Raw genomic sequence first — 57,671 nt, forward strand, 5'->3', positions numbered from 1 at the left:
TTGGCTTTAATACAGAGGATGGAGCCACACCAATGTTTATTTCAGAGATGATATGATTGAACTGACGGAGAACGATAGTTTGATGGTGCAATTAATAACTTAATTATTATTAACTTATAAATATATATTTTATTTATTCTGAAAAATGTAAACAGCGATCAAAGGATTTAGATGAGCTAAGTGTTGAACTAAAAATAAGATATTACTATAAAGTAAAAATTTTCTTATATATATCCAAATAAATACAATATATATTTGTTTAAGGTCAAAAAGTTATTTGCGCAGCCTGGAGCAGGCGATATGGGCTTTAATCACGGCGGCGATGAATGTGAAGCATGCGCCCTGGACACAAAGCAGTTATCTTCTGCCAGCCTCACGATAATCGGAATTGCTGCGGGCTTATGGAATATAGGTTGATTCCAGCAATACGTTGATGGGAATAAGTCGATATAAATAATGTTAACATCAAGTCGCCTGATTCAATAAGGTGGCTTTGTTTTTTAGTCTAGGGGGAATGGTAATGGCAACATTAAGATATGGGACCGCTGGGGAAGCCGGGTTTAATGAAATGCAATTGCAGAAAGCACGCAAATTAGTTGCAGGCTGGGCTGAGCAAAACGAACAGGACTATGCTACTTGGATGGTCGCCCATAAGGGAATTATTATCGCGGACGAGTCAGTGAAGATTCCAAACCAACGAATTTTTCCTGTAGCTTCAATATCGAAGGTAGTTACTGCAACAGCGGCAATGTTCCTTGCAGATGATGGCTTGCTAAGCCTGACAAGACGCGTCTCTGAGTATATCCCAGAATTTATTGGGGATGGCAAGCATGAGGTGATGGTGTACCATCTTATGACGCACTCATCCGGACTGGAAGACAACAGCATATATGAGAATATGAAGCAGAATCAAGGTAAGGTTGATCTGGCAGATTGTCCGGATAACCAGCATCCCAGGTTATTTGAAAGACTTCAGTCCGGTTATGGAGCTCCGCTGCAGTCTAAACCGGGAACCCGAATGTCCTATTGCGGCTTTGGCTTTGAGCTGCTAAGCGAAATTATCCGGCGTTTAAGCGGGCAAAACCTCGCGGCTTTTGCAAAAGCACGCTTATTTGTTCCACTCGGCATGGAGGACAGTTTCTATAGCGTGCCAGATGAAGCGAAATCACGTTTGCTGCAAATACCAGACGGCTATGAATTTGCAGGTCTAAATTCTGTTGAAAGGCTGGCTGTACCCGATGCAGCCAATGGCATGTACTCTACGACTGCGGATCTTTTGAAATTTGGGCAAATGTTTTTGAACAAGGGAATATATCATGATAAACGCATTTTAAGCGAGGCAACCATTCGGGCGATGACCCGCAATCAAATTCCAGGCATATCCTCTTATTACGGTGAAGAGGTGTTCAAGGAAGCGAATTGGGGATTGGGCTGGAGCTTAAGCGGTGAAAAACGCGATGAATCAGGCACCCTGCGTTCTCCACAAACTTTTTCGCATTCCGGGGCGGGCTGTTCTTTTCTTTTAGTTGATCCTGTCAATGCTATTGTGATCTCCTGCTTTATCCCTACCAAACAATACATAACCCACTTCGACCGCAAGTTCGACTATTTGTCCGATGTTATTATTGCTGGAGTAGAGCGATGCGGGTCTTAGCCTCTGTAGCTTTTGTAACCTATAAGGAATGGGCGGCCTACAGATCACATATGGCCATGTCGATAATTGTCGGTTCGCTGCTGTTCCTCGTGCAGGTCTTTATTTGGACCTCGGTCTATGGAGATAAAGCTGCACTGCACGGTCTCTCCTTACATGAGATGATCACTTATCACGGCATAGTTGGAGAATCACTTGCCATCACTTTGAAAAATCCTACTGATCTGATCCACTTGAGGGTTAAGCTAACGGGACACGATAGCTCAATAAAGGAAACTAACGAGGCTGCCACGAATAATGTAGGCAGCCTCGTTAGGCTAGAGGGCAGAAGTGCGTTTACTATAAGGAGTGGTTACTTGTTCTCCATTAATGAGTTAGTTCCAAAAGACAAATTTGACGAGGAAGCACTAATAAAGTTAAAAGCAATCGATCCAGTTGAAATAAATCTAAAACCGATAATTGGAGACCTGTTTGAATGGATTCAAGACATCAACTGGCCTATTGCAAAAGAACTTTGCATAGTCCTTGCTGGTTTTAGACCAGAAGACATCATTCCCCAAATAAGAATGATACTACACAGTGGTGATGATTGTTGGCAGTATTCATGCATTTTATTCCTTATACCGCATCTATCGACTGAAGTGAAAAATGAAATCACTCCAGATTTATTAAGGATAATAATGACTCCCACTAAGAACGAGAAGCTTTGTGAAATAGATGCGAGGGCTAGAGAAATTTTCGAAGGTTTCATTGAGAAGTTAAGCTAACTGGGGACGATAGCCGAATAACAAAGTGAAGGCTGCTGATCTAATTGATCAGCAGCCTTTATTTAAACCTACTATGAAAGAACGGATTAACTTTCATGGTTCTGTGGTGCGGAACTGGGTGTGCATGAATGGCTAACGGGCAGGATAATTTGAATATATCCCTCCATTCACTTCACTTGAATTCCCTTAAACTGCATAATTAAACTAATACTAATAATTATTTAGACAAGGGGAGGGATTCCATCATGAAATACTATTTATCATCGTTTAAAATTGGAAATGAAGAATTAGCATTAAAACGGCTGACAGAGAACGGAAATAAAAAGGTTGCTTTTATAAACAATGCGTTGGATTTTGCAACCGATTCGGAAAGAAGAAAGCAAAGCGATGCAATAGACGTTTCCGACCTTGAGCGACTAGGATTTCATGTAGAAATATTGGATTTAAGGGAATATTTCTATAAATCTACAGAGTTGGAGGAAAAACTTGAAGATTATGACGTCATATGGACAAGAGGCGGAAATACATTCGTTTTAGCACAAGCAATGAAACTTAGTGGCTTTGATGAAATTATAAAGCAATATCACAGAAAAGGAAAAAAGATCGTTTATGGAGGATATAGCGCAGGCATATGTATTCTTGGACCAACATTAAGAGGTCTTCAACTAGTAGATGATCCAAACCAGAAACCATATGGCGAACAACACAGCACGATTTGGGACGGATTAAATATTTTAGATTACTTTATTGCTCCCCATTACAGATCTGATCATGCAGAGTCTGAGGATATGGAGAAGGTAGTAGACTACTTAATCGAAAACAAGATCTTATTTAAAACCTTGAAAGATGGGGAGGTAATTGTAATTGAATAAGCAGAATTGCTGACTTTAAATTAAGATTTATGCTTTGATGCCAGGATCGCATATCGCAAAAGGGGATAAGAAGCATTGCAGATATACAGTAACATCCTAGAGTTTTAAAATATTTTTTCGGGGAGGAATGCATGAGTTACGCCGCGAATTAATACGGCAGCTTTCGCTTATGTAACGCGCTCTTCCTCTTTCTCGTAAAATGGTTTAATCTGAAAATAGACAACAGGGCCCCTACCCGATGGGAACTATTTTACTCCAAAGGAGAAGGTGTTCATGAACAACGCATCGGAAGTTCGGTTGATCCCGATAGAGATCCTTTTTGGCAACCCGGACAAGACGCAAGCGCAGTTATCTCCGGATGGCGATAACATTTCGTATTTGGCTCCAGATGAAGGCGTTCTCAACATCTGGGTCGGAAGTACCGGGGGGGCATACGTCTGAGCCCATTACTCATGATCGAGACCGGGGAATCCGCTGGTACTTCTGGGGGTATGACAGCAAGCATATCCTCTATGTGCAGGATGCCGGAGGCAACGAAAACTGGCGGCTCTACTCCGTCAATCTGGAGAACAAGAAAGTTAGGGACCTGACGCCGTTCGAGAATGTGCAGGCGAATGTCGTCAAAACCAGCATGGAACATCCAGGTGAGCTCCTCGTTGCGCTGAATAAGGAGAATGATGCTGCACACGACGTTTATCGCCTCACCATTGCAACCGGAGAGTTGTCACTTGTTGCCAAAAACCCCGGTAACGTTATCGGTTGGGTGGTGGACGCCGACCTGAATATACGGGGGGCCTGCGAGGCCAAGCAAGATGGCGGCATGGATCTGCTGATCCGTGACGACGAGAACTCCGATTGGAGAACCATCGTTTCTTGGGACAGCGAGGACGCCATGTCAAGCCGTCCACTTAGCTTCACCAAAGACGGTAGGGAGCTGTATGTCATCGACTCGCGAAACACGAACGCGGGCCGTCTAGTCCGGATGAATGCCAAAGACGGGACATACAGTGTAATAGCGGAGGACCCACAATATGACGTCGGAGAAGTAATGTTCGATCCCGATACATACGAGGTGCAGGCGGTTGAGTTCGTACGGGAGCGAAAGCAATGGACAGCGCTAAAAGCGGCGGTGGAAGAGGATTTTTTGGCTATTGGCCGTCTGCATGACGGGGACTTCCGGATAAGTAGCCGTGATCTTGAAGACAGCAGGTGGCTCATTACCTTCCAGTCCGATAGGGAGTCGACCGCTTACTACATCTACGATAGGCATTCCCGCATGGGACAGTTCCTGTTTCATGACAATCACCTCCTAGCTGAGTTCGAGATGGCGCCAATGGAGCCGATATTTTTTACATCGCGCGATGGCTTGACGATTCATGGCTACATCACGTTTCCGCAGGGACAGCGGGAAAGCGTACCGATGGTGTTGAACGTGCATGGCGGGCCATGGGGTAGGGACCACTGGGGCTTTCATTCGGAGCATCAATGGCTCGCGAACCGGGGCTACGCCTGCATGTCGGTAAACTTCAGGGGCTCGACTGGATACGGGAAAGAATTTCTAAACGCAGGCAATAAAGAGTGGGCGGGCACCATGCATAACGACCTCGTCGATGCAGTGGAATGGGCGGTACGGATGGGCTATGCAGACCCGGACCGCGTGGCGATTTATGGCGCATCATACGGTGGCTATGCGGCACTGGTCGGCGCGACGTTCACCCCGGACCTGTTCTGCTGCGCAGTAGATATTGTCGGCCCGAGCAACTTGGTCACGCTGATCCGCTCCATTCCACCGTACTGGGCGCCGATGCTTGCCATGCTTCACAAAAGAGTCGGAAATCCCGATCTTGAGGAAGAGTTCCTCCATTCTCGGTCCCCGTTGTTTAAAGCCAATGCGATCAAAATTCCACTGCTGATCGCCCAGGGCGCAAACGACCCGCGAGTCAAGCAGACCGAATCTGAGCAAATCGTCGACGCGCTCAGAGAAAGGGGACTGAACTTCGAGTATTTGCTCTTCCCGGACGAAGGGCACGGCTTCGCAAAACCGGAGAACCGACTAAAGTTCTATGTGACGGCCGAGAAGTTTCTCGCCAGACACTTGGCCGGGCGAAACGAATAATTTATTTGCCGTGTGACTGTAGCCAAGGAAACTCCGCACAGACGCATGCGGTTTATTAAGGAGAACTATAGTTAAATAAAAAATCTGTCGAGGCTGCCACGAATTTGTATGGCAGCCTCGTTAAGCTAAAGGGCAGTATAGTTATAATGGTATGTTGACGTAAAATTCCATATGGTAAAAATGGGAGGAATAAACCTGATTGAAGCAGTTGTTTTTGATTATGACGGCTTGATGAGAGTTAGAAACATTTGAGTTCTATTCAATTCAAGAGCTACTCATAGATTACGGAGTAAAACTGCCATAAGTTGATTGTTAATCAAAAGGCCCGCTCTTCCCGGTGTAGAAACTATTTGAATGAAGCCAACAGGTTAGGTATATAAAGCAACAGAAGCAGCCCCCTATAGGCGGGGCTGCTTGTCGTTATTCTGCTACTGATTTGGCTCACCCATAATCTTGATTTGGCGGGCGGTTGCCTGGCTAGGAAGGGAGGTCATGACCATGCCCGCGCTCCATCCGTGGACGGTCTGACCAACTTTAAAATCACTGAACGAGGAGGCTTCACCCGATTCACGCATGATCTCAGAGAAGGGTGAGAAGCTGTACCACATGCTAGGTTTTCCATTTACTGAAACAAGGATGCGCTGGGCCTTCGTGTCAATCTCGGTTACCTGTCCGATGGTGTCCGGTTCGCCGAGGGGCTCGAATTCGTAGATTAGCATGGCTTTGTCAACGACGGCTTCAATTGCGCCGATGCTGCCTTTGTCACTGTCCGGCATGGTGATGATGACCCGGTTATGGATAACGTCGATCGACGAACTATAGATGTTAACCTTCCGGTACAGTTCATGATCGGCCAAACGCATCTTGCGCTTGTCGAAGCTGCTCAACCGTATATATCACGTCATGGAGTATGAAGGTTCCCCTGTTAAAGGATCGTTCGAATATGGCCTCGGTGGCAGGAGTCAAGCCTACAACATTGATATGAAGCTTGCCTTCCTTTAGGAAAATGTCGCCGTTTGGAATGCGATTATCCTTGAGAAAGTGCTGAACAGCCCCAGGATCTGCGGTTGCATCGATTCGGGAGAGGCCGTCCAGCGACGTCAATGTGCGTAAAGTTACTTCTTTTCCCGCTCGGTTCCAGTAGATATCATAACCGAAAAAAGCGGCGGCGTCCCGTATGGCAACATAAGAACGACCGTCGCGTACGATGGCCGGAAGGATGGTTCGTGTTACGATACCGTTCGTACTTGCTAGATGGAACTCCACCGCTTTACGCTTATTGTCCCAACTCATACCACCCTTTCGTGGTGGAAGTAGCCGATTTAACGTAAGAACCGACGGGGCATACAGTCGCCCGCTCATGAATAGAAAGCTGACGTCGCCGCGCTGGCCTTTAATCGTAATCGGAACATGAATGAGTTGAGGTGAAGAAGGGATTTCTGCTGATGCCAAAACTGAGGGAAGTAACAACACTGTTGTGAGGGCCAGCATCAAAAGCAGTCGCGTTTTTTTGAATTTCAATGAATTCATCCCCTTCCATAACGATGTTAATACTGACGCAAAGACGATGGAAAAGTCGCAATGCAAGCACAGGATGGCTGAACGCCACCTACCGCCCTAAATATATAAGTAGCGTAAACACAGGAAACGATAAGAATCAACCAAACGCCAACCAACACCGGATCCTGCCGAGGAAGACCCCAAGCTCGCGCACCGACGTTCGGCTTTCCGTTTTTAACTGTATAAACCCATAAACAGTGTGAACTGCAGAGGCATTTTCTGTGTACTATTATGGACAACCATTTGTAATCAAACATGCGCTGGGAGACGAAATACATACTACCTGAACACAGAGAGGCCATTCTAAAGCAGAAGGAGGAGCGTAGCCGGCGAACAAGGAAAGAGTTGGACGAGCAGAGATGGGGAGAGATAAACGAACTGATCACGGACTGCTATGAGTTTAGAGTTCCGATCAAGTTACATCTGTTCGACTACCACGAGGACTTGATCATCCAGGGAGTGATCGAGAAAGTTGATCCGATCGGAAGCCGTTTAATGATAAACGGGGACTGGTTCAAGGTCGAAAATATCCAAGAGGCAGAGTGATGCCCTAACTGATTGATTTGTATATAGGAGACGTATGACGGATATGAGGAAGAAATGGTTAGATGAGATTGAACCAGGAACGATCAGAAAAGATTAAGGTTGCCGATATGCTTCTCGAGCTGGGAAGCTGCAGGAAGGTAGGCTTCATGTTGTCGGACTGCGGCGACCTGAAATTCTTAATCTGTTCATACCAAGAAGGAGCCGCAGTTGTTTGCGGCTCCTTCTTTCAGTTATTAGTACCGTTATTGAAACGGTTATTGAAGCATTTTGCGTACCAGCTGGGTCCGGCTGCTCACATCCTGCTTCTCGAAGATCGATTTCAGATGCTTCTTCACCGTTACCTCGCTAAGGTAGAGCCTGGCAGCAATCTCCCCATTCGTAAGCCCGTCGGCGACGAGGGCGGCGACTTCCTGCTCGCGGGCGGTAAGGCCGTCTAGCTTCGGGATTCGCCCGCCTGCGGCTCGATCGGGATTAATGCCGGACTCCGTGGCTTGGCGCTCGTCCAGCGGCAGCTCGATTCGGCAGCCCGAGCGCTTCACTAACTTCCGGATATAGGCATCCAGCTGGTCGCCCTGCGTGTCCCTTACGAAGATAGGCGTCGGGGTCACACCATCGTAGCTTGTATGAAACGCACTCGCCACATCGAAGCCGAGGCTCTCGTGCGCGGCCGTGAAGAAGGGATGGGGAGGAGGGGTGCGAAGCAGAAATTCGCCGGTAAACATCAAGCTGTGCAGGTAATGGCCGATTGCCGTATGCTGGGCGGCGCTCTCGTAATCGTCCTGGTCGACCATATCGATGAACCAGCCCGAGCGGGTATGCTCCGGTACGGTAAACCGCTTCAACTCCTCCGCTGTCAGGCTTGCGAAGTAAGGACGGGCGCAGGGGTGTTCCAGCAGATAGGGCATCGTCTTCCGGTTAATGGGGACTGTAGCGATCAGAACCGCTATTCTCCCAGTTTCACTGCGCATCACACGGAGCACATCGTAGTCCAGGGCAAGCAGCCGATCCAGATTGAACCATTTGAGCGAATGAAGATGCTGCTCTGCGGTCAGCTTGAATTCAAACGGACGATTCGTCAGCGGGTCGAACAGCTTGATCGTCTGCGAAGCAGCCGTCTCCTGTCGGTATCGTATGTATTGCTCGAGCTCTTCCCGGTTGTCCGCGCCAACCGGCTCGAAGGGGAGAGGCGTGGGATCGAACCAGTGCATTAGCGCCTGAATCAGCGCATCGCCGGCATAGTAGGTCAGTTCCAGCGCTTCACGGTCCCGCGATTCCCTCGGCGCCTGTCGGAATCGTTCATAAGCATATATAATGGCGCGGCTCTGGAGCCGTTCATACAGCTGGGGGGATCGCAGCCGCAGTTCCCGATTCACAGCTTCCCGCATCAACGCGTGAATCGTCCATCCGTTGTCCGTTCGTCGTACGAAAGAGAAGCGGATGAGCTGATAAAATTCGGTTGTGGCGACCTCCCTCTCCATGATAAAAGCGAGCGAGTCTTGATTGAAGCTTCGTAGCACGGACGCAGCCTCGACAAACGGACGCATATGCTCGCCGGGAATTTCCCGTAGCCACTGGTTCACAATGAAGGGCAGACTGTCCGCTTCCTCCGTGTTCGATTCATCGCCGCCCGGCGGCATTCCTTGCTCCCAGAAGAAGGCCAGTAGCGATAGCGTCAAGGGATGCCCCTTGGACCGCTGCCAGATATCGCCGATTAGGGAAGGGTCCGAGATCTGACAGTAATGCGCGTACCGCTCGACCGCTTCACGCGACAGATGCGCCAGATGAAATCTCGCCATCCGCGGCCGCCATACGGGCGAGATCGCCCAGGCTCCCGGCAGCGCGTGCCGTCCGGCCGTAACGACCAGCACATTGCTGTGCAGCGCGCTGATAAAATACTCCCGGAACCAATGATCAAGTGACTCCATCATTTCGTAATTGTCGAGGAAGAACACCAGCCGTCCATTCTGCGCCATGGCATTCAGTGTTCGGGTCGTTCGTTCTAGCAGTGACGCATCAACCTTGTCCCCGTTGTCTGGCTCCGCCTTGTCTAGACTCTTCAGGATATGCATGCACAACGCATCCGGCGAACGCCAGAAGCCCTCGCTGTCCAGCACGATCGAAGCCATTCCCCTTATCTTCGTCTGCCGCTGCAGCTCGTCGAGCAGGCAGCTCTTGCCGACGCCGGCCGTTCCGTAGAGATGAATGAGCCGCTTGGTTCTGCGGTCGTCTTCCAGGATGTCAAGGAAGGCCTTCACCTCCTCGGAACGCCCGACCAGCAGCCGGCTCTCCAGCGTTTCCATCCATTGTTCCATCCATTCACACCTTTCTATGATGATTCCTGCAGGTAAACGGCATATACTCCTTTCTATTTTACAACGCACCCTCTCATTTTTGCACCTGTATTTTACAGCTAAGGTATCCTTTAGTATACCTTCTTTGGAGTCATACCGCCTCGTTCACGACGATGATACGATTTGTTCAGGCGGAAAGGCGGCCGGAAAGGAAGAAGGAAGTATGACGAAGCTGCGTCAATTGGAACACGTTACCCTGTATGCGCATGATGTGCGCAGGCTGGCCGCCTTTTATGAAACGGCGCTTGGGCTGGCAGGTTCTCAGACACCCGGCGACGATGGCCCGGCCCGTCTCGCCATCGATCCATCCTCGGGCAGAGCTGAGCTTGTCATCCTGAACAATCCCCGGCATATGCGCCTGGCATTCAGCACCGAAACGCTTAGCGATTTCAAGGCGATATGGCACAGGATGAAGGCGCTTGGCATCTTCACCCAGGGGCCGTACTGGCAGCAGGAAGGTCCGACATTCTCGATGTTCGATCCGGAAGGTAATCACGTTCAGATCATCTGGATCGTTCGAACGGCGTGCCAGCCCGGGAGCCAAGTAACCTTCGGCGAATTGGCGGAATTGGCGGATCAGACCGGTCAGACATAAACCCGCGATGTACGCCGAAACGTGGCGGAGGCTGACCGCCAGCGGGAACCGCAACAAAAATAAGATGAATGAGGGAGTGTAATGAAATGATGAACGGTACACGAAGCAGCAATGGATTAGGTGGCTTGCAAACTGCAGCCAATCTGACGGGCGGTTCTTTAACGGCCGCCACACAGATGGTCAGCGACAGGCTGGCCTATCACAAGGCACTGCTGGAATCCAAGGGAATCACCTCGCTGTCCAACCTGGGCACCCTGCATATCAGCGGCCTTGTCGTGCCGCAATCGGGCGTGACGAAGCCGGGAGCCGGGATTATTACCGGCGGCACGATGGTGCAGTCCGCCACCCGTATGGTTTCCAGCCAGCAGACAACCTCGAGGGTGGAATCATACAGCGGCAAAGCCGACCTGCTCACGGCCATTCCCTTCACAAGCAAGGAGAAGGCGTTCCTGTCCCTGCCCGCCATGACGGCAGGCCTCGATGTTTCGATCGATACGTCTTACTGGGTCGCCTCTGAGGTCTATCTGGCCAGAGGAACGAACATTATCCTTAAATATCCGAATCGCTATCTCGTTATTCTTGCAGAGAAGCTAACCGTCGAAGACGGCGTATCGTTCAGTTGGGAGCGCCCGTACAGTTCCATGCCGCCGCAGCTTAGCCCGGCGCCGCCTACACCGCCGGACGCACCGATGTCGACAACGCTGGTCGGGATCGACGGAACGCCCGGCAAGCCAGGCTGGACGGGATATCGCGGCTATGACGGCGCCTCGGCACCGGAGCTGGAGGTATGGGTGCTGGATATGTCGGGAAGACCGCGTTTCGATCTGCGCGGACAGGACGGCACGCAGGGCGGGCAAGGGCAGAATGGCGGCAACGGAGGGAGAGGCGGGAAGGGCAAGCCCGCCGTCCTCGACTGGGCTGGCTTCTGCAAGGCGGGCGCCGGCGCCGGAGGCAACGGCGGCAATGGCGGCGCTGCCGGCAACGGCGGGGCGGGCGGCAACGGCGGCATGGGCGGGCGGCTCAGCCTGTATGCGCCGCAGACCGTGCTTCAGCAGTATCTCCGCGGCGGCTTCGACATCCAGACGGTCGGTGGTGCCGCAGGAGCGGGCGGACTGGCGGGGGTTCCCGGCAGCGGCGGTGCAGGCGGTGCGGTCGGCGATTCGAAGGGCTCTTGCGGGCCGGGCCCCCGGAAGGCAGGACAGCCCGGCGCACCTGGCGCGCCCGGCTATCAGGGTCCGTACGGCAGACCGGGCGGCGTACTGCCGAATCCCGTCAGCTTCTATGATATCGATCCGCGCGACTTCATCATCAAGATGTTGGAGCCTGCCATTATCCATGTCAGTCCGCTCTATGCCAAATCAGGCGAACAGATCACCTTGGAAGGCAAACGGTTCACACCGAGCGACAAAGTTTTGGTCAATGGCGTTGAAGCCGCCACCACCGTGGTTAGCAGCACGCTGCTTCAGTTCACTCTGCCGGCGCTGCCAGGCGGATCCCGCACGATCCAGGTTCGTCAGGAGGACGCAACGTTGTCCAACCGCGCTTCCGTCTATGTGATGCCGCAGCTCACGGACATTGAGCAGGAAGGCATGGAAGCGCGCAAGCCGGAAGAGCTTCCGCGCGTCAAGCCTGGCATGAAGGTATCCTTGAAGGGGAGCGGCTTCGCGGAAGGGACGCTTGTGCTCGTCAATGACCATGAAATGCCGGATGTCCGCGTCATCAGCTCCACACAGCTTGAATTTACGCTGGTGCGTCCTTCGGATACGGAGCTGAATGCATCGGGCGAGCGCGTCACGCTGAAGGTCCGCTTCACGGACGGCACAATCTCCAATATGATGCAGCTGGAGCTCGACACTTATCACATGCTCGTCATCGGCGATTCCGTCAGCTGGGGGCAAGGGATGCAGGAGCATGAGAAATATTATTCGCTCGTCGGGGCGGCCATCCAGGCGAATAACGGTAACTTGAAGCAATATACGAGCGTATTGGCCCACTCGGGCGCCACCATCGGCGACGGCGACACGAAAACGGCTGCTCCGGTAGACGGCGAGGTGCCGACCTCTTACCCAACCATCCTGCAGCAGTGCGACCTGTTCACCGGCCGGAAAGATAAAGTGGATCTTGTCCTGATGGATGGAGGAATGAACGACGTTGACGTCCGGACTGTACTGAACCCGTTCGACTTCACTGACCTGGATGAGCTGTTCGAGAAGCATTTCAACCAAAGCATGTATACGCTGCTGAACAAGGTGACGACCGATTATCCGAGAGCCAAAGTCATCGTCACCGGCTATTACGCACCGATCTCCCGCAAGAGCGATCTGGCAGCCGTAGAAGCGCTGCTCATCGCGCTCGGGATTCTGATCGGCGGCGTCGGCGGCGGCGGAGTGGGAGGCGTGTTCGGCCTGGCGCAGTTCGAGGCGATCTGCCAGCGCTGCGAGAAACTGGAGCGGGACTCCAAGCTCTATCTCCAGCAGGCCGTTGACCGCAGGAATCAGGAGCTCGGCGCCCAGCGCATCTTCTTCGCCGACCCGGCCTTCGGACCGGATCATGCGGCGCTTACCGACGACCCGTATCTGTTCGGCATTAATCTGGACTTCTCCCCACAGGACTATATAGCCGGCGAACGGCTGGTATCCTGTACGGAAGCGGGCTGCACCGGTCAGACGATGGAGATCTGCAAACGTGCCTCCATGGGCCATCCGAACCCGAAGGGCGCGCAAGCTTACGCCAATGCCATTATGCCTTTCTTGTAATCTCGCAGACACAGGAAGAAGAGCCCCGGCGAACCCGGGGCTCTCTGCTGCTATGCCGGTTATCCGGCAGCGGGGGCTTAGTTGTCTTATGTATGCTGTTCTAATAAAAGCCGGCGTTTCCGATATTCCTCGGCTATACGGGCCAAGACTTCGAGCGGCATGGGAACGAGCTTCTGCGATGGCAAAGGGATATACAAGAAAAATTCGAAAAGGATAACGTGATTCGATCCCTCAAACTTATTACGGATAGTATGGAGATAGTCTCGGATTGTTGCTGAATGCGGGATGTAATGCTGCCCGAAAAGCAGCATTACATAACCAACTACGAAAAAACAAATCCGCGATAAGGCGGATTTTTTGTTGGCAATATGGCGGGGGTGAATGTAATCAAGTTCTTGTCATTTATGTTACCAAGTTCTTGACAACCGACGACATTTGGTGTCGCTATAATTGATTAAGAAGTATAATTGGAACACTGTTGTCATTAAATGTCGGGTGACAAGAACATTATCTCATTAAATGCCGCGTTAATCGCGGCTTTTTTGTTTTATAGGATAAAGTTCTTGTCAAATTTAAATGACAAGAACTTTATCCTATTCCCGTATTTGACAAGAACTTTATCTCATTCCCGACGAAGCAAATTAAATGTTAAATTAATGGATCAGGAAGATAATAATCTGCCTTAACGGACGATTTCCCTGATAATGGAGCGCCAACTTCGTCTGAACCTCATACTTGGATAAAACTACAATTTTGAATAGGCTGCCACGAATATGTACGGCAGCCTCGTTAAGATAAATGGCAGCATACCACGACCAAGACAGAAGCAGTAACATCTCCGATTAATGCGGTTTTTTGGTACTGCATTTACAAACGCTTGTACAAATAATAATGCTGAAAACCTTCTGGTTCGTCTGCCATGACACCATAAATTTCATATCCATACTTCTTGTAAAACTCTGGAGCTTGAAAACTGAACGTATCCAGTTTGATCAGTTTGCAATTTTTATCAACTGCGAATTGTTCAGCCATGCTGACGAGCTTCGATCCGAAACCTTGCCCGCGCAGCCGATCATCAAGCCATAGTATATCAACTCTCATGATGTCCCAAAAAATAACACCAGTTATACCGCCCAAAACCGTTTCATCTGAGTCCTTAACAAAAAAACTAAAATTCTCAACTTCCGTATGTCCAACCTGACGCAAATTGTACTCAGTGAGCCTATGCCGAACATACGCGGCTTGTTCAGGATCCCAACATTTTCAATTTTTATTTCGCCCATACTATCGCGCCTCCAATGAAAAACAAAGCAATTTTTCGACTAATACATTCTATTTTCATGTTGTTCTCTCCTGCTTGTCTATGAGAGTTATTTTCATCAACGGTTGTCGTTTTCGTTGAAGTAACGGGCAGGTTAACGCAACCATTAAGCAAACTCTGCAATTATCTTGTTGGAATAAGTTGAAATGATTTTACCTGGAGGAAGACTTTAAATAATGAAAGTCCGGAAGAATGTGTTTAGGGAGACGGAAGAAGAAACAGGCTATTATATAGAATTATTACGAAAACGCAAATTAAAGCAGGATAGTTCATTGTTTATCTATTACTAATACAACTGCCAGTTGAGTTCTCTTTCCGAATCACACAACAAGTGAGTGATACAATTCGTGAACGTTATTGCTTACAATGTAATCATCTTAAAAAAAGGAGGGAACGCATATCTATAACACAAGGTATTTATGCGAGCGCATAGGGAAGCTCAGAAGACAAAGGGGCTTGACCCAAGAACAACTCGCAGAACGGGTAGGAATCACGGCTCAGTCAGTGAGCAAATGGGAGAACGGGTTGTCCTGTCCGGATGTGGCTGTTCTACCGATCTTGTCAGGGGTGCTCCAAGTATAGATTGATGAGCTTTTCGGCAGCAATATGGCAGGACTTCGGCAGGGACTCGCAGCCGAGTACTTATTTAATGGAGATACCCAGGACAGCAGCGGAAATGAACGGCATGGAAAAGCGGTAGGAGCTGCATTGTGTAAGAATAGGTTCAACAATCCGAATAGTGCGTATTGTTTCGATGGAGTGGATGACTACATCGTTGTGGATCCGGCACCGGCACTGAACCAGGAGGCGTTCTCACTGTCCGTGTGGTGCCGTTATGATAAAAACGCGGAATTATCGGGCTGGAACAATGCGATCGTCTCGCAAGACGGCCATCATGCACGTTCGTTCCAACTTAGCACAAGGGAGAACTATATCGCCTTTCACCGGTTTCTGCTGGAACCCGATCTCGCTATGGAGCGACCACTGTGCCAGGAATTCTGGTACCATATCGCGATCACATATGAAGCCGGGATGTTCAAGCTTTATCGGAACGGCGTGCTCATCAGCGATCAGCCGGGAGCCTTCACGGTCAACAGCGAGGAACCACTTTACATAGGCTGTAAGTCGTCAAATGAGCCAGCTTTATTCTTTCATGGCGTAATTGACGATTTGAGGCTGTACAATCGAGCGGTTTCTGCCGATGAGGTGGAGGCGCTCTATTTGGAGAATGGGTGGGTGCCCGAGAAAGAGCCGCAAGCGGCCGTCATCCCGGAAGATGATATCCCTGTACTGGAGGGTGTCGAAGATTTATCAATTAACGTCAAGCCGCAAGATATACAAGCAGCTGTAGACTGGTACATAAAGCATCTTGGGTTTATTCTACTCCAGATGGACCCTGATCAAAAGTTCTATTTCTTAAGATTGAATAAGGGCCCGAATCTAATTGTACGGTGTACAGATATTTATGATCAGAAGATGGATCGAGAGGCAGATAAAGAAGATGTGCTGAAGCCGGCTCCGTTCATCTTCGCGTCAAAACGGAATATCGAGTCACTTCGCGAGAATCTGACCTACGCTGGTGCGTCGTTTCATGATGTGAAGGATGTCGGGTTCGGATACTTCTTGAACTTTCAGGATCCGTTTGGGCATAACTGGTGCATTCTTCGCGAGAAAATAGGCTAGTGAAAGATTAACCTGACGGGGAACGATAACTCAATAATTTGAGGGCTGCAGATAATCAGATAGATCTGCAGCCTTTATTAAACCAACATTCAGGTGATAAGGAAACTCTTTTTTAATTTCATTCGTCAATATCCCGTGGGAACTTTCATCCATCTGAAACTGTAAGAAAAAAAAGCATTCTGTGCTAAGAAGGAGTTAACAATGAAGAAAAACATTTTATTCGCTTTATTTTTCATTCTTTCGTTCGTTATGGTATCTCCGCCTGCATTAGCTGCTCATCCGCTCCAACTTGTTGTTGACGGAGTTGTTGTAAAGACGGATATCTCTCCAGAAATGAAAAACAACCGCCTCATGGTCCCTCTTCGCGTTGTAAGTGAGAATTTAGGTGCACAGGTGAAATGGGCGGGTCCTTATGTAACGCTAACAAAAAAGAACTTGAACGTCACGATCGCAAAAAACAACTTTACTGCGGTAAAGAATGGGAAGACGATAGCACTTGATGCAAAACCGTATCTTAAGAATAATCGCCTGTTCGTTCCTCTTCGGTTTGTTGCAGAAACGCTCGGCTGTTCTGTTGGATATCAGAACTCAACGGTAACGGTGAATGCTTCTCCTTTAATTATTGACGGCGTCAAGATCAACACACTGCAGCAAGAATATCACATGACGATGGGCGGTGTCGTTCAACACGTCTATGGAAGTGCCTATAACGAATCTATCTATAATTTAATTGTTTCGAACAGCGGTGCGGTTGTTGAAGAGCCAGCCGAGTACGATTGGTTTTTTTACCTTGATAATCCTGGCTCCTATTACAAACGTGGACAATACGATTTTTTAGACAAAGATGGAAAAACAATTAGACGATTTGATATATATACACGAAATAATGCCTTTCCTGCGGAAATGCTCGTTAGCTACCCTAAATTTTTGGTTTATGATGCTACAACGGATAAGTGGCGTCTATTTGGTGACACTGCGAATCAGAACATATGGAACGTCATGGATAACGCTTTTAAAAACGGATTTGTGAAGATTATTAGCGATACCGTTGTCTGAAATTAGCAAATAAAAAGCGACTTGTTGCAAGGCACTTTTGCATCTTTACGGGCAGATTCCTGCCGAGGAGCTGCAGCGAAAGGAGGAGCGCAAAGTTCCTTCTTTCACAATAAAACGACTGTTGCTTAAGTAGATTTTCCCCGAAACCGATGAATTTCAAAATTATAAATATTATGATAAATACGGAAATCTAATAAAAGAGATCCATTAGTTTGTTGAACTAACGGAGAACGATAGTGTAACAAGACAGTGGAGGCTGCAGATCCGATTGATCTGTAGCCTTTATTCAACTAATTGGCAGGAAAGTTCCAATCATTGGAGAATTACCAAACTGGATCTTGAATTAAGGGGGATAAGTTGGGTGGAAATTCAAGCCGTTTTTGTGGACCGTGATGGAACGTTAGGTGGGAATGGGCATTTCATACATCCTCGCGACTTTGAGCTTTTTCCCTCATCTTTAGCAGCACTGCAATTACTAAAAGAACATGGAATAAAAATATTTGCATTTACAAATCAACATAACATCGCTAAGGGGCTCGCATCAGAATCTGACTTTCATATAGAATTTGAGGGTTATGGGTTTGATGCGGCATTTATATGTCCCCATGAACCTGAGGATGGGTGTGAGTGCCATAAGCCACAGCCTGGTATGCTTCAAAAAGCGGCAACTGAACACAATCTTGATCTGACTAAATGTGCTGTCATTGGTGACATGGGATCAACTGATATGCTCGCAGCCGCAGCAGTCGGGGCTATAAGAATTCTTGTAGAAACAGGTTGGGGGAAGCAGTCATTAGAAAAATATCGACATAAGTGGTATGAGCAAGCATCACCTGATTATGTTGCTAAGGACCTTATAGATGCTGCTACATGGCTAGTGGGTGGACATTAGCAGCCTTAGCAACAGTAAGAGGCATTGAAGTAACGAGGAACGATAGCGAAATAAGACAGTGAAGGCTGCAGATCCGATTGATCTGCAGCCTTTATTTCAACTAATTGGCAGTTTTTTCTAACATTTACACCACCATTAAGGTATTTCTGGTATGATTACCCAAACTATCCTGTGGGGTGATAGGAATGAAAATTTTATTTGTTTGCACAGATAACTATACTCGTAGTGTAATAGCGGAGTATTGTATGAAGGATTACTTAAAAGGGAGAAACAATACATCAGTAAACGTAGCATCGGCTGGAATTAGAGCTACTAGTGATATCAGTAATTATTCAAACGCCCATTTTGGAATCATGCATGAAATGGGAATTGATACAACTGGATTTACGCGAACACAATTTAAAGAATCTTTTTTCGAAGAATATGATGTGATTATTGGAATGAGTGAACTTCACAAAGAGCACCTTAGGCAGAGTTACAATAAAAATATTCTTCTATTCAATGAAGTCCTGAATGGAGGGACCACTCCTGTCAACATTGGTCATCCCAACAGCCCAACTTTTCTAGAAGATATGAAACAATTAATCATCTTTTTTCGAGAGGCAATTCCAATTGTTTTACAGAAAATAAACATGAACATTTCGAAATAATGGGACACGATAGCGTAATATCACGGCGAAGGCTGCATCTCCGATGGTCAGTAGCCCCTCATGTACACTGCCAAAATATAGCTCGTGTTAGTTCGGTTGGTCAGCTTTGATATTAGCATTCTCAAGGAGGTCTTCTGCGTGATTTATGTGGTTAGGCACGGTCAAACTGATTTGAACAGAGAAGGAAAGCTCCAGGGAAGAATGGGTTTACCCCTAAATGACGTTGGATTAGAGCAAGCCAAACAACTAAGAGCTAAATTTGAAAATGTCGTTTTTGACTACATATACTCCTCACCTCAAGAAAGAGCAGTTCAAACAGCAGAGATAGCAACAGGTAAGAAAGCAGTCATCGATGAGAGGCTTGATGTATTTGATCTAGGCAATGCTGACTTTTTAAAAAAGGGTGAGGTCAAAATGGATGGAGTAGTACCTGATTCTAGGTTTTATCATGGGGTTGAGAAAGTGCCTAACTATATAAAAAGGGTCTTCTCCTTTATGCATGAACTTCATGCTCAGTATACGAACAGTGAAGTCAATATCTTAATTTCTGGACACAGGTGCACAACAGGTTGTATTGGTGCTTTTTTTGAAGGTATTCCTAGTGATGGCAACATATTAAAGTTCTCGTCAGATAACGGCGACTATAAAGTATACTCCATCAAGTAAATAACTAGCAGTGCTCAATCGCTCTATTAACCTAACGGCAGCATAGTTTGGTGAAGAAACCAAAGTTAATATGTGGTTAAAATATTATAAAGGATGGACAGTTCATTATGGGGAAATATGCCAAAGTGATGGGGATTAATTTTCCGAAGCTGACGTTAGATCGCACAATAGAGGTTCTTAGTGATGTGATTGAAGAGAATAGATCCGAGCTTTTTCATGTCATAACAGTTAACCCCGAAATCACCATGGCCTGCCAAAAAGACACATCGTTACGTTCCATAATTGAGGAAGCAGGTCTGATTACAGCTGACGGTGTGGGAATTGTAATGGTTTCTCGTCTGAGAGGCGGAAATCTTCCCGAAAGGGTTACGGGGTACGACACGTTGTTAAGATTACTCGATTCAGGAAATCAAAAGAAATGGTCATTTTATTTTCTAGGAGCAGATCCGCACACCAATGAAAAAGTGTGTGAAGTAATACGAAACAAGTATCCTGCTCTTTCTATATTGGGCAGGCACCACGGCTTCTTTACACAAAGTGAAGAAGATAAGATTGTAGATGAAATTGGAACCTTAAAGCTTGACATTTTGGTGGTTGCACTTGGAGCACCCTATGCAGAAAGATGGATACATCAACATAAATCAAAACTACATGCAAAGATTGCGATCGGAGTTGGAGGCAGTCTTGATGTTATTGCAGGAAAAGTTAAGGAGACCCCAGAAAGTTGGAAACGGCTAAACTTAGAATGGCTTTACAGGCTGATTCAGCAGCCTTCAAGATGGAAGCGGCAGTTGATCTTACCTAAATTCGCAATTCGAGCACTGACGTTTAGGGAAAAGTAAATCGTGGTTTCACTGAATAAGGAAACGAGCGAATGAGGGGGCCAATATGAAGGAAGTTATTTCTGCGCTTGAAGCGGCAAGTATCTCATATACCACAAATACGCCCTTACATACTTATACAACATGGAAAATCGGTGGTCCATGTGATTTACTTGTGTTTCCACGTACTATAGAGGAAGTATCACTTTGTGTTCGCACTCTGAAAGCAGCGAAAAGACCTTGGATCGTAATCGGCAAAGGATCAAATTTATTGGTATCGGATGAAGGATTTCGAGGAGCGGTATTGCGCCTGTCGGGTGCCTTTGATTCTGCTACATTTGGTGGGGACGGTGTAGTCGCTGGCGCAGGTTTTTCGCTAATAACCCTATCCCTTCAAGCAGCTAAGCATGGCTTTATTGGATTAGAATTTGCTAGTGGCATCCCAGGTACTGTGGGCGGTGCTGTCTGCATGAATGCTGGAGCTCATGGTTCTGACATTTCCAAGATACTGTCACAAGTCATAGTTATGAATGCACACGGGGATCTTGTTACTTTACAGGCAACAGACCTTTTATTTGGTTACCGCGACTCCGAAATACAACATAATCCATGGATTGTTCTAGAGGCGACCTTTTCCCTCTCTCATGGCGAGCCTAGTGTGATTTCGGAAAAGACAAAGATGTTTAAAGAAAAGCGTGTACGGACACAGCCACTTAAACAGCATTCGGCAGTGTGTTCCGAAATCCTTTACCGTTGTTTGCAGCGGCTCTAATTGAATCCATGGGTTTAAAAGGGCACAGCGTCGGCGGGGCTATGTTCTCTGAAATACATGCAAATTTTATTGTGAACACAGGTGGCGCCACAGCAAAAGATGTCAGGGCGCTAATTAAACTTGCTCAAGAGCGCGCAAAACAAGAACATGGTGTTCATCTTAAACCAGAAGTGGAATTCGTTGGATTCAACTAACGGGGAACGATAGCGTAATAACACAGTGAAGGCTGCAGATCCAATTGATCGGCGGCCTTTATTCAAGTAAAGGGCAGTATAGCGAAATTTAGATGGAGGATCAGAATGGAGATTGAATTCTCTTGGAGACAAATAGAGCAAGACAAAATTGGCCTCGATATGCCAGGATTTCATTGGTGTAGTCATGGTCGTGTGTTGACGATTTACCTGGTTGAATCGGAATCCATTGTAATGATTCATGGTGAAATGCCTGGAGTAAAGCAATACGATGTTTTGATTTTTGATGAGACCGAGTATATATCTAATCGTTTCTATCCAAATAAAAAACGAGTCGAAACAATCCCCCAAGAAGAGCGGTATCAAATCCAACAGTCATTAGTCAATTGGTTAGAGGACAGAGGAATAAGGCATGACATTAAAGTAGGTACATAACTTATCACACTAATGAGGAATGAATTATAAGATAAAGGAATTCTCAAAGCTGCCGCGAATATGTTCGGCAACCTCGTTAAGCTAAAGGGCAGGATAGCGTGGTGCTGGGCATCAATAATTAGAGTATACTATTCTTGAATTTGAAGTGTGTCTCATGCCCGAACATTCTCATATCCAAACATATCTCAAATATGACCAATACTACTTCAAAACGTTATCAGGCATTTTATACTTTATTGGAGGAATAGTATGAGTGAGTTTACAAGTGGAGTATTATTCTTAAGAAAAGATATTAGATCGATTTCGAGTTATGTTCAGCGGATAACGGCTTTTAACTGTATCGTTAATCACTTAACTCCTAAATGGTCAGTAGTATTTATTCCTCACACAGTTTCGATAGAAAACTTTTGTGAGAGTTTGTCCAATAAGGTACCTTTATTGTTTTTTTGGAACAATGAGGATCACGGATGGGGTTATCAGTTATTCTTAAGAGGATCACTAAATGTAGAATTCAATATAGAGTATGAATCTACTGAAGATCATATTGGCAAAGAAGTAGATCATTCAGCAGTAATAGCCGTCTTTAAACCCACAAAAAAGAAATCCATCTCACCGCAAGATGTGATGATTGATGGTAATAATGTTGAAAATTTCAAAATGATCATGGGTCTAGAAAAAATGTCGTGGTTAAATTACGATAAATGCGATGAAGATGTACTGGATTCTAATATAGAGATAGAATCTTACGAAAATACAACATTAAAAATAGTGGACAAAGAAATTACAGATCTAAGCCCATTCCGTAAGAATGGAAAATATGGATACATAAATGACGAAGGGGATATCGTAGTAAAACCCATTTTTGACCGAGTTGATTATTTCTCAAATGGGCTTGGTCGGGTTAATTATAAAGGTAAGAATGGTTTCATCAATCACACTGGTGAATATGTCTTAGAGCCTGTATATAACTGGGCATCGTCTTTTAGTGATAACCGTTGTGTTGTAGATCTGGAAGAGAGTTCTCTGGTAATAACTAAAGCGGGAGAAGTTATCTCAGAGATCGATAGAAAAAGTTATAAATCTTTTTGGCAATTCAGCGAAGGGAAAGTCAAAGTCGAAACTCGAGATCGACTTATTGGATTTATGAATGAACATGGTTCGTGGGTCATAATGCCGAAATATAAAGAGGCAGGACACTTTAACGATGGCTTCGCATGGGTTACTCTGCCATCAGGCAGAACCGTCTATATCGACGAAAAAGAAAAGAGTTTACAAGTACCGCAGGGGTACAGAGTCGGGTGCGCATTTTCTGAAGGAGTGGCTATTGTAAGTCAAAGATTGTCCAGTGGTGCGATAGATACCAAGGGGACATTGCTGCTGGAACATTTACCATTCACAACGGATTTCTTTAGGGAAGGATTACTAGCCGTTAAATATGAACATCAGTATCAATACATAAATGTTCATGGTGAAGTAGCGATCGAACCAGCTTTCGACGGAGCATTTAGTTTTTCTAACGGTGTCGCAATGGTAGATATTAAGGGGAGAACTTCTTTTATAGATAAAAGCGGCCGTCTGCTTTATAAGCCTCAAAAATATTACAATACAATTATGCAGTCTATAAGGGAGAATACGATATTCAAAACGGGGCATAAGGATCGTTTTATGTACGTGAGTAAGTTAACTGGTGAGCCTGTATTTTACCTGGAAGAGCTTGATATATAGGGAAGGCTGAAATTAATTAACTATACTCTATACTCCCTTCCGTTGAAGATTAAGCTAACGGGAAACGATAGTTCAATAATTCAGCAGCAGTCTAAGACTTTATTTTCTCGTCCATGGTTGCTGTTGTTTCGTTTTTTTGGGTCAGTCTAATACTTTTTTTCGTCTACAATTACGAACGGTTGCAAACAAAACTAAACGGCCTAAGTCCAATGGAATTCAGGACAAAGGCCGCTTAACTGACTTTATTATTTACACTGTCTACTTGACGGGGGGCAGTTCAACTTTTGGGACAGCCTCTTGTATTTTAATCTACCAATTGATGCTGTCGATATAGAGGTCTCCGGTCCAAGTTCCATTGGTCTGAATCTCGATTCCGAGTGAACGGCTAGGCGCGACTGAATTGGCAGGATAAGTTAAAGTGATGGTATTCCAGGCATTAGGCGTCAAGGAGCTATAGGCTTTCCAGTTGCTGGTCCATGTATAGTTATAATCCATGATGAAAGGCATCACATAATTCAAGTTTGCGCCGCCCGGTACCCAGATACGGTACGTGATGGTTTTTCCTGCAGTGATAGCTGGACTATCTTTTGAAATTTTGTACGTACCCGAACCGTTGACACTGACTTTTAAGGAACCCGTGCCTGAGTAGGCACGTGTTGTTGATTGGGAAAGGGTTACAGCGGCAGCACTGCCGTAAAAACTGTGCATAGTCCCGTTCTCGAAATTGTATACGGAGGTGTCAGATACCGGAGGCGTACCACCGCCTGTGCCGCTTGTGACAAGTACGGAGATACTTCTCGCCGGGAATACAAGGTTGCTTGCTTGCCCGCCGCTTACCGTGAAGTTTCCGCTGTCCGTCATATTCTGGGACGAGGTGGTGACAAATTGCTGAACCGAGTTTCCGTTTATTCCTTTGACATCTAACGTCTTACTTGTGGTTGTAGGATTAACTAATAGAACTACAGTCTGGCCTGATGGGTTTACAAAGGCCATCATATCGTCTTCGATGGAGCCGGTTGCTTTTAGAGTCGTATCCGTTGTGGACATCTTCCGAACTTTGGAGCCGGCAGGCGCATTCTTCCATAGCTTGGAGAAGACGTAGAATAATTTGCTTCGGACCGGGGCGGTGTCTCCGGTCAGCAGATTTTCCGGGTGGGAAGAGTTATCATTCGTATGTCCCCAACCTCTCCAGAAGAACCAGTACGTATGTTCCATCTCCACCAAATCTCTTGCGAAGTGACGCATGCCATTGATGGTCCAGTCGATTTCGGAGGTGCCGTAATCAATTGGGGACCATTCCGTCATCCACATTTCTTTTCCTGTATTTTTGGCCTGTGTATTATAGTTAGTCAGTGTGCCGATTTCCTGATAATATTGATCGTACGTATGTGTCGCAACGACATCAATGGCATTCTTTACAGTGGTATCGCTTAGTCCCGAGAAATTCGTTCCGAGCTGATTCCAATTCGAACTGGGATACTGGCCTTCGGGCCCGAACACTTTGACGCTGCTCAAACCGCTGTTGTTTAATTTGTTCTTGAGCTTCACAAGTACGCGCTGATATTGAGTCTGGTCATAGACACATCCGTCATATCCCACAGCGGCGCTGGGTTCATTTTGGAGTGAGAACGCTTTCGCTTTACCGACACCCTGCTGGTCTAGCCAGTTGAGGGCATCTGCGGCGTATTGAACGAAGGCGTCCTCCATATCGGTTCTCAGATGCGTCGCCTGGCCGCTTGGCGTTTGACCGTTAATGTCGGCAGGATCCTTCATGGCGGCGGGCGGCGACCATACGCTGACTACATAATCCGTTATTCCGTAGTCGCGCGCAATCTGGATTTGCTGCTTTAAGTCGGCCAAAGCAGTTGTATTAAGGCTCCAGGTTGCGGCGTTAAACGCTCTAGGCTGCAGATCCACGCGAATAATGTTCAATCCAAGCTCGCTGTAAAGTGCACTTTGAATCTGAGACTTGTTAAAGATCGTAAAATTCTGCGTTCCCGATTCGGTATTCCAATCTGAACGGAAGTAAGATGGAAAAGCACCCCACCCTTTCATCGTCTGCGAGTCCGTGGACGAAACCGTCACGGAGTTGGTAGCTGCATGCGAACTCCCCGGGAATGATCCCAATACAAGAGTGACGAACAACAGCATGGCAAGCCCTGAGACGTGCGCCTTCCGGTAAAACTTCATCATAAGTTACCTCCTAAGAGTACTGGTTTTCCATGCCGCAATTGTGAAAGTGCTTACATGGATGAGAAGATTATAATCAACGGCAGGGAGATAAAGGAATAACCAGAACCATCATGGATATAGCCATTTTGTTCGAATCTTGATATGAAGTTATAAATTATGATATAGAGATGGGGTTCACCAGCTCCTTATAATGGGGTCAGGGGTGATCCTATGAATCCGGTATCCTTGGAAACCAATCTTTCACTTATTGATTTGCATTGGGACAGTGTCAGTTCGGGGTGGTCGTACCCGGAACATTCTCATCGCCATTTATTTGAGATTATGTATATTATTGAGGGTCAGCTGGAACTAAAAATGAACGCAGAGCGTTATAAGCTTTCCTCAGGAGATGCAGTCCTGCTGCGACCGAATCAGCTGCATTCCGCGGAAACGAAGCAACCCTCCTGCACCTTCTTCTGCTTTCATTTTACAATGGACGATCCCGAGCTGATCCGAATGTTGAATCTATCCGATAAATGGATGTATTCCGCCCAAGATTCGTTCACACAAGGATTAAATCGTATATGCGAAGAAATCTTTCTGCTGGTGAGAAACTCAAGCGGATTAGCTGTGGTGACAAATCGAATGAAAATGATCGCGAAATTATATCAGCTTTTGGAAACGATTGCAAAAGGACTGCCCTCCATCCGTCCCTCCGAGGATGCCGGGGTAGATCTCTCCACATTGGAAATGGCCGAGAAAATCGCCGGGGAACTGAAGAAACTGGCGCATTCCCGCCTGTATGCCAGCTCACCAGGTTCCGGGAAGCAGGCTGTGCAAGAACCCGTTTATCTAACGATAAATGACATTTGCCGCAGTATGGGGCTCAGCCCGTCCAAATGCAACCGGGTATTCAGAAGCGTATATTCCAAAGGCCTGCGAAAATATCTTTCCGACCTTATCCTACATGAAGCCAAGCTGCTGTTAACAAACGAACAGTTAAGTGTGGAACATATAGGAGATTTACTTGGCTATCAAGACGCAGGCACGTTCAGCAGGCAATTCAAACGTTGGACCGGCATATCACCGAAAGGATACAGGGACAGAATGCGATGAACAGAACGATTTCTCTATTCTCGAAGATGATGATCTTAATTGTGCTTATCTTGGCTCCGGTCATCCTCTTATTTGTTATTTCCAACAAAATCAGTGTCAGTGTACTGCAGGAAGAGGTTCAAGGAGAGAAATTAAATCAGCTCTCTTACTTCGGTACGCAGATGGATGCTCAAGTGGAGCAGATCCGCAATAATGCGTCCATGTTACTTAAAGATCCGGATGTTCAGGAGTTTGCCACTAGCCAGTACTTTCCTATGTATTTTGATTATGCCAAAGCCGTGCACCGTCTAGAGGAAAAAATATTCCTGCAAATCTCCGCCGGCCGATGGCAGAGCGAGGTGTCCTTGTTTTTCCCGGGCGTTTCCAGAGTGATCTCGACGGTTGGGCGGGTAGAGTTTTCGATGGGGGAGTTAAAGGAGCAATTCGATTATAAATGGCGGTACCGTCAAATGAACATTAGAGGGAGGGAGGATTACCAATTCGTAAGCTATCTAGCCGATCCCTTCAGTGAGAAGCCCGACGTGAAGAGCGCTTTAGCGGTAGTTCAGGTCAGTTTCTCTTCGTCTCACATGAAGCGCATGCTTGAAGCCTTCGGAAGGGAATTAAAGGGCGAGCCATTCCTGTATTATCCCCAGTACGGGGCCGTCACTGATCACGAAGCAGTTAGTCCGATTATACCCAAGGTCATTCAAGCCCTCTCTATAACCGAGGACAAAGCAAAAGAGTATAACCGGGTTATTAAGCTCGATAACATCAGGTATTTGGTCAGTGTGCGTAAGCTGCAGTCGATGGATGCCTACTTGATCCATTATGTTCCTTTTGAAGAGATTGTAAGTCCGATGAAACATTTTCAAAATCTTTTTTACATAGCGATAGTCCTGCTTCTTGTCTTAGGTTTATTTGCTGTATTTATGCTGTACCGCAATGTGCAGAGACCGTTGAAACAATTAATTAAGGGCCTGCAGCATATTAAGCGAAGGGACTTTGCCGTGCGGATCCGGAAACAAAGGAACGATGAGTTCGGCTTTGTGATCGACCAATTCAACCAAATGGCAGAGGAAACCCAAGAATTGATTGAAAAAGTTTACACAGGGGAGCTGCATTTAAGAGAGGCCACGTTAAAGCAGCTTCAATCCCAGATCAATCCACATTTCCTTTACAATTGCTTATATTACATTAAGAATAAAGCCGGAATCGGCGAAAAGGACGCTGTAATCGCGATGGCCCTAAGTCTTGGGGAGTACTTTCGATATACGACTAGGACGGAGACGCAAACGTGTACGCTGGAGGAAGAAATCGGCTTTGTTATGCATTACTTACGAATTCAGGACTTGCGGATGCAGCGGTTTCAAATTGAGAATTCCGTACCCTTGGAGATGTATCATTTGCAGATTCCCAGACTCATTCTGCAGCCCTTTATAGAGAATGCGATTATTCATGGAATCGAACGCAAAAGCGGGGAAGGAATGATCCGAATTACAGGACAGGTTGAGGGTCAAGTGAACCGGATTGTGATTGAGGATTCGGGTGCAGGCATGAGTTCGCAGGAAATCGACCGGATTCACCGCAACTTGCAGTCTGTCCTTGATGAGACCATGGGATGCGGTATCTGGAACGTGTATCAGCGGATGCTGCTGCAATTCGGCTCTGAGACGGAGCTTGTTTACGAACAGAGCTCTTTAGGGGGAGTCAAAGTCGTTTTGGAGTGGAAGGTTGCAGTCAGCTATCAGGAGGCGGTATCAGAATGAATTTACTTATAGTGGATGACGAGATCTCGGTGATAGAAGGCTTACTGGGGACGATCGAATGGAGCGGGATCGGGTTTCATACGGTTAGATCCGCTACGTCTGCTTTTGAGGCTATTCGGCTAATGGAGGAAGAAACGGTCGATGTGGTCATCACCGATATCCGGATGCCAGAGATGAGCGGACTGGAGCTGGTGCAAGCTATCGAAGAACGATGGGACAAAACCAAATGCATCCTTCTTACGGGACATAAGGAGTTTCACTATGCCCAGTCTGCATTGCGCCGAAAGGTATTCGACTATATTCTGAAACCGGCCAGCGATGAAGAGATTATCTGTACCGTTACAGCTGCCGTGGATGCAATACATAACGAATGGAATCAAGCCAGTTCAATGCAAAAAGCAATGTACACCTTAAGAGAGCATCTTCCTGTCTTGAGAGGGAATCTGTTGTTGAAACTGCTGCATGGACAGTATAAGAGGCAAGGGGATTTGGAGCTTAAATTCAATATGCTAGAACTGCCCTTTACTCCAAAGGATCGGGTGGTATTACTGCTGGTAAGGCTGGATACGGGGGTTGACCCGGAGGATCCCTACAGTTTGCAGCTCTACGAATATGCGATCATTAATATGGCGGAAGAGGTATTTAACGGAGGATTCAGTCTCTGGAGTACCCGGGACGTTCACGATTACCTGGTCATCGCGTTAAAGCAAAAGGAACCGGCGGCTGAATTTACATCCGCTGCGGGTGCCATGGAGAACTTAAGCGTAAAACTCCAGGAATGTATTCAACAATATCTGAAGCTGTTGGTCACCGTCGTATTAAGCAGGAGTGCTGCCTTAACCGATGACTTGTCGGATGCCTACAACGGCGCTCTTTCCTATCTGCGTAAATACGGCAATCAAGGGACTGCGTTATTCCTCTCGGTATCGCATGAGAACAAGGATGCCAAGGTAGGTTCGTTAAAAACCCCTTATCAGTCGCCGACGCTGCTGCATCTTCTGGAGGCGGGCAAATGGGACGAGGCCGAGATCAAGGTCAAGGACATCTGGTTGGAGGTTGCCAGCTCCTGGGAAGGCTCTGAAGAGCATATTATGGAGGCTGTGCACGGGATCATTGCGGCATTTACCTGTATCGCGCACCATCACGGGCGTCATCTGTCAGAGATTATAAGCAGTGAATACGGCTTCTTATGGGGTCAAGGCCTGCGGATCCGCACCAAGGCGGAGGAATGGACCTTACGGGCGCTGCGCTCCATAAGAGACGATATATGGGAAGAATCGAGACATAACAGGAATCATATGGTTCGTCAGATTCAGGACTATATCGTAAACCATCTGTCAGAGGATCTTTCACTGACTGCGCTTGCCTCGCTGGTTTATATTCATCCTGCCTACTTATCCCGCCTTTTTAAAGACGAAACCGGGGGAGGAGTAAGTGACTATATTTTACGGCTTCGAATGGAGCATGCAACCTACCTGCTGAAACATACAAACCTGAAAGTCTACGAAGTTGCCAAACAAACAGGTTATCAGAACGTAGCCTATTTTATTAAAGTGTTTCGAACCTGCTATAACCAAACTCCGCAGGAATACAAGGACCGGTCCTGCCCGGTTCCATAAGAAGGGGCAGAGCGCTTTCAAGGCTCTGCTGCTTCTTTTTTTCGTTAAATATATTGCTACGAAGTTAAAGATGTTCATATATCTCTGCGATTTTCGGTGTTCTATAATCAGGACAGAAGATAACGATAGATAGGAAAGAAGGAAGAAGGACATGAACACAGCCGCTAACGTCCAATCCGCAACGGATGCAATACCAGGTATATTCAACGAACCTCACCGCTCAAAGCAACGATGGAATTTTAGGCGAAATTGGCCGCTGCATGCGCTGCTGCTTCCCGGGGCGCTGCTGCTGTTGATTTTTAATTACGCTCCTATGCTGGGATTGGTTATGGCTTTTCAAGATTATAAGCCATGGACTGGCTTTGCAGGATCGGAGTGGGTAGGACTTCAACATTTCCGTACGATGTTCGAGTTTGATGAAGTGAAGCAGGTAATATGGAATACGTTGTGGATTGCCTCTTTCAAGATCATCTTTCACTTACTAGTGCCATTATTCTTCGCGCTTATGTTGAACGAAGTGAGAGGCATGCTGTTCAAACGCTCCATCCAAACGCTCGTTTACCTGCCTCATTTCTTGTCATGGGTCATACTGGGTGGAATCTTGATCGATATTCTATCTCCGTCAGGCGGACTGGTCAATCAAGTCATCGTATTCTTCGGGGGAGAGCCCGTTTTCTTTCTCGGCAACGGTACATGGTTTCGGATTACCTTAATCGCTACAGATGTCTGGAAAGACTACGGATTCGGGGCCATAGTGTTTCTGGCAGCCATTGCAGGTATAAATCCTGAGCTTTATGAAGCGGCACTGATGGATGGGGCGAATCGTTGGAAGCAAACGCTCAGCGTCACACTGCCTTCCGTTCTGCCCATTGTCATTGTAGTAGGCACCTTATCACTCGGCAACATTCTTAACGCAGGCTTTGACCAGATTTTCAACCTTTATAATGCCCTCGTCATCAGCAAAGGGGATATTATCGACACTTACGTCTATAGAGCTGCTTTATTGCAGGGGAACTTCGGATTTGGCGCGGCAGTCGGCGTGTTTAAATCAGTGGTCAGTCTCGTACTGATCGCGATTGCCTATCGAATGGCTTATAAGTTTGCGAACTACAGAATTTTCTAGAAGGTGGTCCAGGAGCACATGGCATATAAATCAGCTTCCTATCGAATCTTTACCTGTATTAATACGGTCATCATGGCCGTTCTGGCGCTTTCCAGTATCATTCCTATTATTCATATTCTGGCCGTGTCGTTAAGCAATAAATCCGCCGCTGATGCGAACCTGGTGGGCCTGCTGCCTATCAATATTACCTTCGAGGCTTATAAATTAACGTTGGGGAATCCCAATTTCGTGGATTCTTTACTAAATTCCTTCTCACGAACCGTGGTAGGGACGGGGCTTAGCATAATGATTACCGTCATGATCGCCTTTGCGTTATCGAAAGAAAAGCAGGAATTTAGAGGGCGGAACGCATGGGCATGGTTCTTTGTATTCACCATGTTATTTAATGGCGGACTGATTCCTACTTATATTATGATTCAAAAACTGCACCTGCTGAATACGTTCTGGGTCATGGTGTTACCCGGTGCGGTGAACATATTTAATATGATCCTGCTGTTGAATTTCTTTCGCACTTCGGTACCGAAATCCCTTTCGGAAGCGGCATATATTGACGGCGGCGGCCATTTTCAGTGCCTGATCCATGTTTATCTGCCGATATCTATGCCGGCACTCGCCACCATTTCGCTCTTTACTTTGGTAGGTTACTGGAACGAATGGTTTTCAGGGCTCGTGTTTCTTAACAATGCGGACTTATACCCGCTCTCCACCTTATTGCAGACGATTATTGTACAACAGGATTTCTCCAGAATGAATGTGGACCCGTCCGTGGTCGCGGCGATTTCCAACCGAACCGTGAAAGCCTCGCAAATTTTTATAGCTATGATTCCTGTAATTCTGGTGTACCCTTTCCTTCAGCGGTTTTTCGTCAAAGGAATGGTGCTCGGTTCAGTGAAAGAATAGATCAACTGCGGTAATAACTTGACTATCCTTAAGATAGATGAAAATGAATAGGGGATATCAATTATTATATTTATTACTATCATTCAGGAGGGTTTTACGTGAAAAGGATGAACAAAGGGGTCTCGTATTCTGCTTTACTCATTTTGCTGATGAGTTTCATGTTGTTGTCAGCCTGTACCAAAGACACGAATCAAAATGGCGAAGGTAATAAGCCTCCAGAAGATGTTCAACCCGCCCAAGCAGCAACCGATAATCCCTACTCCGCACCGTTCAGCAACGGAAAGTTCGATCCGCCTATTACGTTATCAACAGTAAGAATTGTTGGAGGCGATGTGAAATTCAAGAATGGGGAGACGATGGAGAACAATGTTCATACGAAATGGGCAAAAGAGAAACTGGGGATTGATATTAAAACAGACTGGACCGTGGCGAACGGGGATGCTCTAAAGACGAAACTGCGCTTAGCTTTAGCTGCAAATCAGACCATGCCCGACGTTCTGGCGTTCCGCGACGATGAGTTAGCCAACGAACTGATCCAATCGGGAAAATTTATGGAAGTCGGTCCCCTGTTCGAGAAATATGCTTCTGCTTCATGGAAAGAGGCCATGAGCGGAGATCCAAGCGTGTGGAATACGTATATCCGCGACGGCAAGAAATACGGGATTCCCATCCTGGATTATGCCTACAATACGGATGAAGTGCTGTGGATCCGTCAAGATTGGCTGGACAAGCTAGGTATGAAGGCTCCTGCAACGATAGACGAACTGGAGAAAACCATCGAAGCCTTCTCCACACAGGACCCGGATGGCAACGGCAAAAAGGACACTTACGGATTAACGTTCGGATTCAAAAATCAGCTTAATACCTGGATGTCCGGCGTCGGCTCTATCTTCGGAGCTTATGGCGCATTGCCTAATCAATGGATGGAGAAAGACGGCCAATTAGTGTACGGTTCGACCTTGCCGGAAGCGAAAATGGGCTTGGAGAAGCTGCGGAGCTGGATGGAGAAAGGTTTCGTTCCCAAGGATGCCGGGTTAGTAGATGAAGTAAAAGCGTCTGATCTCTTCATCGCAGGTCAAGCCGGTATCGTTTTGGGTCCGCACTGGATGCCCGGCTGGCCTTTAAACGCTTTGACCGATAACGTCAAGACGGCCAAGTACCGTGCTTATCCGATTCCTGCCGGACCTGACGGTAAGGCGATGCGCAAAGGCACGTTGACCAATAACGGTGTAGTTTTGATTAATAAAGATATGAAGAATCCTGATGCGTTTATCGTTTATCAGAATTATTTATTCGATCATTTTGCAAATCCTGAGGTTGGCGGAGAGTTTGAATTCGGTATGGCCGAAGGGTATGATTGGGCGAATGTAGACGGAAAGCCGACTACAGACACCAACAAAATCCCAGGCGGCGCAGTCGTGGTTTCAAAATATACATTAACGTTTGACGGGGCAAGAATACCTACCCTTGAACTGGAGACCTTGGCGAAACTTGCTTCCGGCGCTCAGCCGGTAACGCCGTTCGAGAAGATTGATGCGGCCAAGGACCCGCTCTGGATTCAAGCCGGCGGTATCGTGATGCAGCAGAAGGACATATCCAAACCAGAGAAATTTGTGGGGGCTCCTACGAAAACGATGAAAATCAAGAAAGCCTTCCTGGATAAAATGGAGAAAGAAATGTATGCAAAAATCATTTATGGTGAACTTCCTCTGACCGAATTCGATGCCTTTGTTGAGAAATGGAACGCCCAAGGCGGAGAACAGATTACGAAGGAAGTAAATGAGTGGTATCAATCTTTGAAATAAACGTAAAACCCGGCCCGGGGCTGCTTTACTCGGGTCGGGTTTTTGCTTGTGGAAATGTTCGTGTTTGTGAGTAACAGCTACTCTGGATGATTAACGAGCCGAACGTTGCTTCTGGGATATATCAATTCGACCGGAGGCGTGCGGATCACATTGGATGTATAACTATGGTCTCTAGCTGCTCTGGGGCACGGGTTATTACAGCAGATTTTGTTATTCGCTCCCGCGTTCCCACTGATATGCTCGCATAACTCCACCCCCTAACCATGTAGGAGGGGCAGCTTGTTCTTTTCAAGGATACTCATAAGTAGTTGGCCCAATAAGATCCGCAGGGATGTAACCATGTAGAGAAAGTCAGCGATATGGTCCTTTCAGGCCCTGTAGGATGAGAACAATTGGGAAGACTCGTACTTCGAATATAAAAGTATAAAATGTACACTTTAAACTGACTTAAAGTTTGATACATAATGGGGTGGGCAAGAGGGGATATGCTCTTTGCGGAAGGGACTCTTTCTATGCTCTTAGTCGAACGCAATATTTTCTGCAGCAGAGTAATATTTATGAATTACAATTAGCTGAGGAGGCTGTTTGTATGGGTGCTTCACATTTTTCCAAACAGGATCTGTATGTCTCACCGAACGGGAATGACAATTGGTCGGGGCAGTTTCCAGACGGAAATAAAGAAGGAACGGACGGTCCATTACGGACCTTAGAGCGGGTGAGAGATCTTCTTCGGGCACGCAAAAGGCTGGGTTATATGCATGAACCTGTTACAGTATGGCTGCGGGAAGGGATGTATCCTGTATGGAAACCCCTAGAGTTCGATTCCCGTGATGCGGCCCCAGTTACCTATCGTTCGTATCCCGGGGAACAAGCCGTATGGCATGGAGGAGTAAGGATTCAAGGCTGGAAAGAGGAGCGGGTAAACGGGAAGAAGGTATGGGTATCGGAGCTGCCAGAGGCTGTAAACCGAGATAGGGGGTTCCGGCAGCTGTTCGTCAATGGGGAGCGGCGCTCCAGAACCCGCCTGCCCAAAACCGGATATTATACCATGTTGGATGTGCCCGGATTGGACAAGGGGCGTAGCATCTTTGAGGTGTTGTTCCAGGGCTCCGACAAATTTCAATGCGAGCCTGGGGACTTTAAGAATTGGAGGAACCTGACCGACATTGAGGTGGTAGTTAACCATCTATGGATTGATGAGAGGATGCCGGTTCAATCCTTTGATGAAACATCAGGTATGGTTCGTTCCTCCAGAAGAAGTGCGATGGCCTTAATGGATTCCCACGAGAACGGATTTGCCCGCTATTACATTGAGAACGTATTCGAGGAGTTGACCGATCCGGGGGAATGGTACATGGATCGGATTGAAGAGAAACTTTATTATATCCCGATGCCGGGGGAGTTGATCGGGAACACTGAGATAGTAGTACCTGTCACAACCCAGTTCATCCGAGTTGTCGGTCAGCCGGAACAGAACATTTTTGTGGAGTTTCTGGCCTTTAAGGATATAACCTTCCAGTACAGCGATTGGGTCCTGACATCCGGAGGCGGAGGGGGAGAACGGCTGAAGATGCCCGAAATCGATTACGCTTCTCCTATACAATCTGCCTTTACTGTCCCAGGGGTCTTATATTTTGAAGGAGCGAAGTCCTGTACTGTAGAGGATTGTACCATAAGGCATATCGGTCATTACGGAATTGAACTGGGGGATGGGTGCATGGGCAACCATGTGGCGGGCAATCACATTCATGACACCGGTGCTGGCGGCGTAAAGCTGAACGGGAGTGAAGCGAACGGGCCTTTGTCAAGACGTACCGGCCGCAATCAAGTCACGGACAACCATATCCACGCCATAGGAAGGGTATTCAACAGTGCTGCTGCAATCCTAAGCATGCATGCTTCAGGCAACACCTTCTCGTACAACCATATCCACGATTGCTACCACAACGGAATTTCCTGCGGCTGGGTTTGGGGCTATGCTGAGAATGTATCCCACAGCAACCTTATAGAATACAATCATCTGCATGACATTGGAAAAGGTGTTCTCAGTGATATGGGGGCGATTTATACATTGGGAGTTCAACCCGGTACCGTAATCCGGGGGAATCTGATCCATGATGTCCGCAAAGGGGGTTACGGGGGCTCGGGTATTTATACCGACGAAGGCAGTTCTTACATTGTAGTCGAAAATAACCTAATCTATAACGTAGACAGTTATGCTTATTTCCAGCATATCGGAAGAGAGAACTTGATTCGTAATAATATCTTCGCTTTCGCGGGAGAGGGTTTGTTCGCTCTGCAGGCCTCTCCTATACTCGATGGGTGGAATCAATTTACATTGGAAAGAAATTTATTAATAACGGACGAGAAACCGTTCTTCTTCGGTTCCTGGTACGCATGGTTGAACTCCCGATTGTTCACCTCCGATCTTAATCTACTGTGGGATATGTCGGATGGTCCTCTAATTGCCCACAATCTTTACTGGTCAATGGGGGAGAATCAAATGGTAACGGAAAGGCTGGTCTTGGAGGAATGGCGGCAATTGGGCTATGACCAACATTCTATCGTAGTCGATCCCCTGTTGGACGATAACGGGGAGTACCCATTTTCATTGCAGCCGGACTCACTAGCCATGTCTCTGGGGTTCCGTCCATTCCATACTTCCAGGGTTGGGCCCCGCTCGAAGGAAAAACGAGTCTCATACGGGGATGAATCAAAGGAATTTATGTTCGCGTAACCGTCACCACCATGGCCTAACCGAGGGAGTCGCGGCAATCATTATACTCGTAGATATAACCTGCCGGATATTCATCTGGCAGGTTATATCTGATTTGAAGGACTCGATCCCTACGCTGCATAGAGTATTCCGGCTGTGCAAATAACTTTGCTGCTGCAATGTCCTCCCAGCGATTCAGATGTACATTTTGTATATACCCATGGATGATTTTAAAGATAAGAAAGTATAAATAATACAATTTCTAAGTGGATGATTTTGTAACAAGATTGTTATATCAAGCGTAAAGGAGGGACGCATTTCTTCGAAAGGTTCAGAAGGCAAATCTGTTAAGCGCTGTAATTGAAAAACGAAGAACATATGGAGGAGATGAATTTGATGTTTCTTAGTAAATGGAAAAAGGTAATAACACTCTTTTTTGTAATCGCTCTCATTGGCTCCGGCTCCTATTCAGGTAAGGGCGGCAATGTTGCGCATGCAGCAGGCACTTATTATGTTGCTCCGAACGGAAGCGACAGTACCGGTAACGGTACATCAACAAACCCATGGAAATCGCTTGCATATGCTTCGGCACATGTAGCTTCCGGGGACACCATTCATTTGAAGGCGGGCACATATACGGAAACCCAAATCAGCTATATCCCAGTTGGCGTAAATGTCGAGGGCGAGGGTGTCAATAATACGATCATTCAGTCCTCCGCTGCTGTAGATCCATATCTGGAGGCTCTGATTATGCTCCAATCCCCTGAGGGTGCACCGCAGAACGGGAATCAAACATTGAGCGGATTTACAATTGATGGAATGCAAAGAGCTTTGGAAAGCGGGATTTTTGTCTTTAGAAGGAACAATGTAACGCTTCATGATATCAATGTCAGCAATACTCATTTTTCCGGTATCAAGGTCTATGGATATTGGACTGATGATAACGTCGAACCAAGTTATTACGGATCTGGTATCCAATTATACAACATCAGATTAACGGAAACCTCTCGGGATTTGGATGGATGGAGCTCGGGTGCTTTGATGCTGTCCGGACTACAAGGAGCTGATATTCACAATATAAACATTACCGAATCCGGTGGATATGGGATTAAATTCGGAGCAGGCGGCGGTTGGTTGAAGGGTGTGAAAATTCATGACAGCACGATCCATGTCAATTCCTACGATCCTTTCTGGGGATCCGATGCGTCCATGGAATTATGGAATGTAATTGAGAACAGTGAAGTTTATAATATTAAATCAAACAATTGGTTTTCATTTGTCAACAAGCTGGAGACAGCACCGGGTGTCACATCTTTGAAAGTGCACGATAACCAGATCATCTCGGAGCGGGTAGACAGTCCGAAAGAAGCTATCGAATTTTTAGTAAGCAACGGACAAATTTATAACAATTATATGGAGCAATTTCAATTCGGGGTTGTTGACTACAGGGTTGGGAATTCTTCCAACAATTTGATTCATCATAATGTATTTCGCAATCCACAAGTATCCACGAGGGCCGACAATGCTGGAATTCTTATGAATTCCCGTCAGTACGCATTCTCCGGGATGAAGGTTTACAATAATATATTTGATAATTACAAGATCGGCATTCAATTTGGCGCTGAAAGCGGAACATTCATAAACGGTGAAATCAAGAACAACATTTTCATAAACACTCCCGTTGGTATCCGTACCCTGACCAGCTCCTCTGCAAACATGAGTAATTTCCAAGTGCAAAATAATATTTATCACAATGTGCCTACTTTTGTTCAGCATAATAGCGTCCCAACCAATTGGCAGCAATCGAATAATTTCAATACCGACCCGGGGATGAAAAAGACTGGCGCCATTCCCGCACCTTATTACATTCCATCCTCCTCTGCGAGCACGACCGTTAATACGGGGGTCAATGTTGGTCTGCCGTATTCCGGTTCAGCTCCTGATATCGGAGCCTACGAGTTCGGAAACACATATCCGGATTCCCCTACTGTGAAGAAGTTGGAGGCAGAAAACTACAGTTCTATGTCAGGGATTATGAACTATGGTTCAGCCATTGGAAATTTGGATCACGGAGATTGGATTGCTTATAACAGTATTAATCTGGAAACAAGTCCTTACAGCGTCGAGGTATCCTTGGGAGTTCCCTACAATTATGCCGGCCAGCAAATTGAAGTTCGCACCGGCGGCCCAACCGGTACTCTATTAGGGACCCTTACCACTGTGGGCTCAGGAGATTGGGGCAGCTACGGCCGTCAATCTGCAACGCTCAGCGGGACCGGCGGTGTGCAGAATCTATACTTTGTATTTAAAGGAAACGCAGGCATCGGAAACTTGGATTGGATCAAAATTTATTCAAACAGCATAAGTGTTGCAGACACTCAAGCACCTTCGGCACCAACGAATTTGAGCTCCCCGTCGAAGACGAGTACCAGTGTGAATTTGTCTTGGACTGCTTCTACAGATAATGTGGGTGTAACTGGCTACGATGTATATCGGGGGACTACCTATGTAACCACTGTAACAGGTACGACTGCAACGGTTACAGGTCTAACCGCGAACACGGCTTATACCTTTAGTGTTAAGGCCAAGGATGCGGCAGGCAATGTGTCTGCGGCCAGTTCCGGCCTGACTGTTACAACGAATCCTGCTGCGGTTACCGTTATCGATCTGTCCCACAACGGAACTGGTGCGGCCACTTTCGGATCCTCCAGCAACGAAGTGAAAAGATGGCAAACCTTCCTCGCCAATACCAACAATAAGCTTGTCAGTGTGGATCTTAAGTTGAAACGCATATATGGTAATCCCAGCAATGTAACGGTACAGCTGTACGCTACAAGCGGAGGGAAACCCACGGGTTCACCGCTTGCTTCCGCAACTATTAATGCGTCTTCTATAACAGGAACGTTGGCTGTTGTGAATGCAGCCATACCTTATACCGGATTGGTAAACGGTACGGAATACGCCATTGTCCTGGGGCAGCAAAATACAATCGACGGTGCTTACGGCTGGTCCAGCGGTGCAGATGTCAGCACCAGTTATCATTTCGGCAAGTTCGATGGAGGGTCGGTATGGACCGATGAATCCTTTGTTGGAGATGGTTGGATGAAGGTCAACGTCAGCAATTAAGGGCAAGCCGGCAGGACGCATTTGGGTCCTGCCGGCTTTTTTGTTGAGAGGGGTGTCAAGACTGGAGAAAAGCCGGATTGTACGATTCTGACTTTTGCATATTATCTATAGATTCCATTGTGGTTCCTACCGGTTTGATTTATGATAAGGGCACCATAACGAAAATGTCAGAATGGGGAGACACGCGGATGAAGGTTCTGGAACTATATCGCTCAAGAAAATATTTACAGAAAATTATGCTGTCCATTACGATGCTTCTGTTAATAAGTCTGAGTGTCTCTTTTACTGTTCTGTACTTTAAGTCGGAGAGAACCGCTTTGGACATCCAGTTTCATGCCAATCAACGCGTTCTCAACCAGGTAAATTCCAACATTTCATTTATAAATGATGTTGTACAGAATCTGGCAGTCAATTTGTACAATGATAATGAAATCGCTTCCATTATTTATAGCAGAACCAATGAGCCAATCGATCTCATCCGTGTAACTAACAAAATAAATAAAACAATCGACTCCACCTCCTTTGTGCATTCTGTTGTTCTATACAGGGGACAGGACAAGGCAACTCTTTTCCAGTCCGATATCAATATCGCCATGAATGAGGATGAAATCAAGAGCTCCGTTTTGAAGTATATGAACAACAACCACGACATTCGTAAGTACAAGCTATTTCCCCTGAATTTATATTCAAAGGACGGCGGAATGGATGTATTCTCTTATGTTATATTTGACTCCTTGAATACGCATCAGCCAGGGGAGCCGGCTCTAATTCTTAACATTAAACCGCAATGGTTGTTCAACAACCTTGGTGCCATGAACGAGAATACGGAATACGATGCCCATACGCTGCTGCTAAACCAAGAAGGGTTGTTCTACACAGACAGAGCATTTGAAATGGCTGATCAGAGGCAGATCATCAGTATCGTGGAAGAACTGAAGTCCGGCCCAATGGGATTCCGGGTCAAGGAGATCGGCGGCAAAAAGAGCATTGTTTCCTTTCAGAATACCGATGTCAACGATTGGATGGTCGTTACCATTCAGCCCTATGATAACGTCATGAAGCGAATCATCAAAATGAGAACAACATTCTTTTATATCTCCTTTACATTTATTATTGCATCCGTGCTAATGTCCATATGGATATCCCACAAGCTTTACGTACCGGTTAATCGTTTACTTGCGCAAATTAAAGGCCAGGAGGCTTTTCAAGGAAGAAGGAGGGATGAGCTTACATACGTAAGTGAAGCATTCCATCAAGTGATGGATAAGTTAAATGTCGTAAAGGATGCCCAAAGGGATAATCAAGACATCGTTAAGGACTATTATTTGCGCCGCGTCATAACAGAGAGCGTTTCGTTCAGCAAAGAAAACTGGGAGGTTTATATCCGGGACCATGACCTGCAAATATCTTCGCAGGATGGCCCATTCATCGTGTGTGTGATGAAGATGGATCGTTACAAAGCTTATACGGATACATACAGCTCGAATGAGAGAAAGCTATATACTTTTGCCCTGTCTAATATTATTAAGGAGCTCGTTTCCTCCCGATTCTATTGTGAGTGTGTGGATATCCGCAATGAGTATACATTGGCTGTCATAAGCCGACGTGATCAATGGGATATAAGTATAATTGAGACTTTACTTCTGGAGGCTAATCGTGTCTTTCATGTCTTTTACAAACTCTCATTCTCAACGGCGATGAGCCGCGAGTTCCATTCTCATCAAGAAATGGCATCCGCCTATAATCAGACGTTGAGCATCCTGTCCTATAAACTTCTGTTCGGAGACGCGGCTGTTATCTATCCCCAAATGGTAGAAGAGAATCTTCAATCCAGGCAATCCGTTATTACACATGATATCGAACGTAAACTTTCCGAAGGCATTAAGGCGGGCCGTAAAAAAGATGTACAAGAGGCTATAACTGACATTTTCACTTCCTTGCGGAAGTATGATTATGACGGTATTATCAGTTATTTGTTTCACCTTCTGTTTATTATTACGAATACCCTTAAAGAAATTAACAGCAATCGGATCAGTATTGTTGCTGTCGATACAGTCGACTTACATCAGATCATTCTGAATGGGGAATCGTTATCCGACATCGAGGAGACTTTTCTTGAGACGGCCCTGCGCATAAGCGAGAAACATAAGAATGTCGACGAAGAAAGCAACGATGTTCTGGTCGAGACCATCAAAGAAGTGATCGAATCCAATTATTCCGATTCTAATCTTAGCCTTCAGGGCATTTCCCACATGATCAAGATGTCCCCCGCGTATGTTGGCCGCAAGTTTAAAGCCGTAGAGCTTGTATCTATCGTAGATTTTATTAATGATGTCCGGTTAAGGCACGCTTCCCTGTTGCTGGAGAGCAAGAATATCAGTATAAATGAGGTGATGGAGCGTGTTGGCTTCTCGAACGCAAGCTATTTTTACCGGATTTTCAAAAAGAAATATGGCAGCACCCCTAAGGAATACCGTTTAAAAAGATCAATTGGATAAACTGCATAGAACTGGAGTATAAGAGGCCTAAGAGCCTCTTTTTTTTGCAGAAAAGTATAAATTGTACATTTGGATAGTCAGAGAAATCCAGATAATATGCTGTTCCAACTTGCTTACTTCTTGCACAATGAAAGTAGTTTGCGGAAGGTACAAAGTTTAGGAGGAGCTGCAGATGCAGAAGGTCGATTTGTTTCATAAAGACTGGCCCGTGTGGAACGCCATACGTGAAGTGGGTCGTCGTATCCCGGATGTGCAGATAGCCATTCCGGAGTGGAACTACGAGAAAACTCTTTATAAGGGTCCGGGGCAGTACGAACATATCAGTAAGGGGACCATTGGTTGGGGAGACAGATGGGATGAGAGAAGTACGTATTTCTTTACTGTGGACTGCAGTGTCCCGGTTTGCTTCAATGGAAGGAATCTGTATCTGGCAATGGACATTGGAGGAGAAGCCGAGGTCTATGTGAATGGCGAAGCCCGGGGCAGCCTGGATTACGGACACTCGGATGTGCACTTGAGCGATTTGGCAAACTCGGGGGACTGCCTGAAGATAAGGGTCCTAGCAACCAGACATGCCCATTCTTATGAAAACATAGAACGCCAAAAGGATGTCTCTTATGACCACCATATTTTCAATACCTCCAAGCTTGTTTCCAAAAACCGTACAGTGGAGCATTTCTATCGGCTAGCGGGGTATTTGTTTGATGTCAGCCAGTTGGAAGAGGAGAAAGAATGGTGTGGCCGGATTAGCGCCCTGCTCCGCGAAACGCTGCTTGATTTGGACATCAGCGGAACGCGGGAATCCTATGTCTCATCCGTTACCGAAGGAATTCAACGGATAACGGAGGGTGTACGCAGCATGAAGCTTCCGTATAAGTACACCAAGGCCATTATGATGGGACATTCCCATTTGGATTTAGTATTCAAGTGGCGTTGGATAGAGACCGTACGTAAGGTGGAACGTACATTATCCAACACATGGAATGTGCTCAGCCGTTATCCGGAGGCAGTCTATTCTCAGAGTCAGATCAAAATTATCGAGACATTGGAACAGCATTACCCCGACTTATTCCAGAAAATAGATGGATTGGTCCGGGAGGGCCGAGTGGAACTAGTGGGCAGCCTGTGGGTCGAATATGATACAAACCTTCCTTCCGGAGAATCGCTGATCAGGCAAACCTTATACGCGAAACGTTATACGGACGGACACGGTTATCCAAGAAGCAAGGTATGTTTTTTGCCGGATACCTTCGGTTTTTCCGGAATTTTACCCCAAATCCTCCGCGAGTGCGGCTACGAGTACTTTGCGACGACCAAACTGGCATGGAACGATACAAACCCCTTTCCCCATACCTTCTGTGAGTGGCAAGGGATTGACGGGAGCAAAATTAAATTCTATTTCATGATTGTCGGCTACGGGGGGGAGGCAGGCTTCTCCCAGGCCGTTGGCTTGCGTATCAGGCCGAACCAAAGGGAAATTCCCGTCGGCTTTATCCAATATGGCCTCGGTGATGGCGGCGGCGGTATCAGCGAAGAGATGATTCAAAACAAGCGGGTCATGCAGGAGCTGCAAAGTCTCGTTGAAGTGAAAGACGGGACCATTGAGGAATGCCTGCAGGAGATTGACCGAAGCATTCCAGTGCCACCTGTTCATGCAGGGGAAATTTACTTCGAGAATCACCGGGGCGTATTTACCTCTCAGGCGCTTATAAAGAAATATAACCGGGAATGCGAGATCCTGTATCGAAATGCGGAGATACTTTCCGTAATGGCAAACAGTGAAGGATACCCATACCCCAATGATCGGTTGGACAAAGGCTGGAAGACGGTCTTGTTCAATCAATTCCACGATACGATATCCGGTTCTCTGGTCCACGAAGCGGTAAAGGATGTATGGGAGTCCTATCGGGAGGCCGCAAAGGATGCGGAGAGTATTACGGAGGAAGCGCAGAACTTCTTAACCTTACCCGGAGAAGGATTTACGGTTTGGAATCTGCTGAACTGGCCAAGAAGTGAAGCCGTTCAAATCAGCCTGCCTATGGAAAAAGCAGATCAATTGGACCCTGCGCAAGTTCAAATCGTAGGGGGTAGAAGCGGAGCTGCGGAGATATTGATTGAGGCTTCGGACCTTCCGGCTTTCGGTGGAAAAACACTTACATTACCCCTCCGGAATGCCGATGGAATCTCCGGGTATATCCCCACCCCGATGGATGATCCGTATGTTCTGGAGAATGGGCATTACCGGATTGAGTTCGATTCCAACGGCGAGATGAAGCGTATCCTGGACAAGAGCTGTCAACGCGAGGTGCTTGAGGGAGCCGGGAATCGCCTGGAAGCATTTGTCGAACTCGGAGATTACTTTGATTCCTGGAACATCCTCTCAGACTTCGAAATGAAACGTTATGTTATCCAGGAGATAAGTGAGATCGCCTTGATTGAGCAAGGGCCCATTCGTTGGACTATGAAGGTAGTAAGACGATTCCGTGAGTCTATAATCCATCAATATATCTCCATCCACCGTACAAGCCGCCGTATCGATATTCGGACGGACATGGACTTCAAAGAGCCGCGGATTTTGCTTAAGGCAGCGTTCGAGGTGAAGGTTGTGGCCAATGAAGCGGTCTACGATGCCTCCATGGGAAGTGTTAGCCGGTCCACAGGGAAGGGAACCAGCTATGAGAAAGCACAGTTCGAAGTCCCAATGCATAAATGGATGGATTTGTCGGACGGCGCTTACGGCGTAGCCCTATTGAATGACAGTAAATACGGAGGGGATATCAAAGGCTCTACGATGAGGCTTACCCTGCTCAAAACCGCACAGTACCCCGACCCCTTGCAGGACATCGGAAGGCATGAATTTACGTATTCCATCTATCCTCATCACGGTGATTACCGGAACGGAAATGTGGTTCAGGCTGCATACGGGCTAAATCATAGGGTGACGGTACAAGCAGGAGCTTGGAGTGCCCCTTGGAACAGCTGGATTTCCTTGGAGGGAGAAGGCATTGTACTAGAAACCGTCAAGATGGCAGAGAAGGGTCATGGAATCGTATTGCGAATGTATGAAGCTTACGGGAATGCAGCCGAGGCCAAGCTGTCTGCAGAATATAAGTTTTGCAAGGCTTACCGTTGCAATGCGCTGGAGGAAGAACCCTTGGAAATCCCTTATGAATCGGGTACCTTGCATCTACCGTTCCGACCGTTTGAGATTGTAACGATATGGCTGCACGATTAAGCTTTCCCGTTCGCATAAAAAACAGGATTCTACATCCTAAAGAGCACAAAAATACAATATGTACACTATGACTGAGCCCGAAATTTGTGCATGATACAAATGCAAGGATGAGGTCAAGGAAAAGAAAGAGAAAGTGAAGGTGGAGGCGAACAACCATGAGTGATCCAACCCCAAAGAGAATGACAAAACGCAATCGGTTCATGCGCAACTCTGAGCTTACCATATTGTCGCTGCCAGGAGTTCTTTATACATTATTATTCGCCTATCTTCCCATGATCGGAATAGTCATCGCGTTTCAGGACTACAGGGTGGATCAGGGTTTTCTGCATAGCGCCTGGGTTGGCTTGGACAATTTCCGGTTTTTCTTTGTAACGGATTATGCGTGGAGAATCATTAGGAATACAATCGGCTACAACCTGACTTACATGATCATCAATACGACATTCGCACTAATCTTCGCGCTATTGTTAAATGAAATCGGCAAATTCTTCGTCAAAATTTATCAAACCGTGCTGTTTCTTCCATACTTTCTCTCCAGTGTACTGGTGAGTTACATCACCTATGCCTTTTTGGAGCACAAACACGGGTACCTGAATCAATTTCTTCTTTCCATTGGCATGGACCCTCATAAGTGGTATCTGGAATCCGCACCATGGATCGCGATTCTTCCTACCGTTGCCTTATGGCAGGGAGTGGGCTTCGGAACACTAATTTATTATGCGGGTATTCTGGGAATCAATCATGATTATTACGAAGCGGCACGGCTGGACGGAGCCAACCGGTTTCAGATGATGACCAAGATCACATTGCCTTTGTTGACACCGCTGATTATGATCCTGTTTATTATGGGAATCGGCAATATTATACGCGGGGACTTCGGGCTGCACTTCTTTATCCCGAACAACTCTACCTTTACCTATTCGTCAACTGACATCATCGATACTTATGTGTATCGGGCATTAAGGCAGCTGGGGGATGTCAGCATGTCTGCAGCAACCGGTGTTCTGCAGTCCGTAGTCGGATTAGTGATGGTGGTTTCCGCCAATTACCTGGTGCGCCGGTTCAACGAGGATAATTCACTTTTTTGAGAAAGGGGGATCCGAATATGTCAGTACAATCCAAAATCATACCTTTTACGATCAATTTCTTCTTCCTGCTCGTATGCTTAGGGATCCTGTTTCCTTTTCTCTTGGTGATCATTGTATCCCTGTCCAGCCAGGATTCAATTACGGATATCGGCTACCGGTTTATTCCCAATGCCTTGTCCTTGGAAGCATATAAGTTAATCTTCGATTCACCCAAAATCATCTTCCGGGCTTATGGCGTAACCGCCTTCATTACATTGGTTGGTACTTTCCTGAGCTTGCTGATGACGGCCTTAACAGCCTATCCGATGTCCCGCAGGGATTATGCATACAACCGGCAACTGGCCTTCTATATTTACTTTACCATGCTGTTCAGCGGTGGACTGGTTCCAAGTTACATTCTAATCACCCAGTATCTTCATATGAAGGATACGATTTGGGCTCTGATCATTCCCTACTTGCTGAATCCCTTCAACATCATGCTTATGAAGGGATTCATGTCCAAAATTCCACACGAGCTTCTTGAGTCCGCCAAAGTGGATGGAGCAAGAGAGTTCCGTATATTCTTCACCATCGTTTTGCCGCTGTCCGCGCCTGCATTGGCAACACTGGGGCTTATCATTTCCTTCGCTTTCTGGAATTCCTGGTTTCCGGGGATGCTGTATATCGATAAGGACAGTTTGGCGCCCCTTCAGCTTTTGCTGGTGCGTATTATGAATAATCTTGAGTTTTTGTCCAGTTCCTCTGAGTTCACGCAGGGCTTGTCCATCGATACCTCAAAACTTCCGAGTGATTCTACCCGGATGGCGATGGCCATCGTGGCAGCCGGGCCTATGCTTGTGATTTTTCCCTTCTTTCAACGATATTTTGTCAAGGGTCTGACTGTAGGTTCTCTGAAGGGTTGAGAGGTTTATTTCCAATATTGATAATATAGGGGCTGGAGGTGAAATCGGAGTACCCCTATAATCATTTATACATGGTTTGGAGAGAACTCTGTAAACAATTTATTGTTCATGGGAGGGTCATTTAAATGAAAAAATGGATAACCAAGACTTCTTTACTGTTATTAAGTGCTGTTTTCGTCCTGTCTGCATGCAGCAGCAAAAGTAATAATACCGCTTCCCCTAGCCCCGCGGCTACTTCCGGTGAATCAACGTCTCCGGCAGCTGAAACGTTGAGCCCCGCCAACCTGACTTGGTATATTACCGGCGGTTCTGCCCAACCGGATCAACAAGTAGTTACAGATGAAATCAACAAATACTTGGAAGATAAGCTTCCGAATACTACACTCGAGTTTAAGTTTGTCGATTTCGGATCATACGATCAGAAGCTCAATCCGGTTATAGCGGCAAATGAAACATTTGACATGATGTTTATTACCCGGGATTGGCTGCAAAAATATGAACCGAATGTGAAGAAAGGCGCGTTACTGGACATTACCGATCTGCTGGAGAAGCATGCTCCCAACCTTCGCCATAAGATCATGCCGGAGTCCTTCTGGGAAGATATGAAAGCGGTTGACGGCAAAATCTATGCGGTCCCCAACTACCAGATTGCAGCAAAAGCCAATGGATTCGTCGTACAGAAACGGTTTGCGGATAAATATAATTTGGACCCAAGCAAAATCAATAAACTGGAAGACATGGAACCGTTCTTTGAAGCTGTGAAAAAGGGTGAGCAGGATATTACTCCATTCATCAATAAAGATGGATTTATCTGGTTTGACGCCTTCGAGCCAAGTACCTGGATTTATAAGAACGACAAAACCTATAAGCAGAATGTGATTGAATTTACACCTGAATACAAGAAGCTGACGGAGCTTGCCCGCAGCTGGTATACCAAGGGCTATATCAATGAAGATGCGGCTACGATCAAAAGCCTGGACCCTATCCAAGCCAAAGGCAACTGGGCTGCCATGTGGAACAACACGTTGAAGCCGGGCGGTGAAGTGGAGATTAAGGCGAAGTCGGGCGGCAATGACGTTATATATGTGCCGCTGGACAAGGAACCTGTGTTCACTGGAGTAAGTTCGGCTATGACGGCGATCAGCAAAACCTCCAAACATCCGGAGCGCGCCCTGATGTTCCTGGATCTGTTGAATACGGATCCGAAGCTGTTTAACCTTGTGGCCCATGGCATTGAAGGCAAGCATTATACGAAGGTGAAGGACAATTATGTCCAGCCTGTTGAAAATTCTGCTTACAACCCTGCTACAGATTGGGTTTTTGGTAACCAATTCATCGGATACCTGACAGGCGATATGGCACCTGATGTTTGGGAAAAGACCAAGAAACTGAATGAGTCGGCTGTGGACCCGATTACCCGCGGATTTGTCTTCAATTCCGACCCGGTGAAAGCCGAAGTAGCTGCCCTCAACGCGATCATGGATGAATATAACAGAGGGATGCTTACCGGTACGTTGGATCCCGCTAAATATTTACCTATCTTCACGGATAAGCTGAAAGCTGCCGGCCGCGAGAAGATTCTGGCTGAGGAGCAAAAGCAGTTAGACGAGTTTTTTATGAAGAAAGGCCTGAAATAATCGAATAACGAACACACAACAGACCCGCAAACCGCAACGCAGCGCTTTGCGGGTCTGTTTATACTAAGGAGGGTGCAGCATGATTCTTTGGAGGAAGTGGATTTCAATCATTTTAACAGCCACAATTGTATGCGGTTACATAGGTGTTGGTGTTCCACAAAGTGCGAAAGCAGCTGCTGCAATAGACATCTATATTTCCCCGTCAGGGGACGATAATACAGGCGATGGCACACTGGCGCATCCCTTTAAAACGATCACCAAGGCAAGAGAGTTTGTTCGGCCTCTTTTACTAAATATGACGGCCGATATCCACGTTTATTTGCGCGGCGGCGATTATGAACTGGAATCAAGTATTGTTTTTAATGAGAACGACTCCGGGATGAACGGCCATCAGGTAATATATGAAAACTACCCAAATGAGACGCCGGTAATTTACGGTGGCCAGAAAGTTACGGGTTGGTCAGCCGTCGAAGGAACCGGCTATTACAAGGCCCATATCGGAACGGGATGGGTATTTCACAATATGGAAGAGAACGGAGTACGAAGCATAAAGGCAAGAATGCCAAATTCCGGATTTCTCCATACGGAAGCTATGCTTTCGGATGCGAAGAAAAGCAAGATGAAATTTAAAGAAGGCGACGTACCTGGTATTGCGGATTTTACAGGCTTGCAGATATTTACTTGGCCCGGACTGGAGCTGGGTATTCAAGCATGGTCATCCAGCACGAGGACGATTACTTCCGTTGATTATACGAACCGGATCCTAAGTTGGACCCGCGATACACAATATGAAATGGGACCCGGCTCGAAGTATTTTCTGCAAGGGGCGAAGGAATTTCTGGATGCCCCGGGCGAATTTTATCTGGATTCAACTCAGGGTGACCTTTATTACTATCCCAGATCTGCGGGACCGATTGAGGATCAGGTGATTGTAGCTGCCAAAACGAAAAATATTTTCGAATTCAGGGGCACTTCTTCCTCCAATCCCGTTAAGCATATTGAGCTCAGAGGTTTAACGGTCCGGAATTCCGATGTAACCGAGGAGATCGGTGAATATGAGGATGACCGTTATGCCGCTGTATACCTGAGGAATGCGAGTGATATTAAAATCCAAGATTCCAAGATTGAGAATACCGGAGCCAATGGGATTACAGCTGATCTCTGGGTGCAGCATATTACGATTTCCGGGAATGAAATCCATGATACAGGGTTCAACGGTATTTATATGTGGAATGAAATGGGCACAAGTCAAAATATCAACAAGAACAATACCATTACGAACAATCATATTCATCATATTGGTACGTTAGGCGGGCATGCAGGCGGCATCAGGCTCAACAATTCCGCGTCCAATGAAATTTCGTACAATACTATTCATGACAGCAAGAGGTATGCCATCAGTATTAAGAGTTTGGCTCCCAATTACTTGATTGGTGCTACGATCGATGGAATTCCGGTGACAGAGGCAAACGTAAGGGACTTCACGCATACGCAGGACAATATTATCAAGTTTAACGACATGTACGATGTTAACAAGGAGTCAGAAGATACCGGTGTTTTTGAATCATGGGGATCAGATTATGGCAACATCATTGAGAACAACCGAATCCACGACAGTCAATTGGTTGAGCATTACGGCGGAAACGGTATCTATCTTGATGATTATTCCAGCGGGTTTACAATACGCAACAATATTATTGAGCACTTGAATCAATCCGGAACAGGTCCATTACAGGATATTATCATGTTTAAAGGCAGGGACAACAAAGCGATCAATAATATGATTGCGAATAATAATACACACCCGGTTAAAGGCGATGTATTCGGCACCCTTGAAACCGAAGGCCGTTATGAGTATGCGCATAATGTTGTGTATAACAATAACTCCACCCACCTCTTCGGCCCGTATTTATGGGGCGAACATGTGATTGCAAGCTCTGACAAAAACCTGTTTTATCATCCGGATGGCCTATATACGATGAAACCTGATAAGGACAGGGTACTGACTGCACGTACACTTGAAGATTGGACACAGCTTCCAGGCAAATCGTTGGATCGGCTTTCTATGACTGCGGATCCAATGTTTATGAACCCGGATGAACAGGATTACCGGTTTCAGTATGGATCACCTGCTTATAAGCTTGGCATACAAGACATCAACCTGCAGGATATCGGAGTAAAATCCACTTTCAAATACACAGATCCCAACGATGCGCTTGCGCAATTGTTCGTGAAGAAAAGCACGGATACCGTGAACCGTGCAAGCATAAATCTGAATGCCGGACAACAAGCCCAATTATCACTGCTTGGCAGATCGGCCAAAGGCTTTGTAGCTGATCTTGGTTCCGCATCCATTGTGTACAGCAGCAACGATGAAGATGTGGCCGCCGTTTCCAATACTGGTGTTGTAACAGCCGTGGCTCACGGCGTTGCCCGAATCCATGTTACGGCAACAAAGGACGGCGTTACGAAGGAAACGGATATTGATGTGTTGGTCGAGGACTACCTCGAGAGCATCGAATGGTTGGGAGCTCCTTCAATTGTAATGCAGAAGAACAACAGCAATTCGGTGATTCCCGTTGGCAAGACCAAGCTGGGTATGTACGTTCCGCTGGACAGCACCACCTTCAGCTCGGATAAGCCTGAAGTTGCTGCTGTTGATGGATCTGGCTTGGTGACAGGCTTATCCCAAGGCAGCGCAACGATCACTATTCATGGAACCATCGGGAATGAAACCAAAAGCGCATCGGTCCCTGTCCAAATTTATAATGAGGTACTGCAGCAAATTAGCGCATCCGCTGCTGATTCTCTTCTGGAGGCGGGAGACTCCGCTATGGTAACTGTCAGCGGGAAATTGACGGACGGCAGTACTGCGGATCTAGCGAATGCAGTGACATACACTAGTCTAACTCCATCCATCGCTAGTGTTAGCGCAAGCGGATTGGTTACGGGCTTAACGGAAGGGGATGCCCAAATTGAAGTTAGCGTTACGTTGTTTGGTATGACCAAAAAGCAAGTTATACCGATTTACGTATATCCATCGGTTACAAATCTGCCTGCAAAGTGGAGTATAGCAAACTATACTAGAACACTCACTGCAGAGGGGCAGGCTGTAAACTCCAATCATCCGGTAGATGGATTGGCATCGTATTCCTCCACAACGAATTCATTCCGGGTAGGAAGTACCGGCAATGATATTTGGGATGCACAAGATGATATTACTTATGTTTATAAGCAGGGGGTCAGCGGCGCGGTTGTGAGTATTGAGGCATCTGTAGATTCCTTGGTTAACAGTTCAGATGATGCCGCGTTATCCCTTATGTTCCGGGAGGAAGACAGCAACTCCTCAAGAAACGTGGATTTTCGTGTTAAGGCCGGTGGAGGAGGGCTCATGGTATATCGGGATGGGGCCACTTCCTGGTATGTGAATTCCTTCCCATATATCGGATTGCCCGCCAAGATCAAATTGGAACGGATCGGCAATCAATTTACAGGCTATTATTGGAAGGACGGAACCTGGAAAGTCGGAGCGACCCATACCGTGTCAGGGATGAACAACTCTACACTGGTTGGCGTTGCCTTACAGGCTGGAGGGAAGTCAAAGCTTCCTGACCGTACGGTCACACAGGCTATTGTGAAGGACGTAAGTATCCAGGCTATTAATGATACGATATCGCCTTCGGTACCGGCCAATCTGTCTCTGGATGCGGCAACGGATACATCCGCCCAAATTTCATGGACGGCTTCGACGGACAACATGAGGGTAGAAGGCTATGATGTTTACAGGAATGGTACCAAGGTCGGTTCGACACCTTCTACACAGTATGTTGATAATGGGCTTACAGCAGATACAACCTATCAGTACACCGTAAAGGCAAAGGATGCAGTAGGTTTAGAATCGGGTCTTAGTGCACCCTTGTCTGTGAAGACAAAACCGGCTATGAGGTTTGTTGCTATCGAAGCGGAGTCATACAGCAGTGAGTCAGGAGTGACCAACTATGGCGGCTCGATCGGCGGATTGGATGCTGGCGATTACTTGGTTTACAACAATATCGATCTACAGGCTGGTGCCGGGAAGATTGATTTCAATATCGGTTTGCCCAGCTCCCAGGAAGGACAGAAGATTGAAGTTCGTTTGGACAGTGTTGATGGGCCCTTATTGGGGACTTTATCAACAACAGGCACCGCTGATTGGGGGGATTTCCAGGATCAATCCGTTCCACTGTCCGGCGGAAGCGGTATTCATAATTTGTACCTGGTATTTAAAGGGAGCTACGGTATAGGAAATTTGAATTCCTTCAAGTTGTATACTTATCCCTATCTCATTCCTTCGATTAAGTTAGAAGCGGAGGCTGCCGATGAATCCCGTAACATTACTAACCATGGAGAGTTTATCGGGGACGTGGACGAAGGAGATTATCTGGTCTATAGAAATGTGGATTTGCATGCAGGTGCATATAAAGCGGATGTGAAGCTTGCGCTGCCTGATACACAAGCGGGTGAGTTGATGGAGATCCGCGCGGATAGCATCGATGGTCCTTTACTGGGAACTTTTACAACGGTCAGCACAGGCGGATGGGGAACCTTTGCCGTACAATCCGTAGATCTAACAGGTGGAACAGGTACACATGATCTCTATTTCATCTTCAAGAACGGTGTGGGCTTCGGTAATATTGATTGGTTCCGTATCTATTACAATATGAATACAACCCCGCCTGTACAGAGCGGTGAAAAAGCGATCCTGAACTTTGCCATTGCCGGACATAGCGGTACCGTGACGGGCACGACCTACGAAGTGAACGTGAAAGTACCCTACGGAACCGACTTGACGAATGTGGTTCCAAGTATCGTAATCTCGGAAAAGGCGACTCTGTCACCGGTTGAGGGAACAGCGAGGAGCTTCACAGCACCGGTTACCTATACCGTAACAGCGGAGGATGGAACTACACAAGTGTGGACGGTTACCGTTAACGTGGACCCGGCGCCTCCGGTTCCGAGCAGCGCCAAGGCGATCTTAAACTTCGCTATTGACGGGCACAGCGGGACTATAAATTCGGAAAGCTACGAAGTGAACGTGAAAGTACCTTACGGAACCGACCTTACGGATGTGGTTCCAAGTATCGCAGTCTCGGAAAAAGCGGCTCTGTCACCGGTTGCGGTAACAGCGAGGAGCTTCACAGCTCCGGTTACCTATACCGTAACCGCAGAGGATGGAACTACACAGGTGTGGACGGTTAATGTGGTTGTAGATCCAGCCCCTGTATACACCTCTCCAGGGAATGGCAACAACGGACCTAAACCGGAGCAGCAGGTAGTGAATGAGGAGAGCCTGAAGCAAGACAAGGGTACAAAGGTAAGCGTTGAAATCACGGCAGGCAAGAAAGAAGTATTGCTTCCTGTTCAGGCCTCCGAAATCTTAAAAGGAAATAAACTGGAAATCGTGAAAGACAAGATTGTTATACTGATTGACTCGGACACGCTGAAGGCACTCAGAGAGTTATTGGATGTGGATTCCCAGAAAGATGCCCAGATTATCCTGCGGATTGAAACTGCAACCCATCCGGCTTCTGCTCACTTGCCTGCAGGGGGGACTAAGCTGAAAGTATCGGGCGATATGTACAGCTTTGAGTTGGCCGCAGTTTCGAAGGAAGGCAAAGCATACAAGCTTGACGCTTTTGCTCTGCCGGTAACCGCCTATCTGCCGTATAAGTCAGAAGGTATGAATGAAGACCTGCTCGGTGTCTATTACTACAATGAATCCGCAAAGACTTGGGAGTATGTCGGCGGCAAGGCGGATAAAATCAATAAGAAACTGATTGTCAACCTTAAGCACTTCAGCACCTATGCAGTCATGGAAACGGATAAAAGCTTCAAGGATGTTCCCACGAATGCATGGTATAACAATGCCATCAAGGTAATGGCAGCCAAGCACATCGTAGGCGGACGGACCAACGAGCAATTTAGTCCGGAAGGCATGACGACCCGAGCGGAATTCACAGCCATGTTGATTCGTCTCCTGAATTTAAAGGGCTCAGCTAACAATGAATTTACCGACGTCGCTTCGGACGACTGGTACGCTGAAGCAGTTAGTGCAGCCTATGGGGCAAAGCTTGTGAATGGACGTTCGGCAACGGTCTTTGACCCCGATGAAACCATAACCCGTGAGGAAATGGCTGCCATGCTGTTCCGTGCCTATGTATTTGCGGGCGGCATGCAGACACTCGGAGATTCGCTTCATATTTCGGACGCCGAATTCATTTCGGAATGGGCGAAGGCAGATGTGGGAGCAGCAGTGAAGGTTGGATTGATGAGGGGTACAGGGGATAACCGCTTCCAGCCGAGTGCCTTGACAACTCGTGCCGAAACCACCCAAGCTCTCTATAATCTTGCTTTAACCTTAAAGTTATAGCTGGTCAGCTGTAATAAAACATTAGGGATACAGCCTAGGCATTCTATGAAGTTGGAGAATAATTTATTGTGTACCTTATCACTAGCATAAGCCTATCGTCGTTAATCTAACGGGAACGGTAGTTAAATAAAGGAAATTGACGAGGCTGCCGCGAATATGTACGGCAGCCTTTGTTGAAGTAACGGGCAGGATACTTCCAATATTTGTAGGTCTAAATTGAATTAAAACATTAATCATATTCTCTTATTTAGGAGTGAGTTTAGTCTGCCTAAAATTATTAATCTTTTTATTGGATTTATTGTTGGAGTAATTCTGATGCTTCTACCTCAACCACATATTTTTATTGTAAGTGAAGTGTTAAATGCATTGAGCGGAGGAGACTTGATAGATGGTCTTATCCATAAAATACTGGGAACAATAGGAGTCGTACTTGTATGCCTTTTTGGATATAGAATAGTCAAATTAGTCTTGCGAGAAAAATAACTGATAACTAAAGTTAAATAAGTTTTATTACGTTAACGGAGAACGAAAGCCCAATAAAGGAAACTAACGAGGCTGCCCGAATTTGTAGGCAGGCCTCGTTAAGCTAAAGGGCAGGATTGCTTGGAGATAGCTTACTTATAAATATTCATTACCAGACATTGGATCAATTAATATGGAAAATCTTTCTAAAGCGAGTGCGACAGCTGGTGAATCAGGGGGATGAACGTGAATAATCATCAGATTATAGGGAATCAACTGCACGAAATGCTAACACCTGCACCTGGTAAACCGGATTTGATGTAAATGACCGAGCTCCCGCTTCCCAGCCCGGGATTGGAGAGGTTACCTCTATGATCAGTCGGGTGAAATCGTTGGAAGAAGTTCCTGAAGCATTAACAGCTCTGTCGCAGAGGCATGTCTGCGGTAAAATTGTTGTATAGTTATTATAGGAAATGACCGGTAAATCCCCAAAAACTTAATGCACCCCTGATCTTGCTGTGATACCATACGTTTATTGCTCAAACAAGACACCAACAAGAGAGGTACTCTTATGAAAATGGAACGCTCCGAGCCTAAACCATCACAGCAAGTTTCGTTTAATCTGTTCCAGCTCACTTGGCCTATATTTCTGGAGATCGTCTTGTTTATGCTGATGGGTACAGCAGATACGCTCATGATCAGCGGGGTGTCCGATGACGCCGTATCCGCTGTCGGCATTGTAAATCAATATATGTTCATCTGCATTTTGATTATGGAAGTAATCAGCAACGGAGCTTCCATTGTTGTCGCCCAATACATTGGATCCAAACGGTATCAGGAAGCAACAAAGATTGTAGCGGTCTCCATAACTATGAACCTGGTACTCGGCCTGACGGTTAGCGGGGGCATTCTTCTTTTTGGAAATGAACTGCTGAACAGTATGAATTTGGAGGGTCAAGTTCTCGCCTATGCTAAGACTTATATGCAGACTGTCGGCGGATTCATTTTCATCCAAGCGTTGATCAACGTGTTTTCAAGCATGATTCGTACCTTCGGGTTTACGAAGCAGTCCATGTATATCTCTCTCGGTATGAACGTCCTTCATATTACGCTGAATTATATTTTGATTTTCGGCAAAATGGGGTTTCCTGAGTTGGGCGTTTCTGGTGCGGCTATATCCACTGTAATTAGCAGAAGTATCGCACTCCTTGTTTTCATTTGGATGTTATACAGAATTATGGAAGTACGAATGGTAATAAAAGATTATGTAACGTTATCCAAAGAATACATGGGCAAAATATTAAAAGTCGGCATCCCCTCTGCTCTGGAGCAAGTCACTTATCATTGCTGCCAAATTGTCTTTATTTATTATGTTACTTATCTAGGTGCAGAGGCTCTTGCTTCAAGGCAATATGCAATGGCAGTATCACAATATATATATTTGTTTGGTGCAGCCATCGGGATGGGAACCTCTATTATTGCCGGGAGACTTATAGGAGCAGGCCTTAAGGACGAAGCTTATAAACGTGTTCTAACTAGTGTGAAATGGAGCCTTCTCCTTACTGTCTTAGTGGATTTGGCGGTGATCTTGTTCCGTTATCCGCTTGTAAGCTTGTTTACGGATAATGGGGAAATCATTCGCATGACGGCACAAATTCTGGTGCTAAGCATTGTCCTTGAAACAGGGCG

The 57,671-nt window shown here is 46.5% G+C and carries 38 protein-coding genes and 1 pseudogene (1 of these 39 running past the window's edge); 34 read left to right on the forward strand and 5 right to left on the reverse strand.

Annotation, left to right across the window (positions count from 1 at the left end; all coding sequences use genetic code 11):
* The first annotated feature begins 520 nt into the window (after positions 1-520).
* The 4 genes from ACFSUF_RS04035 to ACFSUF_RS04050 all read left to right on the forward strand — a co-directional run bounded on the left by ACFSUF_RS04035 (position 521) and on the right by ACFSUF_RS04050 (position 5,406).
* Positions 521-1,654 carry a serine hydrolase domain-containing protein gene (locus ACFSUF_RS04035; RefSeq protein ID WP_377600405.1) on the forward strand — a complete coding sequence of 378 codons (1,134 nt, stop codon included), beginning with the start codon at positions 521-523 and terminating at the stop codon, positions 1,652-1,654.
* Entirely contained in the window at positions 1,642-2,418 is a 777-nt protein-coding gene (locus ACFSUF_RS04040; protein ID WP_377600407.1) for a DUF5071 domain-containing protein, read from the forward strand. Before ACFSUF_RS04035 ends, ACFSUF_RS04040 begins: the two co-directional genes overlap by 13 nt.
* Before the next feature lie 245 nt (positions 2,419-2,663).
* Positions 2,664-3,290 carry a Type 1 glutamine amidotransferase-like domain-containing protein gene (locus tag ACFSUF_RS04045; RefSeq protein ID WP_377600408.1) on the forward strand — a complete coding sequence of 209 codons (627 nt, stop codon included), beginning with the start codon at positions 2,664-2,666 and terminating at the stop codon, positions 3,288-3,290.
* Positions 3,291-3,648: 358 nt separating this feature from the next.
* Complete coding sequence (locus tag ACFSUF_RS04050; RefSeq protein ID WP_377600410.1) at positions 3,649-5,406, forward strand: S9 family peptidase; 1,758 nt, start codon at positions 3,649-3,651, stop codon at positions 5,404-5,406.
* 428 nt (positions 5,407-5,834) lie between these two features.
* Here ACFSUF_RS04050 and ACFSUF_RS04055 read toward each other — a convergent pair whose 3' ends face one another.
* Positions 5,835-6,293 (reverse strand): DUF3221 domain-containing protein, encoded by a 459-nt coding sequence (locus ACFSUF_RS04055; protein ID WP_377600412.1) that lies wholly within the window; start codon positions 6,291-6,293, stop codon positions 5,835-5,837.
* Positions 6,250-6,927, reverse strand: coding sequence for a hypothetical protein (locus tag ACFSUF_RS04060; protein ID WP_377600414.1), 678 nt, complete (start codon positions 6,925-6,927; stop codon positions 6,250-6,252). The genes ACFSUF_RS04055 and ACFSUF_RS04060 overlap by 44 nt, the downstream gene beginning before the upstream one ends.
* A 294-nt stretch (positions 6,928-7,221) precedes the next feature.
* Between ACFSUF_RS04060 and ACFSUF_RS04065 the strand changes: the two genes are divergently transcribed.
* A complete protein-coding gene (locus tag ACFSUF_RS04065; RefSeq protein WP_377600416.1) occupies positions 7,222-7,512 on the forward strand; it encodes a YolD-like family protein in 291 nt (96 codons plus the stop codon).
* A gap of 254 nt (positions 7,513-7,766) precedes the next feature.
* On the opposite strand, the gene ACFSUF_RS04070 is transcribed toward ACFSUF_RS04065, so the two are convergent.
* A complete protein-coding gene (locus tag ACFSUF_RS04070) occupies positions 7,767-9,824 on the reverse strand; it encodes a helix-turn-helix transcriptional regulator (RefSeq protein WP_377600418.1) in 2,058 nt (685 codons plus the stop codon).
* 202 nt (positions 9,825-10,026) lie between these two features.
* Between ACFSUF_RS04070 and ACFSUF_RS04075 the strand changes: the two genes are divergently transcribed.
* Both ACFSUF_RS04075 and ACFSUF_RS04080 read left to right on the forward strand, forming a co-directional pair.
* Positions 10,027-10,458 (forward strand): VOC family protein, encoded by a 432-nt coding sequence (locus tag ACFSUF_RS04075; protein ID WP_377600419.1) that lies wholly within the window; start codon positions 10,027-10,029, stop codon positions 10,456-10,458.
* Between the two features lie 1,007 nt (positions 10,459-11,465).
* On the forward strand, positions 11,466-13,214 hold the full coding sequence (locus tag ACFSUF_RS04080; RefSeq protein ID WP_377600421.1) for an IPT/TIG domain-containing protein: 1,749 nt from the start codon (positions 11,466-11,468) through the stop codon (positions 13,212-13,214).
* An 867-nt stretch (positions 13,215-14,081) separates the two neighbouring features.
* Here the strand turns inward: ACFSUF_RS04080 and ACFSUF_RS04085 are convergent.
* Positions 14,082-14,435, reverse strand: a pseudogene (locus tag ACFSUF_RS04085) (GNAT family N-acetyltransferase); the annotation flags it as partial.
* Between the two features lie 529 nt (positions 14,436-14,964).
* Here ACFSUF_RS04085 and ACFSUF_RS04090 point away from each other — a divergent pair.
* From ACFSUF_RS04090 to ACFSUF_RS04145, 12 genes are all read left to right on the forward strand, one after another.
* Positions 14,965-15,117 carry a helix-turn-helix domain-containing protein gene (locus tag ACFSUF_RS04090; RefSeq protein ID WP_377601713.1) on the forward strand — a complete coding sequence of 51 codons (153 nt, stop codon included), beginning with the start codon at positions 14,965-14,967 and terminating at the stop codon, positions 15,115-15,117.
* 24 nt (positions 15,118-15,141) lie between these two features.
* Positions 15,142-16,218 (forward strand): LamG-like jellyroll fold domain-containing protein, encoded by a 1,077-nt coding sequence (locus tag ACFSUF_RS04095; protein WP_377600423.1) that lies wholly within the window; start codon positions 15,142-15,144, stop codon positions 16,216-16,218.
* A 201-nt stretch (positions 16,219-16,419) separates the two neighbouring features.
* Positions 16,420-17,274 (forward strand): copper amine oxidase N-terminal domain-containing protein, encoded by an 855-nt coding sequence (locus ACFSUF_RS04100; RefSeq protein ID WP_377600425.1) that lies wholly within the window; start codon positions 16,420-16,422, stop codon positions 17,272-17,274.
* 361 nt (positions 17,275-17,635) lie between these two features.
* Positions 17,636-18,166 carry an HAD-IIIA family hydrolase gene (locus ACFSUF_RS04105; protein WP_377600427.1) on the forward strand — a complete coding sequence of 177 codons (531 nt, stop codon included), beginning with the start codon at positions 17,636-17,638 and terminating at the stop codon, positions 18,164-18,166.
* Positions 18,167-18,351: 185 nt separating this feature from the next.
* Positions 18,352-18,816, forward strand: a complete 465-nt coding sequence (locus ACFSUF_RS04110) for an arsenate-mycothiol transferase ArsC (RefSeq protein ID WP_377600429.1) — start codon at positions 18,352-18,354, stop codon at positions 18,814-18,816.
* Positions 18,817-18,954: 138 nt separating this feature from the next.
* Positions 18,955-19,482 carry a histidine phosphatase family protein gene (locus ACFSUF_RS04115; RefSeq protein ID WP_377600431.1) on the forward strand — a complete coding sequence of 176 codons (528 nt, stop codon included), beginning with the start codon at positions 18,955-18,957 and terminating at the stop codon, positions 19,480-19,482.
* A 107-nt stretch (positions 19,483-19,589) separates the two neighbouring features.
* Positions 19,590-20,324, forward strand: coding sequence for a WecB/TagA/CpsF family glycosyltransferase (locus ACFSUF_RS04120; RefSeq protein WP_377600433.1), 735 nt, complete (start codon positions 19,590-19,592; stop codon positions 20,322-20,324).
* A gap of 46 nt (positions 20,325-20,370) precedes the next feature.
* Positions 20,371-21,075: an FAD-binding protein gene (locus tag ACFSUF_RS04125; RefSeq protein ID WP_377600435.1), complete on the forward strand. Its 705-nt coding sequence runs from the start codon at positions 20,371-20,373 to the stop codon at positions 21,073-21,075.
* Positions 21,076-21,083: 8 nt separating this feature from the next.
* Positions 21,084-21,269, forward strand: a complete 186-nt coding sequence (locus ACFSUF_RS04130; RefSeq protein WP_377601714.1) for a hypothetical protein — start codon at positions 21,084-21,086, stop codon at positions 21,267-21,269.
* Positions 21,270-21,374: 105 nt separating this feature from the next.
* A complete protein-coding gene (locus tag ACFSUF_RS04135) occupies positions 21,375-21,701 on the forward strand; it encodes a hypothetical protein (protein ID WP_377600437.1) in 327 nt (108 codons plus the stop codon).
* 249 nt (positions 21,702-21,950) lie between these two features.
* A complete protein-coding gene (locus tag ACFSUF_RS04140; protein WP_377600438.1) occupies positions 21,951-23,426 on the forward strand; it encodes a WG repeat-containing protein in 1,476 nt (491 codons plus the stop codon).
* A gap of 113 nt (positions 23,427-23,539) precedes the next feature.
* Positions 23,540-23,662, forward strand: coding sequence for an IS3 family transposase (locus ACFSUF_RS04145; protein WP_377600440.1), 123 nt, complete (start codon positions 23,540-23,542; stop codon positions 23,660-23,662).
* Positions 23,663-23,735: 73 nt separating this feature from the next.
* Here the strand turns inward: ACFSUF_RS04145 and ACFSUF_RS04150 are convergent, their stop codons facing one another.
* Positions 23,736-25,619 (reverse strand): glycoside hydrolase family 30 beta sandwich domain-containing protein, encoded by a 1,884-nt coding sequence (locus tag ACFSUF_RS04150; RefSeq protein ID WP_377600442.1) that lies wholly within the window; start codon positions 25,617-25,619, stop codon positions 23,736-23,738.
* A gap of 210 nt (positions 25,620-25,829) precedes the next feature.
* Between ACFSUF_RS04150 and ACFSUF_RS04155 the strand changes: the two genes are divergently transcribed.
* The 15 genes from ACFSUF_RS04155 to ACFSUF_RS04225 form a co-directional block, all read left to right on the forward strand.
* A complete protein-coding gene (locus ACFSUF_RS04155) occupies positions 25,830-26,714 on the forward strand; it encodes an AraC family transcriptional regulator (RefSeq protein ID WP_377600444.1) in 885 nt (294 codons plus the stop codon).
* On the forward strand, positions 26,711-28,462 hold the full coding sequence (locus tag ACFSUF_RS04160) for a sensor histidine kinase (protein WP_377600445.1): 1,752 nt from the start codon (positions 26,711-26,713) through the stop codon (positions 28,460-28,462). The genes ACFSUF_RS04155 and ACFSUF_RS04160 overlap by 4 nt, the downstream gene beginning before the upstream one ends.
* The gene (locus ACFSUF_RS04165) at positions 28,459-30,081 is read left to right on the forward strand and encodes a response regulator (RefSeq protein ID WP_377600447.1); all 1,623 of its coding nucleotides are present in this window, start codon (positions 28,459-28,461) and stop codon (positions 30,079-30,081) included. The genes ACFSUF_RS04160 and ACFSUF_RS04165 overlap by 4 nt, the downstream gene beginning before the upstream one ends.
* Before the next feature lie 151 nt (positions 30,082-30,232).
* Complete coding sequence (locus ACFSUF_RS04170; protein WP_377600449.1) at positions 30,233-31,204, forward strand: ABC transporter permease; 972 nt, start codon at positions 30,233-30,235, stop codon at positions 31,202-31,204.
* Positions 31,205-31,222: 18 nt separating this feature from the next.
* A complete protein-coding gene (locus ACFSUF_RS04175; RefSeq protein ID WP_377600452.1) occupies positions 31,223-32,104 on the forward strand; it encodes a carbohydrate ABC transporter permease in 882 nt (293 codons plus the stop codon).
* A gap of 107 nt (positions 32,105-32,211) precedes the next feature.
* Positions 32,212-33,909: an extracellular solute-binding protein gene (locus tag ACFSUF_RS04180; RefSeq protein WP_377601716.1), complete on the forward strand. Its 1,698-nt coding sequence runs from the start codon at positions 32,212-32,214 to the stop codon at positions 33,907-33,909.
* A gap of 589 nt (positions 33,910-34,498) precedes the next feature.
* Positions 34,499-36,646 (forward strand): right-handed parallel beta-helix repeat-containing protein, encoded by a 2,148-nt coding sequence (locus ACFSUF_RS04185; protein ID WP_377600454.1) that lies wholly within the window; start codon positions 34,499-34,501, stop codon positions 36,644-36,646.
* 375 nt (positions 36,647-37,021) lie between these two features.
* Positions 37,022-39,751, forward strand: coding sequence for a carbohydrate-binding protein (locus ACFSUF_RS04190; protein WP_377600456.1), 2,730 nt, complete (start codon positions 37,022-37,024; stop codon positions 39,749-39,751).
* Between the two features lie 188 nt (positions 39,752-39,939).
* Positions 39,940-42,249 (forward strand): helix-turn-helix transcriptional regulator, encoded by a 2,310-nt coding sequence (locus ACFSUF_RS04195; RefSeq protein WP_377600458.1) that lies wholly within the window; start codon positions 39,940-39,942, stop codon positions 42,247-42,249.
* 172 nt (positions 42,250-42,421) lie between these two features.
* Positions 42,422-45,484: an alpha-mannosidase gene (locus ACFSUF_RS04200; RefSeq protein WP_377600460.1), complete on the forward strand. Its 3,063-nt coding sequence runs from the start codon at positions 42,422-42,424 to the stop codon at positions 45,482-45,484.
* A 155-nt stretch (positions 45,485-45,639) separates the two neighbouring features.
* Entirely contained in the window at positions 45,640-46,572 is a 933-nt protein-coding gene (locus ACFSUF_RS04205; RefSeq protein ID WP_377600462.1) for an ABC transporter permease, read from the forward strand.
* Between the two features lie 17 nt (positions 46,573-46,589).
* Positions 46,590-47,474: a carbohydrate ABC transporter permease gene (locus tag ACFSUF_RS04210; protein ID WP_377600465.1), complete on the forward strand. Its 885-nt coding sequence runs from the start codon at positions 46,590-46,592 to the stop codon at positions 47,472-47,474.
* Between the two features lie 125 nt (positions 47,475-47,599).
* Entirely contained in the window at positions 47,600-49,111 is a 1,512-nt protein-coding gene (locus ACFSUF_RS04215) for an ABC transporter substrate-binding protein (RefSeq protein WP_377600467.1), read from the forward strand.
* 79 nt (positions 49,112-49,190) lie between these two features.
* Positions 49,191-55,520 carry a carbohydrate-binding protein gene (locus ACFSUF_RS04220; RefSeq protein WP_377600469.1) on the forward strand — a complete coding sequence of 2,110 codons (6,330 nt, stop codon included), beginning with the start codon at positions 49,191-49,193 and terminating at the stop codon, positions 55,518-55,520.
* A 1,039-nt stretch (positions 55,521-56,559) separates the two neighbouring features.
* Positions 56,560-57,671 carry the 5' portion of an MATE family efflux transporter gene (locus ACFSUF_RS04225; RefSeq protein WP_377601718.1) on the forward strand. Its footprint extends 274 nt past the window's final position, so 1,112 of the gene's 1,386 nt are visible here — the first part of the coding sequence; the start codon lies at positions 56,560-56,562; the stop codon falls past the right edge of the window.

It is taken from the genome of Paenibacillus gansuensis (assembly GCF_042684925.1).
Classification (GTDB): domain Bacteria; phylum Bacillota; class Bacilli; order Paenibacillales; family DY6; genus Paenibacillus_N; species Paenibacillus_N gansuensis.

Coding starts and splice junctions, on each gene's coding strand:
- ACFSUF_RS04130 (WP_377601714.1), top strand. CDS start 21,084: ATGGGTTTAAAAGGGCACAGCGTCGGCGGGGCTATGTTCTCTGAAATA.
- ACFSUF_RS04125 (WP_377600435.1), top strand. CDS start 20,371: ATGAAGGAAGTTATTTCTGCGCTTGAAGCGGCAAGTATCTCATATACC.
- ACFSUF_RS04095 (WP_377600423.1), top strand. CDS start 15,142: ATGGCAGGACTTCGGCAGGGACTCGCAGCCGAGTACTTATTTAATGGA.
- ACFSUF_RS04075 (WP_377600419.1), top strand. CDS start 10,027: ATGACGAAGCTGCGTCAATTGGAACACGTTACCCTGTATGCGCATGAT.
- ACFSUF_RS04160 (WP_377600445.1), top strand. CDS start 26,711: ATGAACAGAACGATTTCTCTATTCTCGAAGATGATGATCTTAATTGTG.
- ACFSUF_RS04220 (WP_377600469.1), top strand. CDS start 49,191: ATGATTCTTTGGAGGAAGTGGATTTCAATCATTTTAACAGCCACAATT.
- ACFSUF_RS04045 (WP_377600408.1), top strand. CDS start 2,664: ATGAAATACTATTTATCATCGTTTAAAATTGGAAATGAAGAATTAGCA.
- ACFSUF_RS04070 (WP_377600418.1), bottom strand. CDS start 9,824: ATGGAACAATGGATGGAAACGCTGGAGAGCCGGCTGCTGGTCGGGCGT.
- ACFSUF_RS04100 (WP_377600425.1), top strand. CDS start 16,420: ATGAAGAAAAACATTTTATTCGCTTTATTTTTCATTCTTTCGTTCGTT.
- ACFSUF_RS04195 (WP_377600458.1), top strand. CDS start 39,940: ATGAAGGTTCTGGAACTATATCGCTCAAGAAAATATTTACAGAAAATT.
- ACFSUF_RS04110 (WP_377600429.1), top strand. CDS start 18,352: ATGAAAATTTTATTTGTTTGCACAGATAACTATACTCGTAGTGTAATA.
- ACFSUF_RS04150 (WP_377600442.1), bottom strand. CDS start 25,619: ATGATGAAGTTTTACCGGAAGGCGCACGTCTCAGGGCTTGCCATGCTG.
- ACFSUF_RS04155 (WP_377600444.1), top strand. CDS start 25,830: ATGAATCCGGTATCCTTGGAAACCAATCTTTCACTTATTGATTTGCAT.
- ACFSUF_RS04170 (WP_377600449.1), top strand. CDS start 30,233: ATGAACACAGCCGCTAACGTCCAATCCGCAACGGATGCAATACCAGGT.
- ACFSUF_RS04050 (WP_377600410.1), top strand. CDS start 3,649: ATGGCGATAACATTTCGTATTTGGCTCCAGATGAAGGCGTTCTCAACA.
- ACFSUF_RS04035 (WP_377600405.1), top strand. CDS start 521: ATGGCAACATTAAGATATGGGACCGCTGGGGAAGCCGGGTTTAATGAA.
- ACFSUF_RS04065 (WP_377600416.1), top strand. CDS start 7,222: ATGCGCTGGGAGACGAAATACATACTACCTGAACACAGAGAGGCCATT.
- ACFSUF_RS04175 (WP_377600452.1), top strand. CDS start 31,223: ATGGCATATAAATCAGCTTCCTATCGAATCTTTACCTGTATTAATACG.
- ACFSUF_RS04205 (WP_377600462.1), top strand. CDS start 45,640: ATGAGTGATCCAACCCCAAAGAGAATGACAAAACGCAATCGGTTCATG.
- ACFSUF_RS04200 (WP_377600460.1), top strand. CDS start 42,422: ATGCAGAAGGTCGATTTGTTTCATAAAGACTGGCCCGTGTGGAACGCC.
- ACFSUF_RS04165 (WP_377600447.1), top strand. CDS start 28,459: ATGAATTTACTTATAGTGGATGACGAGATCTCGGTGATAGAAGGCTTA.
- ACFSUF_RS04215 (WP_377600467.1), top strand. CDS start 47,600: ATGAAAAAATGGATAACCAAGACTTCTTTACTGTTATTAAGTGCTGTT.
- ACFSUF_RS04145 (WP_377600440.1), top strand. CDS start 23,540: ATGGTTGCTGTTGTTTCGTTTTTTTGGGTCAGTCTAATACTTTTTTTC.
- ACFSUF_RS04080 (WP_377600421.1), top strand. CDS start 11,466: ATGGGCGGGCGGCTCAGCCTGTATGCGCCGCAGACCGTGCTTCAGCAG.
- ACFSUF_RS04185 (WP_377600454.1), top strand. CDS start 34,499: ATGGGTGCTTCACATTTTTCCAAACAGGATCTGTATGTCTCACCGAAC.
- ACFSUF_RS04135 (WP_377600437.1), top strand. CDS start 21,375: ATGGAGATTGAATTCTCTTGGAGACAAATAGAGCAAGACAAAATTGGC.
- ACFSUF_RS04180 (WP_377601716.1), top strand. CDS start 32,212: ATGAACAAAGGGGTCTCGTATTCTGCTTTACTCATTTTGCTGATGAGT.
- ACFSUF_RS04210 (WP_377600465.1), top strand. CDS start 46,590: ATGTCAGTACAATCCAAAATCATACCTTTTACGATCAATTTCTTCTTC.
- ACFSUF_RS04040 (WP_377600407.1), top strand. CDS start 1,642: ATGCGGGTCTTAGCCTCTGTAGCTTTTGTAACCTATAAGGAATGGGCG.
- ACFSUF_RS04190 (WP_377600456.1), top strand. CDS start 37,022: ATGTTTCTTAGTAAATGGAAAAAGGTAATAACACTCTTTTTTGTAATC.
- ACFSUF_RS04120 (WP_377600433.1), top strand. CDS start 19,590: ATGGGGAAATATGCCAAAGTGATGGGGATTAATTTTCCGAAGCTGACG.
- ACFSUF_RS04140 (WP_377600438.1), top strand. CDS start 21,951: ATGAGTGAGTTTACAAGTGGAGTATTATTCTTAAGAAAAGATATTAGA.